The following is a 57,671-nucleotide window of genomic DNA, read 5'->3' on the forward strand; positions in this document are numbered from 1 at the left end:
TACCTTGCCCACGCCCATCAACTCGCTTTCGGAACTGATCCTGGACCATACCCAGAACTTTCTAACCATTGGTTTTGCCGGGCTGCATTACGGGAAAGCCGAACGATTAAACTACCGCTACCGGCTTTCGGGCGTTGATGATGGCTGGGTAACGGTTGGTACCCAGAACACGGCTAATTATACCCAGCTCTCGCCGGGCCGCTATGTGTTCAATGTTAACAGCACCACCCCCGATGGCCAGTGGAGTCGTCAGATTAAGCAGCTGATGATCGTCATCAAACCGCCTTTTTGGGCAACATGGTGGGCTTACGCAATTTATGTACTGGTTTTCGGAAGCCTGGTCTTCGGCTTTATTCGATTCCGGCTCCGGCAAGCCCGTCAGCAGCAGGAAATAACGCTCAAACGCCGGGAATCCGAGCAGCTTCGGGCCGTTGATGAGGTCAAAACCCGTTTTTTCTCCAATATCACCCACGAGTTCCGCACGCCACTGACCCTGATTCTTTCGCCCACGGAAAAGCTGCTGAAAACCGCCCATCAGGATAACTCGACCCGCCAGTCGCTGACTTTGATTCATCAGAATGCCCGGCAACTGCTCCGGCTGATCAACCAACTCCTTGATCTCTCGAAACTGGAAGGAAGCAGCATGAGCATTGCACTCGTCCGTGGAAATCCGGTGGTGCTGATTGAGCATCTCGTCGATACCTTTCTGCCGATGGCAGCTAGTCGGGGAACCGTTCTTCGTTTGGAGACCAATGGGTTAACGGACCGATTCAGTGAAAAACCGGGCTTGTTCGACGCTAACAAGTGGGAAACAATTCTGACCAATCTGCTCTCAAACGCTCTCAAATTTACGCCAACCGGCGGGCAGGTGTTGCTGACCCTTGACCAACCGACCGCCGACCAGTTGGAAATGCGGGTGAGTGATACCGGGGTTGGTATTCCTGTTCAACACATTCCGCACATTTTCGACCGGTTTTATCAGGTCGATACCTCCCGAACGCGGTCGTTTGAGGGCACTGGCATCGGACTGGCATTGGTCAAAGAATTGACAGATCTGCTTGGCGGCACGATTGCGGTACAGAGTCGCACGGAAAATCCCAGCGGTACAACCTTTACGCTAACGCTACCGGTACGACCGGCCACCGACCAGCTTGATACCCCAGAACTCCTACTGCCCGGATCTGACCTCAACGCTTTACGGAACATACCGACTACCGACCGGGCACCGTTGCCACGGGTATCCGACGATGCGCCGTTGGTGCTGGTCGTGGACGATAATGAGGAATTGCGGACATTCATCGCCCGGGAATTGATGGACCGCTACCGCGTATTGATGGCGGCTGATGGCGAGGAAGGCTGGTCGGTTTGTCAGCGCGAACTACCCGACGTGGTCATAACCGATGTCATGATGCCCCGGCTGGACGGTTATCAACTGACAAATCGCATCAAATCGACCCTGGCGACCAATCACATAGCCGTTGTCTTATTAACGGCGAGGGCTGCCCAGGAAAGCCGGATTGCGGGGCTGGAACAGGGCGCCGACGATTACCTGACCAAACCATTCCACAGCGACGAACTGTCTTTACGGCTGGACAACATGCTGACCCGGCAGGCGCACCTGCGCGCCTACCTCCACCGGCAGGTAACAACGCCGGCAATTTCGGAAGGGCCAATGGTCGATCCGTTCGTCCGGCAACTTCACCAGGCCATCGAAGAACGATTGGATGATGCAACCTTTGGCATCGATGAACTGGCCCAGGCCGTTTCCATGAGCCGCCGAACCCTCAACCGCAAACTTACCGCCACCGCGAATCTGTCCGCCAGTGATTTCATTCGCCACTACCGGCTTCAACGCGCCACGCAATTGCTAAAAACCGGGAGTTCGATCGCGGAAACTGCTTATGGCGTTGGCTTCGAAAGCCCGGCTTATTTTGCGACGGTTTTCAAACAGACCTACCACCAGACTCCTTCCGAGTATCTGAGCCATCAACGGGCGTAACGGGGCTTACCAACTCCTATCCTTTTCCAGTCTACTTTTCTGCTGATTTAACCGTAAGTCGGTTAAAAGGGATTCTGATGCCTTCAAAAATCCCATCCGGACGTCGATTGGCCCAGAATCAAAAGGAATTGACCTAAAATTGAACATCAAGGGCTGCCTAAAAGCGGATTTTTGCCTATTGCTTAACGTGTCCCTTAAACGAAAATGTCCAAAACCTGACTCTCTCCATTCTTGATTTACCCGACATCAAATACATAACATCGGAACCATTTCAATGAAAAAAATCTACCTCCTATTTGCCCTGTTCATTTCCTTTTTGCCCGCTATTACCAATGCCCAAACCACGGTTTCCGGTTCGGTCCGCACCGCCGATAACAAGCCCCTACCCTACGCCAGTGTAGCCCTGCTCAACGCCCGTGATTCGAGTCTGGTGAAAGGGGCCGTTAGCCGGGAAACCGGTGCTTACACGTTTGATAACGTCCAGCCGGGGCAGTATCGGCTGGCGGCTTCGGCGGTTGGTTATGCACCAGCCCGTTCGCCCATTGTGCAGGTCGGTACGGGGGCGGTTTCGCTGCCGGATATGACCCTGCGTGAATCCTCCCAAACGCTTGGCGAGGTGAAGGTGGTTGCCCAAAAACCGATGTTTGAACAACAGGTGGATCGCCTGGTAGTGAATGTGCAGAACAGCATTACGGCGGCCGGCGGCACGGCTTTAGAAGTGCTGGAACGCTCGCCGGGAATTACCGTCAACCGGCAGAACAACAGCCTGACGATGAGCGGCAAAAGTGGTGTGGTGGTAATGATGAACGGTAAACTGACCCGGTTGCCCATCGCGACCGTGGTTCAGATGCTGGAAGGAATGACCGCCAATGATATCGAAAAAATTGAACTTATCACCACCCCCCCGGCCCGCTACGATGCCGAAGGGGATGCGGGAATCATCAACATCATCACGAAGAAAAACCGCGACGGCGGACCGAAAAACTTCGGCATGAATGGCAGTTTTTCGGCCACGCTGGGCTATGGCTGGTTTGCCCGCCCGTCGGGGAGCCTCAACCTCAACTACCGCAATCAGAAACTTAATATTTATGGCAACGCTTCGTTTTTTCGCAGCCATTCCTGGCAAAATCTGCAATTCAACCGGATCGTGGATAAGCCTGGCCAAATCCTAGCGACCAACGCCGAGTCAAACCGGTTTCCGGTCACGTCAAACTATACGGCCAAGATTGGATTCGATTATGCGCTGAGTTCGCAAACGACGCTGAACGGCCTGGTGTCCGGTTTTGATAATACCTACGCGATGGACAACGCGGAGAATGTAGGCGTTACATTTACCAATGGGGTACGGACGCAACAAAGCAACCTGCTCAACAACGAGACAAATCGCTGGCGCCACCTGCTGCTCAACCTGAACCTGAAGCACGTTTTCAAGAACAAACAGGAATGGAGCATCGACTTCGACCGGCTGTATTACCACAATGATAACCCCAATTTTTACTTTAGCACGAAGCAGGATTTTACGACCGGCAACCGGGAGGAAGAGCAAATTCGGATCAGCAAAAAAACGCCCGTCCAGACCTGGGTGCTGAAAACCGATTTTATCACTCCCCTGCCGACCAAAGGCCGCCTGGAAACCGGTCTGAAAGCCACCACCACCCGCCTGGACAATACCGTAATCCTGGACCGGCTGATGACTGAAGGCTGGAAAATGGACTCGTTTTATACCCAGCGCTACCAGTTGGCTGAAGATATTCTGGCGGTTTATATCAGTCTGAACCAGCCGTTAGATAGTAAAACCACGCTTCAAGCGGGGCTGCGCTACGAACACACCCGTACCGACATCCACCGGCCCAACGGGCAGTCTCTTGTCAACCGGAAGTATGGCAACTTGTTTCCGAGCCTGTTTTTATCGCGGAAACTGTCGAAAAACCACACCGCCAACCTGTCGTACAGTCGGCGCATTACCCGGCCTTCCTACAACGACATTGCCCCTTTCGTGAGTTTTGTTGACCTGAGCACCTTCACCTCCGGCAATCCGGTGCTGCGCCCCACCATTTCCGATGCCGTGCAGGGGAGCTATACCTTTAAGGACGCCTACGTTTTTTCGCTCAAATACAGTTTCGACCGGAACGTGATTGCCGGTTTTCAGCCCCACGTCGATGCGGCCACCAACCGGATTCAATACTATGCCGAAAACATCGACCACCAGCAAACACTCTCTTTCGCGGCCAGTCTCCCGGTACCGCTAACCCGCTGGTGGAAAAGCCAGACCAATCTGACGGGTTTGTGGCAGAGCCTGACGACGGTGTATCAGGACAGCCCCGTAAGCCGGACGGTCTGGAATGCCAATGTGAACTTGTCAAACACGTTTACGCTGCCCCGCAAGTTCACCGTCGAACTGACGGGTTTCTATTACAGTCCTTACATGTTTGGCCTGCATCGCGGGCGAAGCTTTGGCCAGGTGACGCTGGGGGTGCAAAAAGCCCTCCCGAAGGATAATGGCACGCTTCGGCTGACGATGAGCGATCTATTCTGGACGAACATTGGCCGCTACAACAGCAAAATTCCCGCCCTGAACATCAATACAACGGATACATTTCTGACCGAACCGCGCGTGGTTCGGCTGACCTACAACCGTTCTTTTGGCCGCAAAACCGTGAAAGCGGCCCGAAACCGGGCCACCGGCTCGGAAGAAGAACGCAGCCGATTGCAGAGCAATTAAAACCGCCAATCTTCCCTGATTATTCCCCATGACAACCCCAAAACGAACCTGGAAATTCTGGTTATTCCGCTCCTTCTTACTGATCTTGCTCATCGGTTGCGGCTGGCTGGTCAACCTGATCTGGTTTCGCCCCTTCAGCATCCGGCACTTCTACGACCGGATGTTTATTGCCGGCATGTTGCGTAGCCCCGAAATCATTACCTTCCTCGGTTTGCCGGTTCTCTATGACTGGACCAAAGAGGAGTGGGATGATGCGTCGGATGCCGGGCAATGGCGCAATTTCGAGAAGCTTAAAGCGGATTACCAAACGCTTCAACGTTACGATTTCGAGAATCAATCGACCGAAAATAAGCTGAATACCAAGATTCTGGGCTGGTATCTGAAAAACGAAGTGGATCGGGAACCGTTCTTTTATCACAATTACCCGCTCAACCAACTGGATGGCATTCAGGGCAAAGTTCCGCAATTACTGATTGACAAACACCAGTTGCGCACCAAAAGCGACATAGAAGCGTACATCACCCGCTTACGGAACATTCCCGTCAAATTTGATCAGGTGCTGGAAGGGCTCTACATCCGGGAACGGAAGGGAATTATTCCACCGAAATTCGTAATCGGCAAGGTCCTGACGGAGATGAAAAGCTTTATCGCCAAAGGCGTCGAAGCAAACAGTCTGTATACCAATTTCGCTCGGAAAACCGCATCCATCAACGATTTAGCCGCCGACGAAAAAACCGCTTACACGAAACAGGTAGCCGAGGCAATTCGGACAGCGGTTTTTGGGGCGTATCGGAAAATGATTGCCTACGAGGAGGGGCTTTTCCGCAAAGCGACCCCCGATGCCGGGGTCTGGAAACTGCCCGACGGCGACGCGTATTACCGCTACCAGCTCCGGTTCCACACCACCACCGACCTCAGTCCGGAGCAGGTGCACCAGCTTGGGCTTCAGGAAGTGAGTCGGATTCAGAAAGAAATGCGGGCTATTCTTCGCAGTGAGGGCTACACCAACACGACCCAGACGCTGGGTGTGGTGATACATGCCTTAAGTCAGGAGCCGCGGTTTCTGTTTCCGGAAACACCCGCCGGAAAAGCCCTGATTCTGGCGGAATACGAGCGCATTTTGAAGGTCGCGGACCAAGAAGTAGGAGTTGCTTTCGACCGACGCCCAAAAGTTGGATTGACGGTGGAGCCTACTCCGGCTTTCAAAGAAGCGGGCGATGCCATTGGGCGGTATCAGATGCCATCTTTGGACGGGTCGAAAGGGGGCGTCTTTGTTGCCAATCTGCGCCATTCGTCCGAACATCCCAAATTTGCGATGAAGACCTTAGCCTATCACGAGGGCATTCCGGGGCATCATTTTCAGGTCGGCATTCAAATGGAACTCAAAGGCCTGCCCATTTTTCGCACCGTTATTCCCTTCACGGCCTACGATGAAGGCTGGGCGTTGTACACGGAGCAACTGGCCTACGAACTGGGTTTTTACCGGAATGACTCCTTCGGCAATCTGGGCCGGTTACAGGCCGAACTATTCCGGGCCACCCGGCTCGTGGTGGATACGGGCCTTCACCACAAACGGTGGACACGGGAAGCCGCCATTGCGTATATGATAGCGAACACGGGCCTGACCGAAAGCCAGGTAACGACGGAAGTAGAACGCTATGCAGCATTTCCCGGACAGGCTTGTGCCTACAAAATCGGGATGTTGAAGATACTGGAGTTGCGCGAAAAAGCCCGGCAGGCCCTCGGCGAGAAATTCGATCTGAAAGACTTCCACCGGGTGGTACTGGCCAATGGCGCAATGCCGTTACCGGTGCTGGAGGAAACCGTAAATACCTGGATTGAGCAGGTAAAACCCTGATTTCGTGGAGAAACCGCTTTTTTTCGTTTTGTTTACGAAGAACATCAATGCACCATCCAGATGACAAAATCCATTCCGTTTTTTCTCCTGTTTTGGCTAGCGGGCGGTTTTTTATCCTTTGCCCAGCCCGCTCCCCGCGCCCGTGATCTGGGAATTCCGTTTCCGGGAACACCCGGAAAATTCAATGCCATCACCGACGTTGCGGGCGTTGCGGTGGGGTACAGCACCCTGATTATCGGACAGGGGAAAAATGTGCGGGGCAAACACTGGTCCTGTGAGAATGTCGCATTTGTACAATCTCCCCCAAGCTAAGGTGCCTAGCTTTGGCTCGTCAAATTAGGTGATACACCAAGAAGGTGTATAGCGACCAGTGAGCGGTAATTCTTTTTTTAATTAATTTATGAAGAGCCTATTAAGTATTTATTTATTTTGTTTCAGTGTCGTGGCTTTTGCTCAAACTAAACACCCACTTTGGACTGAAAAAGAACGGCAATTTCTCGTTGAAGGTCTGCAATCTTCACAAACGGATCTATTGAATGAATTAACCGGCCTAACCCCGAAGCAGATTCATTTCAAGCCCGACAGTACAAAATGGTCCATTGCGGAAGTAGCCGAACATTTAAGCATCTATGATGAATTATTATACTGGGATTTATTAAATAACCAGTATACACCTGAAATGCCTGAGTGGGTTAAGAAGGTGAAAGGTGTTGATTCTGTTATGCTGGCTTATACGAATGATCCGATCAAGTTGAAGGCACCATTTGTTGCTCAACCATTGGGACGCTTTGAAAAAAACGAAGACTTACAGGTCTATTTTAATCGCTTTCGAAATGAAGTAATAAACTTAGTGAAAGAAACCAAAGTTGATTTTAGATTGCATTTCATCTTTCGATCTGAAGATGCCGGTGTATGGCGTGTTCGAGACCTTCACCAATATACCTTACTTTGGATTGCCCATACCCAAAGGCATACGAATCAGATAAAAAGTTTAAAGGCTGCTGCCAACTACCCTAAAAAGGACTACCACTAAATCGTCACTTAGGCCTTCTTGGTATGCCGATTTCCAGGGTTTAAATCGAAAAATCGTTTAATTTTGTTCGCATCGGCGCGGCTCTCATCGCCCGAATATTTTTTTCTGCTTACTAACCGCTAAACCTGATGAATGAGCCGCGTGGGCGGTCCTGTTCTGGCCTACAGGGTTGGTTGTTACCCGCAGTTGTCCACTTTTAGCTGACAACTTACGATCGACAACGGTCAGTTCTGTTTGTACTCCCGATAAAAAAAAGCTCATTGATTAGATGAAATATACGGTAGTGATTGTCATCAAAAGGGGTGATTGACACCCATTTTCTAAACCGATATCCTGGGTCATGATAAGTCCTATGTTCGTGTTGAAAACGAATAGGTTTAAATCGGTATGATTTGCTGATTACAGTCTCTTTCTCTCTGGCTTCGGCCCCGCGGTGCGGTTCCCGCCGGGTCGGATCGCCGTGGCGACGCACAACCCCGATTCCACTACGAAAGAAACCAAAATGAACTGTAAGAACACCGGAATGGACATTTAAAGTGGCCTGCCGTTTTAGGTGTTTTTTACGACTGTAGGCTATTGGTGGTACGTTTGAAAAATTGTCTGCATTGGCCCATGACGGCGTACTGTTCGCAGTGGCAGATCGGTAGTTCAAATCAGGATTAGCCAGAGGCCAGCGATCGGCATGGTCCAGGAAAAACGCCGACCCACCCATGCGGGAATTTGTTGAAAAGCGTTTTTCAGCGATTCAACCGGCGTTAACCGGCCGCATTTCCTATTGTCAAGGTGGATGCTACGGTAGGAAACTGCGATGAACTACGCTTTTATCAATAGCTTTGATCCTAATCTTGATACTCCAATGGAACGAAAACAGGCTCCGATACTAATGGCCAATGCTGCAACCGACCAGATAGGCGAACGGGTAAAAAAGTATCGACGACTGCGTAACCTCTCCCAGGAAGAGCTGGCCGAGCTTTCCAGTCTTTCCGTCCGCACAATCCAGCGACTCGAAAAGGGCGAATCCATTGGAAGCCCCTATACCCTGCGCACGCTGGCTACGTCCTTGCAGATAAGTCCCGATGAGTTAATGGCTCCGCTGGCGGCCTCTGGCCCAAACCTGCACCCAACTACCTTGAAGTACCTGCTGATCCTGAATTGGAGTGCGCTGGCCGGAATTGTAGCACCGCTGGCCAATATTATTCTGCCGGCCATCTTGCTGTGGCGACGGCGACACGACCAAACGGTTCAGGCGCACGGTCGACAGATGATCAGTTTCCAGATTCTTTGGACGCTCGTAACACTGGGGATGATGCTGGTGATTCCCTTGCTGTTAACCGGCTTGTCGATGCTGGTTGGCGGGCCTTTCCCGATGTTTATCCCGGTGTATTTCATTTGTCTGATCGTTAATGTGTTCTTCCTTTTTCGAATCGCCCTGCACCTGCCCGGCCCGTCTCCTTTTTTGAACAGACTCCCTAAGTTTCTGTAAATCAACCCTGTCACATAATTGTCGGGAAAATGTCGCCCCGTTTTCGGGTGTAAAGAATCCAGCGCATGGAAATTTGCATCATCAATCGAAACGAAGCATTTCACCCAAATAATGAACCGAACTATCTTTTGTTTTCTGGTGATGAGCAGTTGGGCTTTTCTTTCCCAGGCCCAGCGCGTTGACCGGCAAATCGGCGAGCTGATAGAGGCCTACGCCCGGTTAGGGAAATTCAACGGCAGCATCCTGGTGGCCGCGCACGGCAAAACCGTATACCAAAAAGGCTACGGCTACCAGGATATCCGAAAGAAGACGCTCAATAATGCCGCCACAGTATACCAGATCGCTTCTGTCACCAAGACGTTTACGGCAACACTGGTCCTAAAGCTGGTCGAATTAAATCGACTCTCGCTGGCTGATAAAGTAGCCCGGTTTTATCCTCACTTTCCCAAAGGCGACAGCGTCACGATCGAACAGCTGCTCTCCCACACCTCCGGCATTCCCAATCCCGAATCGGAGGTGAATCCGAAGACGGAGGTGGGTTCCGATGAAGACCGGTTTTTGGCGGCTTTCAAAGACCGAACGTTTGATTTTAGCCCGGGAACGGACTGGAAGTACAGCAATTCGGGCTACATTCTGCTGGGTTATATTATTGAGCGAGTCACCGGTATGAGTTACTACGATGCGGTGAGGACCTACCTCTTTACTCCGCTTCGGATGAATCATAGCGGCTTTGATTTTAAGGGTTTGGCCAGTCCGGATAAGGCAACGGGTTACTGGGAGTATCCGGAAAGCGATACGGTGCAGGCGGCAACCCTGATCAATTTTGAGGGCCCTCGTGCCGCCGGAGCCATTTATTCAACCATTGGCGATCTCTATAAATGGCACCAGGGATTACAGGCGGGAAAGATCGTCGGTCTGCCGTTGCTCGATCAGGCCTATCAGCCGGTGAAAAGTAGCTATGGCTATGGCTGGATCATCGATTCGGTGGCGGGAGCCAAAGTGGTCTGGCATAGTGGCGATATCTGGGGGTTTAAGTCGGAACTGGCCCGTGTTCCGGCCGATGATATCTGCATCATTATTCTCAATAACATCGAAGAGGTGGATCTGCATAGCATCACCCGTAAAATTCTATCCATTCTGTACCACCAGCCTTACCAGCTACCCGCCCGCAACAGGATTCAGCTCAGCCCGTCAAACCTGCAGGAGTACGTTGGGGAGTATGAACTGCGGCCGGGCGAGTGGATCAAGGTGACGGTCGAACAAAACCGCCTGAAGTCGACCACCAACCGGAAACAGGAACTATATGCCCAGAAAAAGGACTTTTTTTTAGTAGACGACGGAAAGGAGCATCTCGGTGTTACTTTTAACCGAAATGACTCGGGCCAAGTGACGAACTTATCCTTTACCTTGGGGACACGCACGGTAGTTTGCCCCAAAAAGGAGTAAACTAACCTTAAACTTTTTTAGGCCTGAACACAGACATAGTGATGGTCACTCATTTTCTGAACCGATATGCTGACTCAGGATTTGTACTTTGATTGTATTGAAATCAATTAGGTCATAAAGCCATCAAATTTTGGTCGGACAAGACAAATTGCCAATCCAGATTCTAACAGGATTTTTTACTCACGGGTTGTGCAAAAAAGCAATTTGATAAAAACCCATTTCCTGAAGGAGTCCGTTTGGATGGGGAATAAAAATCAGTATTATCCGACAATTTCAGAGGTGGTAAACATCTCGTAATAAGATGTTTACCACCTCTGAAAGAAAATAACATTTCTACCAACTAGTGCTGTTGAAATACCTGTTGTAGCTGGATTATTTTCCTTTCAAAATCCGAATGGTTTTCTGCTGCGTCGGGGTGCTGACCCGCAACACCAGCATTCCCGGTGCCTGATGAAAAACCGGTAGCTGGTGACGTTCAATAACAGCCGCCTGGGGTACCTGCTGCTCACTGACCAGACGTCCATTGACGTCCGTCAACTGCACATGCAGCGGTTTTCCTTCGACTCCCCGGATTTCCACTTCAACCTGATTCGAAACCGGATTGCCCAGCACCGTCACCTGCAGATCTTCAGCGGTTTCGGCCGATAACCGGGCTGGAGTACACTGATACGCTTTGGGCGAACCTTTCAACTGAAAGGTCGATCCCAACACGCGGGCCAATACCATTGTGCCGTTGGTGACGCTGCCAGGTGGTGTGAAATTGTAGGCATGGGCACCGTTGCCTTTCCCGGCATCTTTCAGGTCGACCCGGTAAATATTGGCGATTGTACTGCCCAAAGGCGTGATGGTTCCCGGGCTGGGTTCGAGGTAAAACTCGACCGTGAGCGGGGTGTTGGGTTTGTTGCGGTCCCAGACCCAGCCGCGAATCCCTCCGCAATCGAGTTTATCCAGATACCCTTCAAAACTGCCCGTCACAACGGTCTCGGCCGGATTCACCGTCAGGTTGAAACTTACGCTGTTCGTTGCTCCTCTATCATCGGTCGCCGAGTAGGTCAGCACGAAGCTGCCTGCGATCTCGGTTTTTCCGCTCATCTGCCGGGTACCACTGGTGAAGGTCAGGCCACTGGGCATGCCGGACAGCGCGTAGCTCAGGGTACTGTTTTCCGGATCGGTGAAAACGGGTAAGGTCGTCGTAAAAGCCACCCCTTGCTGGATGGTCAACGGCGTCACGGAGGGAGCGACGGGCGGTTTGTTCGGTGGAGGTGGCGGGGTGCCGTTCTGACAGCGAATGGTTTTGGGTCCGTCCTTGAGGGTAAAACCGCTACCAGCCACAGTGGCCGAGAGGGTATGAACCTCCCAGCGCAATGCGGGGCAAAAGCGGTGTCGACTCGGATAAACCCAGCCGACAATCCGTGCCCAGGTTAAAAAGTATACCGGAGCGCCCCCCAGGTGGCAGCAGGCTTTGCGTAATGGGTGAATGTATAGATGTTTGTAGAAAAGTATATTCTTCTACGTAGGGCCGTAAGGGCGGGGAAGGAATAAAGCTTTGAGAGGTCATCGAGCTTGCGTGTCGATTATCTTATTGATTACCATGTCGAATAAATCCTCATCTGTCCGGTTAATATACAAAGTGAAGGACGGACGATTACCATTACATTATTTTGAATAAATATCATTCTTGATATGTTCAACGAAATGCAATGGTTTAGGCGGCCTTGCCCTATAATCTGAATAGTCAACATTCCCGAATTCATGGCCCTATGTATTACCCTAAAATAACTTTACAGAAATAGGGTCTGTTGTAATCGAAAAATACGCCTTTCTGAACTGACATATTGAGCCTAAACACGCCTTTGGTTTGCGCTAACATACATTAGGTTCAATAAGTTATGCATTTGCGTGCTGTCAACAAAAATGTAACTGCTATAAAATAGGCGGGTCGCCCAGAAGTGTGTTGGGCCGTTTGACAAATCAACCTTTTTGGATCTCATTTTTTAGGAGCTAATCACGTATAACAAAAGCAATCTAGCGCCCAATGTTCGTGTTATCCTGGTTGTGAATGGGATGAAAATGGCGGTGGATGCATCACCCTTACTGAACACATAGACTGGTACGAAGCACGGCTTTGCAGCCCGCATACGCGCCGTTGTTTGCCAGATGACCAAACGATCCAGGGCAAGGTCCGGATTTGGCCGGACTCAGACAGCGGCCGACCTTTTGAAGTGGAGTTTGACTAGCGTCCCGTCCTGGTTTTCGTAGGTCAGAATACCATCGAGCTGGATGGTGAGCAAGTCCACTAACTGTGTCCCGAAGCCCGTTTCTTTGACGGCCTCGGCAGACTGCTTGCCGATACCATTGTCGGCCACTTGCAGCAGCAATGAATCGTTGTCCATGCGCGTCAGACTGATGCGAATGGTGCCGTTGTCTTTGCCGACAAACGCATATTTAAGCGAGTTAGTCAGTAACTCGTTCGTCAGCAGTCCTACAGAAATCGCGGTGTCAATATCCAGCACCAGTTCAGGCATCGAACAATCGATGGTAATGCGGCCAGCAGCATCGAACGAATGGAGGATGCTTTCGCTCAGGTTGTTAAAATAATCGCGCATTTCGATCGCCCCTAATTGGTTTCCCTGATAAAGTTTCTGGTGGATGATACCCATGCTCTGCACCTGATTCTGACTGGTCTGCATGGCTTCCTTTACGTTGGGGTCAGTGACTTTAGCTGACTGTAACGACAGCAAACCCGACACCACGGCCAGATTATTCTTGACCCGATGATGGATCTCTTTCAGCAGGAGTTCGTTCTGGGCGTTTTTTTGAGCAATCTCGTCGCGCTGCTGTTTAATGACTACCGCTTCCTGCAAAGCCAGCTCACGCGCTTGTTCCCGTAGACGGGCCTTCATCAGGTACCAAAAACCGATTAACAGAAACAGTGCATAAACTCCATAAGCCCAGGGGCTTTGCCACCAGGCCGGGCTGATGCCGATGCGCAGGGGTGTTGCCAGTTCACTCCAGACCCCGTCGCTGTTGCGGGCTTTCAGGTGGAACCGGTACGTTCCCGGCTTCATCTGGGCAAAATCAACGGTGTTTTTGGGGCCGATGCTTACCCATTGCGGCTCGTCGTTCGGTCCGGTCAGGGAATAGGCATAGGCACGACTGCTGGTGTTGCGGTAATCCAGTAGCGCAAATTTTAGCTCCAGGGTGTTTTCCTGGTGCGACAAGGCCAGTTCCTTGGCTCGCCAGCGATCCGGGGGCATGGGTCGCATGGTTTGCGTTCCGTCGGTGTCGAAGCAGGAAACACTCACCAAGCGCAACGGTGATGAAGCTTTGGGAATGGTATGGATGGCATCGGTTGGCCCAAACCGCCGTAAGTTGTTCTGGCAACCGAAATAAATCTCGCCGGTAGTCGCCAGTGCGGTAATGGGCGTCGAGTAAACCGAGTTGCCGACAAACTGCGGAAACGTGGTTACGCGCTCCGTAAGGGGGTCGATACAGGATACCACCTGATTCTGGTTGAACCAGATTTTGCCGGTTCTGTCGAGGGTAGCGTGGGCAAAATAATCGTCCGTGAACCCGTTGGCTGCACCATATTTTTTGAATCGCCCCGTTTTGACCGACAGCTTTTGTAAGGGAGCCGCATACCCACTCGTTATCCATACATCACCCTGTTTATCGATCAGGGGCGCAAAGGTGTAGTTGCTGGCCAGTCCGTAGGGATCGCCTTGCCGGAGTACAAACCGCTGGACTTGCCGGGTTCGTTTGTTTATCCGACTAAGCCCATGAGCGGCTCCGCAGACCCAAACGGTGTTCTGGGCATCGACCGCAATTTTCTGGAGCGTATTGGAGAGTAAACTGTTGGCATTGGTGGGATCGTTTTTCCACTGTTCATAGGTACTCACCAGCCCCGTCTCAACGGATAAGCCGCCTTTCGGAATGCGGAAGAGCCCCTGCCCCCAGGTCGAAATCCAGAGGTCACCATCCCGGTCAATAACCGAAGCGATGGCATTCAAGATCTTCTTACTCCCGGCCTTATCCAAACGGACGGGTGTGAGACGCTCCGTCTTTTTGTTGTAAACGAACAGGCCAGCCTCCGCACCGACCAGCAAATAGGGATCGTCGCTAGCCCCGGTCGCATCTGGCAGCGGGCTGGTGAAATAGGTGAAGGGTTGTTTCAAGACAACCTTCATCTCATTCAGGCCCGGTCTGGACGGACCCGCTCTGGATTGACCCGGCCTGCCGTGGCCCGGCTTGTATCGAATTAGGCCCAGATCGGTACTGATCCAAAGAAAGCCTTCCGAGTCGGGCATGAGCGACTCCGTTACAGGCCGGGCCGGAACCCCACCGGCGGAGTTAGTAAATTCTGGCAGGGGAATGTTGGGATGGCGTTCCTGACGGGGGTCGAAAAAAAGCGGATTTTTGTCGCTCGCCCGCTCCAGCCAGATTAACCCCTGTCCATCTTCGTACAGCGTTACGAATTCCTTGAGTTGTTCCCCGTTGCTGATGGCTACGGGCGTACATTGCTCCACGACGGTCCGGTCGGCTGAAATGCGGAAGATGTCGTTATCGCAGCAAAGCCAAAGCCGCCCCGCCCGATCTTCCAGAATCACTTTTGGAAACGGAATGGGCTTGCCATCGGCTGTTCGCTTATCGAACCACTTGATTTGCCCGGTTTTAGGGTTAAAAACCCGCAGTCCGGTTTGTTCCGGAACCCCCATCCAGATCAGGCCCCGACGATCTTTGCAGAGGCCGCTAATCACATTGAGACCATCCGTGGCGTTGATGACAGGTAACCCGGATTTATTCACCGTCGGAAAGCACCGCCAACGGTTAGTGGTCCGGTCAAACTGCTCGAACCCAGCCGTTGTGTAAACGTAAACATAGCCCGGCCTGGATTGGCCGGGCAGGGCCACGCCGGGCGATTCAACCAGAATCGGCGACAGCGGGTTGCCCTGCAACTGCCCTGAATCGCCTGGTTTGGGTAAAAAACGGACAGTGCGGCCCGTTTTGGGGTCGAACCGATTCATGCCATAATCGCTGCCGATCCAGAGATAACCGGATTCATCACGCTGAAGAAACCGGAGCTTATCCGACGATAAACTGGTTTTGTTGGTGGGCAGGTGTCGAAAATGGGCTACGTTGCCCGTTCGCTGATTGTAGGCATTGAGGCCCCCGTCGCGGGTGGTTATCCAGAACGTACCGCGCTCGTCCTGAATCATATCCGCCACCCGCGCCGAGGAGAGGGAGTTCAAATCCGCCGGATCAGAGCGTACGGTTACGATCTCATGGCCGTCGTAGCGGCTCAGGCCACTGCCGGTGACGAACCAGAGAAAATCGTCGCGGTCGGTAAAGAACTGATTGATGGTTAATTGATTTCGGTTGCGGCCCAGCGTCTCTTTGGGAGGTTCGTCAAAGTAAAGCACCGTGGATTGTGCCTGTCCGGCGAACGCGGACAGGCACAAAAGCAGGAGGAGCCACCTAAAAACAACGTATCCATTCATGTTGACCTATTTGTTGGCCAAAGCTACTTCACTTGTCTTTCTGATCCTCGTTGTTGATATCGCGGATGCAGATAAATTTTCCGTCGCGTTTTTCAAAAATGCCCATGTATTTGCCGGCACTCACTACCTTGCCAGACGCGTCTTTAACCGTTGTCTTCCCAACTTCGGTTACTACGTTGCCATCGCCGTACACGTCCATCGTCTCGTAATAAACGGTAGTCCCGGACTGGCGCGCTTTCATACTTTTGAGCAACACCTGCCGGATAGCCGCCTTTCCCACGGCCATGGGTTCGTCGTCGGCCATTTCTACGGCATCGTCTGCGTAGAGGGCCATTACTTTGTCGATGTCCTTAGCGGTTGTGGCGTTGGCCCACTCGGTTTCGATGGCTTGTATTTCCGTTTTGATGGCGGCCATATCGGGTTTAGCCGCTACCTGCTCAGTGGTAGCTTCTGTTTTTTTAGCGGGGGTGTTGCAACCGGTAACAACCAGCATTAGCGCAACAAAAGCAATCAGGACGGTAGTAAATGGATTGGTTTTCATAGCTTTGGTTTAAACGATTAAGGCACTCTCACCAAGCGACGGTAGAGTTCGACGGCTTTTATTTTCTCGTACACCATACCCAATTTTTTATCGGCTTCCTGAAACGATTTGTCGTCGTGGATTTTCTGGTACACGTTGGCATTGGGCCAATTGCCCTCGAAATAGTAGCGGTATTTGTCGGTCCCTTTTCCCTCTACTTTGTAAAGCGTGTATCCGGCCTTACTGTAGCCTAAGCGTTTAATAACCGTGTTCAACTCGCCAATCACCGCCGACAACTGGGCCTCCGTTACACCCGCTGGCATATCGAATAGGTGAATACTTTTGAGTTGAGTCGTTGCCGTTTGCTGAGCCTGTGCAGAGGTCGACATGCCGAGGCTAACCAGTAGCCAAATTGCAGATAGCGAAATCAGAAGTTTTTTCATGAATTTAATTGGTTGATTTGACTGTTTTAAGATCGATTCACAATACTATAGGCTGGGCTTATCTGGGCTTATCCGTTCGGATTTAGGTAGTGTCGTCGGTTAAATCCAATTCCATAAACAACAGATAGTCTTTAAATTCTGCGGGGATTTCCATTTCTGGATACGCGTCAATGTCACGAAATCCAACACTTCGGTATAAGGAATGAGCGGCTTCCATAAACTTGGGACTGTCAAGCCGAAGTTTTTTATAACCGACTTTTTTCGCTTCAAGTAGAAGTTCTTCGAGGATCGCTCTTCCGGCTCCAATTCGTCTGCTAGCTGGATGGACAAACATTCGTTTTATTTCACCAATATCGGAGTCGATACGTTTCAGACTGCCAAGCCCACATACTTCGCCTTCGTAAATAGCCAGGATTAACTGTCCGTAAGGCGGTTGAAACTTGCCAATCTGTTGGATGTCCTGTTCAACAGCTTCCTGGGGATTATGGGGATGGACGCCATAGAGTTCCTGCATGTTGTCGTTCCCCCAAACTAAATAGTCGAACCATAATTTTTTAACGGCTTCCAAATCGTCAGGAATGACAACCGTTCTTGTTTTTACTTTTTCACTTTCGTTCATTTCCTGACCAGGTTCTGGTTGTTTACTTTCTGTGATAGGCTTACCTGAATCAGCGCACTTTATAGGCTTCTAACTCGATCTCAATCAACTGACCGGGCAAGGCTAATTCCTTTACGCCAAACCACGACCCGGTCGGAAATTGCTTTTTATAGATCGTATTTCGGTAAGCCGACTGGTTCACAAATTCGGGCATGTTCGTAGTCAGAATATTTTCCACCACAACGTCGTCCCAGCTGTAGCCATAATGCTTCAGAATTTTGTCCAGATCGGCGTAGCAATTTTTCATTTGTTGCCCCAGATCACCTTTCGCCGTCAGGTTTCCTTTCTCGTCCATACTGACCGCACCCGATATTTTCAGTTCATTGCCAATCCGAACGGCATGGGAATAGCCATACGCTTTTTCGAGTTCGGGCCGTAATAGAAAGTACTCCGGTGCATCGGATTGAGCCGCTGGTTTCTCATCTGCTTTTTGGGGAGCGGTATTGCAGCCGACGGCAAACAGGATCAGGACGGCAAAAGCGGCCAGCATCAGGGTGAATTGGTTGGTTTTCATTGGGGTTTGGTTGGTTAATGTGAAGAGATCAATTCCCTTTTTTCAGGAAGGAAGTCAGCCCGGTGAAATACGTTTGCTGATCGTCATACATCGCGAAATGGCTACCGTTGGGGCATACCAGAAATGTACCGTTTTTCACTTGCCCGGCCATCCACTCCATGTGTTTGGGGTCCATCGTGTCGTGGGTGGCCCCGATAACCAACGTCGGCACGGTAATTTTGGGCAGGTCTTTGCTACGATCCCAGTTTTTCAGATTGGCATTGCCCGCCATGCCAAACTCGCTCGGCCCCTGCATGGTCACGTACTGCTCCTGATTGATTTTGGAAAACCCCCGGTTCAGCGGTTCGGGCCATTGCGCCGTTGGTATACGGCAGATGTGCTTTTCGTAATAATTGGGCAGCAACAGTTCCATGTAGTGCGGGTTGGCGAAGTCGCCTTTGGCTTCGAGTGCTTTGATCTCGGCCAGCACCTTTGGGTCCATTTGTTTGGCCAGTACCTCATTGGCATAGCGGCTGTAGGCGGGCGCACTGCTCATCATGTCTGAGATAATTAATCCCCTGATGTTTTGCCCGTATTTGAGTGCGTACTCTATGCCCAGAATCCCGCCCCACGAGTGGCCGTAGAGGTAGAAATTGTCTTTATTTAGCCCTAAAGCGACCCGAACTTGCTCCAGTTCGTCGACAAAACGGGGCAGCACCCACAAGCTCTTGTCGGTTGGGCGGTCGCTGTTACCCGCACCGAGCTGGTCGTAATAAATGAACTCGATGCCTTCTTTAGGCAGAAAACTCTCGAACACCTCGTAAGCCTCATGACCTGCACCGGGACCGCCGTGCAGAATCAAAACCTTGACCGTTGGGTTGTTGCCAATCCGCTTCGTCCACACGTTAAATGTGCCTTTCGGAGTCTTGATCGGGATTATTTTCACGCCCCCGGTTTGCATACCCGTATCGGCGGGGGCAAAGTAGGTTTGGAGTGCGTTAGCCTTGTCGGCGTTTGGCTTTGGGTCACAGCCTGCAACGCTCATGCCAATGAGCAAAACAGCAAAAGTGACCGGTAACAGCGAAGAGCGAAATTGGTTGAGTTTCATTGATCTATCGAATAGAAAAAAGCTGCAAGATTACAGGGCTTATGGGCGCTCCGTATCGGTTACTTGACTGGTACCGGTGCCGACTCCTGGTAAAACGTCGCTTTCCACGCGCCGTTGATTTTGCTGAAGAGCATCGTTCCCGCTACGTGCTCAAACTTCATTTTCTCGCCGGTTTTGAGCGTTGCATTCTGTTCCATCGAGAACGTATAAAGCACCAGCGAGTCAGTCAAAACCCGAATCACTTCCTTCGCTGGCACGACACTCAACGTCTTCATCTGGTTAAACCCGTCTGCGTTCAGTTTTTTGAGGGCGTTGTAATCGCCCAGGGTGCCATCGGGATTGACGGCCTGAAAATCAGGCGTATTTTCAAAGTAGGTCATGCACGTTTCAATGTCCAGTTTTTCGACCTGTTGGAAAAATTCTTTCACAAGGCCAGAAATTTCCTGTTCAATCGCCTGCTTTCGTTCAGGTGTCATGGCCGACGCGTCGGTCGTTTGGGTAGCCGTTTCTTTAGCGGGTGTATTGCAACTGGCAGTGAACAGAAGCAAGGAAGCAAAAAGGGGCAGGACGGGGGCGAATGGGTTGGTTTTCATTGACTTGGTTTGGCTATTTCGCCCGGTCTGCGACAATACAAACCGGGCTACTAGGGTGGATGTAGAGTCGGTTATTTCTTGTTCATAATCAGCATGGTAGGTTTGCCAATGACACCGTCTTTCTGCATCGTTTCCACCAAATCCGGGCGGGCAAAAAAAGCCTTCGGTGCGTCGGGCGAGGCCCACTCGCTGATAATACAAACCGTATTGGGGTCGTCGGCCAGCGTACTGACTTCGGCACTCAGTTCGCCCGCCAGCATTCGTTCGTTATAAAACAGATCGAAGCCTTTTTTCCAGGCGGCATAGTCGGCCACTTTGTGATAGACCATCGCTTTGACGAGTTTGGATTGGGTGTTGCGGCTGATCTTCCACTGCCCGTTCTCTTTGACCGCCGTATTGCTGAAAGCCCCTTCTCTCACGATCCGCTCTCCTTTTACCGACCGCCCCGTTAGGTGATAAGTTCCCGTGAAAATCACGCTGCCATCGAATTGCGGGCTAACACTGGCCAGCGAAATGACGTTGGTCGCGTCAGCATCGGCAAACCCCTGTGTGTAAAAATCAACTAGCGCAGCCCCTTTTGTGGTGGTTCCGTCCGTAGCCGTCCGCACGGCATCGGCGGTGAACATCGTTTTCAGGGTGGCTGCGTCCTCGCGGTTGTAAGCATCCTGAAACCGCTTCACCAGGTCGCGTATCTCAAGCCTGGTCGTGTTCATATTCCATTTGACCTGACTGATTTTCCACTGTCCGCCGACCTTGCCGATCAGCATCTCGTAGGTGCCCGCCGTGGGGTTGAGCTTCGCGCCGGTTTTCCGCACAAAATCGTAGCCGCTGACGGTCGTGCCGATTTTCACCTTGCCGTCGGGCTGGGTCTCGGTGCTGACCACCGTGAAGTCCATATATGACCCGGCGGTTTCGCCGAAATCGCGCACAAAGTCGGCTTCAACATCGGCTTTGGAACCGGGCGTTACACTACCATCGGGGTTTACCCAGCCAACACTGTCGGCAAAAAGGGTCATCAGCGTGGGCCGGTCGCCTTTGTTGTAGGCGGTCTGGTAGGTTTTGGTAAAGGCAACCGCTTCGGGCTTGAGGCTCTGAGCGAGGGTGGTGGCTGCGAAAGCCGGGAGCAGCAGCAGCGTCAACAGCCGGGCCTTGACGAAAAATAGATTACTAACTTTCATGGGTGTATATGGTTACGTGAGTTGATCGGGTGAATTTCCAGGCCAGCCTTCTACACGGCCTGCTGTAATGTTTCCTGTGCTGGCCTGAACGCTACGCCGAGGTCATTGGTCGCCAGGGTGTTGCTGAACACAAGTGCGGCTTCGCCTGCGGGCGGTTGCTGGTTCAGCATGAGCGACAGATCGGAGATGCGGTAACTTTCGCTCGAAAGGAGGTAGTTTTTGCCGTGCAGGCCCGACCGGGTAGCTGCCTGAAAAACGGCCTCGGCCACGTCGCGCACATCCACCACCGAAAAGGCTATATCGTTGGCAAACAGCATCTCGACGAATGGGTTGGGGGCGATCTTGTTTTTAAACAGGTAGAGCATACCCATCGACGTTGAATCGGTGCGGGGCGACAAGTTGGTGCCAATGACAAAAACCGGCGAAACGGTAGTGATCTCGAAGGGTAAATCCGGGTTTGCCTCGATGAATTTCCGTACGACCTGGTTGGCCAGAAACTTGGCTTGTCCGTAGGGATGGTCTTCCGCACTGAACCAGGGCGTATCAAATTCGGAAAATACCTGACCGGCGGGGTGGTTAGGGTGAGGCATTGGAAACGACGTAGTATAGGACGCCACCGAAGCGATGAACACCACACGTTTGAGTCCCTCGGTTCGCTCGGCTATGGCCAGAAAATTTTCTGTACCCCGGATGGTGGGGTCCAGCAGGTCGCGCTGCGGATCTTCTACTGCCAGCTGAAAAGGGGTGCCGCCGTGTATCACAATCGTGCAGCCCTGCATAAAGGACTCAAGTGCAGCTACATCGCGCACATCGCAGGGCACCAGCATCAGGTTTTCGGCCCTGTTGAGGGTGCTCAGGTGAGCGTACTTTTCGGCGTTGGCCGGGTCAGAAGCCGATACTTTCACGGCATATCCTTCGGACAGAAATTTTTGGGTGACGTAGCTGCCAATGAAGCCTGCTCCGCCAAGGATGCCAACTGTTTGCATACGGTTCTGCGATTAAACCGCCGGGTAATTTATAGGCCGGTGGAAGTTGACGGGAAGTGGTTAGATTTGGCCGACAACGGATCTAAACTATCGCCAGTGTACTTCCCAACCAAGTTCGCCCGGACGAGCGCATCCTTTTACTGTCCGAAGGGGGGTATTTTCTTACCGGATGTGTGAACGGTCAGATCTCTGATTGGCCAAGTGACTGATATTGAGTCTCAAATGGTCTGGATTCGTTTCAGCAATGCCTCACGCAGGAGGTGGCTGAGCGGGATCGTTTTACCCCCGATTCCGATATGGCCGTCGCCTACCTCATCGACCTGCGTCAGGTTCACCAGATAAGACCGGTGCACCCGCACAAAATAGTTGGCCGGGAGTTTGTCTTCCATTACCTTCAGGGTCGTTGTGAGCAGGTATTCTTTATCGGCCGTACAGAGGTGACAGTAGTTGCGGTCAGCTTCAATGTAGAGAATATCGGCGATGAAAATCTTAACGATCTTTTCGCGGTGCCGCACAAAAATCCGGTCACTGAGCACAAAGGGCGCGTCGGGGGCAGGGCTGGTAGAGGGGTGAGGCTCGTCGGCCAGGCGGCTGATGGCCAGTTCGACAGCCCGTTGTAGCTCAATGGCCCGAATCGGCTTCGAAATGTAAGCGTAGGGACGGGTTTTTTTGGCGCGGACAAAGGTGGCTTCGTCGGTATTAGCCGTGACGTAAATAACCGGGATGTTCCATTGCTGGCGGATAGCATGGGCCGTGTCGATACCGTCGAGGGGGCCTTTAAGGCTGATGTCGAGCAGAATCAGGTCAGGTCGGTTAGTTTCTACGTTTCGGATAGCTTCTTCGCCCCGAGGAACTATCCCGCTCACTTCATAGCCGAGTTTGCTGAGTTGCAGGGCGATATCGGCAGCAATAATCATTTCGTCCTCCACAATGAGCACCTTCACGGCTATGTCCATGTTATTTACTAGTCATTCGGCAAAAAAATAGTAGGTGTCTGCGGAATGGTGCAGCGAATCTTCGGCAACGTGGACTGGACATTATCACTGGTAGACCGGACTGCCGGTGCAGCAAATCCGTTACGAAGATAAGCTCAATTTTTATTATTTGGAAAAACGACCGGCCTCCTCCTGTGACTGTTGTAGTTCTGGTTCTTTCACACCGGGGACTTGAATGGCTGCCTGATCGTTTATCTGGATCAGGCGTTTATCGAGCGAGCCCGAAAAGAAAAAGATGTGCGGGTGGAGCGGGTCAACGTCCGGCATCCCCAGGAAAATTACCTCAAGGATATGCAAGCCATTGCCGATCTGCAGGCTTCGGGCATCGTAAAGACGCACATCGCCCACGTTTTTTCCCTGGAAGAAATGTCTTACCAATGACATGCGGATCGCCCGGGAGGAAATCTTTGGCCCTGTCCTTTGTATTCTCAGCTATAAAACCGTCGACGAAGCGATCGACATTGCTAACGATACCGTGTTTGGCCTGCATGCGTACATCAGCTCCAAAAATTTGGTAAAAGCAAGACAGGTGGCCGAGCGGATTGAAGCGGGAAGAGTCGCTATCAATGAATTTAGTCACGATCTGATCGCGCCGTTTGGAGGCTATAAACAGTCCGGAATTGGACGGGAGTATGGGGAGTATGGGCTGGAAGCGTTTGTCGAGGCTAAAGCCATCACGGAGTAATTTATAGTGACCAGCAGCCCTTAAAAAGCTGCTGGTCCTTCCTGACCATGAAAGGCCTGAGCGGGGTAACGGCTCCTGATTACACGGATATAGCGCGACGGTTTGTGGTCAATGCGCCCCTGCTTAGTTACATCCCCGTGATTATGAAAAAACGGCGGTAGCTTCGGAAACCTTTGTCAGACTGGCTTTTATAGACATGATGTTGGAAAAAATTTGAACGACAAATTCAAAACATACGCTAATAGCTCTCTTATTCTTTAACGCCAGCTAAAAACTGGCCAACATTCCGTAACCCATAGGCAGCCTGTTTAGAGGTTACTAAGGGCATTGTGTCAAGTACTTTTCGAGCGTCGACTTCGTTTTTAGCATTAATAAAATAAATACCTGGCTGCGTACCTCCTGAATTAGCCGATAGTGAATTCAGGTCGATATAGCCGTTCTCGAGCACTCCTTCCTGCTCAAGTTTTTCGTTACGAATTGCTTGCTCCCTCAATACATTCGTGTCCAGTTTGTCTCTTTCTACTAAAAAAGCCCAGATAACAGCGTAGACCCTATTTGCCTTCGAGGCCAGATTCATTGCTTTTTTACTTCGATCAAACACACGTTGGCCCACCGGACGCAAGCTATAATCAGCCAGGTTATTTTTAACCAGATCGGTTGTGTCCAAGGCTAAATGAGCAGCATCCTCTGTGGATGCCTTTATAAAAAAAGCAACCACAGACAGCGGTTCATTGTCCGCAAACTTTCCTTTCTGATCGTAATAGATATTTTCGACTATACCCTTATTCCAAAGCTCCATCAATTGCTTTTGCTGATTCTGGATGTGCGTTATCGCTTTGTTCCGATCTGTGGTAGTCCAGGAAGTAATTACAAAGTATTTTTGGGCTGCTACATCTGCTGCATCCTGAGCAGCAATTACTGTAGTATCCTGTTGAGTCGATTCCTCGTTAGTTTTGTTACTTTGGCAGGCATATAGGCCCAGGAAAGTGATAAATACCAATAGTGCACGCATAAGGTAAGATGTTATGAATAGATGGGATTTTAAGGCCACTTATTGATTTATCAGTACTAATTTGCCTGGCCCTTTCAATTTTCCGTTTTCGAATTCACTTAGAACTTCCACGGCCTGACTCATAGGAACCGTTTTACCAACTACAGGCTTTAGCTGGCCATTTTCAATCAGCACCTGTAGGTGATCCATTTCCTTTTTGCTGGGAACAGCTAGTACGTTCTTCTCTTTCTTACCTCCTAAAACGCTGCCAATCTGTCCTATTAAACTATCCAGATTAGGGGTCATGGTGCAAAAAGAGCCATGATCTTTCAGGACGGCTTTAGCCTGATCAAAGCTCATTTTGCCAGATGTGTCAAGAATTACATCATACTGTTTTCCCGCCGAATAAATGTCCGTCGTCTTATAATCAATGACTTCATCAGCACCTAATTCCTGTAAAGTAGCGATACTCTCAGCCCCGCAGGTGCCCGTAACAATGGCACCTTTGAGTTTGCACAATTGTAAGATAAAGAGGCCAATCCCACCCGCAGCACCATTTATCAGAATTTCCAGACCAGGAACTGGTTTGACATATCCATCTACTGCCGCTAAGGCTGTACCAGCGTTCATTGGAATACAGGCGGCTTCGTCAAATCGGAGGCTACTGGGTTTTAGGGAAATGTGTTTGACATTGGCAACGGTAAAGTCAGCAAACGAATGTCCATTGCTATTATTCACGAGTCCCATGACTTCATCACCTATTTTGAACTCGGTCACATCGGCTCCAACAGCCGAAATGATGCCGGCAAAGTCGATACCCATTCCCATCGGAAAGCTTTTGAAGGCGGTCAATAGTTTCAATTCTCCAGCTCTCATTTTATTGTCAGTGGGGTTTATTGTAGCTGCTTTCACGGCTACGACTACCTCTTCTTTGCCAGGTATTGGGATAGGCGTTTCTACCCAGTTCAACACATCGGTACCACCGTACTGATTATATTGTAATGCTTTCATTTTACGTTTTTGCGGTTTGTGTTCGCCAAAAAGCAAGCTTGGTTCTACAATTCATTCATTATTTAGTCCACAAAATTGGGATTTGTCAAGTTGTGAAAATTGTATGTATAGGCTAACTTTCGCAGATGTTAGAAAATAATTACGCGTAAAATCGATTATTGATGGACGTTATCGTAGCAAACACTCCACCTGAGCAATCTGCAAGTTTATGGGATTACAGCCTATCATTCATCGCAGATATGGCTAGTGTAGTCGAGCACTACCATCATTGCTATAAAGTCGTTATTAGTTTAGATAACGACTTTGAATGCTTAATTGACGGACAGGCTCTATTCGGATTGCGAGGCTTCATTGTCAATCAGACTATTCCCCATTCCTGCTATGCACCAAATGCCAACGTGTTAGTAAATTTCATTGAAACCGGTAGTTTCTGGGGTTGGCAACTCCGGGCGCTATTGGGGGATAAAACCTATCTAACGATCGACTCGGTTCTGGCCCCTGAGCAGTACTTGCAGGTGTTTCCAGCCAATTACGCTGAGTTGTCCAATGAAAAGCTAGTTCCTCACGTTAATGCTTTTTTAAATTCACTCCTTCCGCTTACTCACCAAATGAGTGAATTTGCACTGGATTCGCGCATCCAGGCTACGCTACGCTATATAGATCAAAACCTGCATATGCATCTGGAGTTAGAAGACATAGCCAATCAGCTCTGTTTGTCCCCAGACCGTGCACGGCACCTTTTTGTTCAGCAGATGGGCATTCCTTTTTCGCAGTATATACTCTGGAAACGGATCCGAAATACAATGGCCGTTGCGATCACCGAAGAAAGCAAGCTTGCAGATGCTTGCCTTCGTTTTGGTTTCACAGACCAACCACATTTTAATCGAACCTTCAAGCGAATTTTTGGATTACCACCGGTTGGAATTATTCGGCATTGTCGGGTTTTGTTATAGCACTATATTTACCTATGTGAAGTTCTCTGAGCAGGATACTAATGCCATTGATAAGAACCTATGCACTTCAATAGCCCCGATAAATCCGGTTGCCTGGTAAGCTGTTTTCGAGAAAGTACATGAGGCTACAGACCCTCAGCCTTTCAATTTAAGCCCTGTACAACTCTAGAATAGGACATGTAAAGACGCTAGTAGTGCGGGTAAATCAATCTTAATTCTAAAAAGCTACCATCCAATAAAGCCAGGAAATAATGTTGGTTGTGACACCCAACCAGGGGTTAATAAACGATAAACCAAAACAGATAAAATTGATAAGCAGGCCCGTTAGTATGCTTCTATTGACTGCTTTTACAATTTCAGTACTCGCAAAAGCATGGAGTAGTGGTTTGGATTTTGACGAAGCAATAGTCCATAGGAGCAGAAAGACGAAATTTACCAGCAAAAAATAACCAGTGTAAAACTTCACGGCAATGCCTTTTGCATCGGTGTCTATAAATTGGCCAACCGTTTTGGTGGGAAAAGGTACCAGAGCGATAACGAGTAGTAATAACCCATTTGCCAACATCAAGCCGTTACTGGGCTTTTTGATGAGCCTAAACATCTGGTGATGGGCAAGCCACATCAACAGTACCGTCGCAAAGCTATTAATATAGGCTATGTACTTAGGCATCAACTCGTAAATGTGAGTTAGCAGATTGGCATCTGTAGCCCCCTTGTACTCTTCAACTCCTATTTCCAGGGCCAGCAGTGTAATGGCTACGCCAAAAATACCATCGCTAAAGGCTTCTATCCGACCTGTACTTTCACTTGGTTCCAGTTGTGCTATTTGGTCAGTCTTCATCAATTTCAGCGTTTCTATTTTTGAATATATTGGTTAGGGTAAGTCCAAACGAAACAATAAAATCATACTTGGATTTTTCAACCAGCACCACGTTTTCATGAGTATATTCTAGGTTTCCACGCAATGACACCTTACGACTTATGGGTATTTCGGCGCCGGCGAGGGCATATACCCGGTTGTTTGGGCCTTGAAAGGCAGGTTGCCAACTTACTTCGTAAACGATTCGCATACGATTGCCGGGTAGCGTTTGAGTGCCAGCCACGAATGTAAGCAATCGCCATTTGTTAATGATATGACTTGTACCGTCATAATTTTCAAAGTTATTGCCTGCATAATGGCTACTTTCGTAAATAACGGCACTACCTATACGTAAATAATTCTGCTGATTCCCAAAAACTCGGTAGGCAGCTCCAGGGCCTAACTGGTACTGAAAGTCGATACCCCGCCGTAAGCTCTTAGCTATCGATACAATGACAAAGGGATACAGTCTGCGCCGTTGCCCATACGAAAGAATGTTCCGTGAGGTAGCATCATTGGCCGTTATCTCATGATCACGATTTTTATACGTATAAGAGGTACCTGAGAAGATCCCCCACTTAGGACCATTATGCGCTAACTCGGCACGAGACGAAGAGATAAAATCGTTTAGGTTGCCACCTAATACAATTCCTGTACTGGTCAGTCGATATGCCAACGAGTTGTATCCGCTTCATTAATCTGCCCGAAAAGTAGGTGGGAAGTACATAAAAAGAAAAGCGTAAAAAAGGTGTATTTCATACTAGACATTAAAAGTTACAGCACTAAATATCCAGCTCACTACCATCAGCGAGGTGAATTGGTTATACTCTAGTTTGGAATTATGTACTTTTCCCCTGTATCGTTATTAAGCTTTTCTGATTCCTTTCGAAGCAAGCTCATTAAACAGGGCATTCAAGCACTTTATTGGTTGTATTAACAATACCCTTTCTGTGCATTCTGCAAAATTCCGTCTTTTACAAGAGAAAGTACTTGTAGGAAACGGCTATTCTTTGATTGAGCACGAAGGAATATTCAGAATATCAACTATTGTTGACCTTAGCCCTAAAAACTGGACTAAGGTCATTGGTCCTACCGAATTGCCTGCTCAGTTTGTGTATCGAAGAAGTGAAGTTTGTTGACTTCCCAAAACAACGCAATTGGCTGATCGAACGTAACGGTCGCCCCGCCGTGCAGTTTGGCGACGAATCGACGTTCTTCAATTGTAAAATAGGTGAGAATTTCGCTACCCATATGCTCCACGACGTCAATTAATGTATCCATTTCAGCGGAGTAATTATCCCGAGATAAACCGATAGACTGCTCCCGAATGTGCTCCGCCCGAACACCGAGCGTTACTTCACGACCTTCGTAGGACGCCAGTGCCGTCCGATGAATTGAGGTTGACAAGTCAATCCGAACCAAGCCACCCGTGCTTTCAAAACTTACTTTTTTATCCGAATTTACAATTCGACCGGGTAGGAAATTCATTGGGGGCGAACCTATAAACCCGGCAACAAACAAATTTGCAGGCTGATTATAAAGAGCTAATGGCGTATCGTATTGAAGCACATCACCATTGCGTAGCACTACAATCCGGTCGCCCAGGGTCATAGCCTCGATCTGGTCGTGCGTAACGTAAATCATCGTAGCCTGTAAATCGCGGTGAAGTTTTTGCAATTCGATACGTGTCTGCCCCCGAAGTTTGGCATCCAGATTACTGAGCGGCTCATCGAATAAGAACACTTTCGGATTTCGTACAATAGCCCGCCCGATAGCCACACGCTGGCGTTGCCCACCCGACATATCTTTGGGCTTTCGATCTAGAAGATTCTCAATTTCCAATATTTTGGCCGCGTTGGTCACGCGTTGCCGGATTTCATCACTGGCCATGTTCCGTAACTTAAGCCCAAACGCCATGTTGTCGTAAACGGTCATGTGCGGGTAAAGCGCGTAATTCTGGAATACCATCGCAATATCGCGATCCTTGGGCGCACGGTCGTTGATACGTTGTCCACCAATCAGCAGGTCACCATTGGTGATATCTTCCAGACCAGCGATCATCCGCAACAAGGTAGACTTGCCACAACCCGACGGTCCGACCAGCACGACAAATTCGCGGTCTTTAACCTCAATATTAACATCTTTAATCACCTTCGGTCCACCCGGGTAAGCCTTGGCAATGTGACGTAGTATTACTTCAGCCATTCGCTACTTATTTTTTTCTAATGCCTTCACTGCGTCAGGGTATTGTTCAAGCCGTTGAAACGCCCAGAGCGCTTCGATCGTCGATTCGGCCCCTGAATTGCGATTAATCTGATTACTTGATATGATGCCATCATACCCCCGACCCGTTGCCGGATCGTACATTGGTGTATTGGCTACGTTTTTCCCCAGAAACCAACTGGCCAATTGCCCGGCTAACTCGGCGTATTTGGCCTCCTTCGATTGATCAAATGCTTCCAGTGCAGCCCAAATCATCGGACGAACGCCATAGGCAATCTGGGAAACCTGACTGGATTTAATCGGTTTAACTTCATTGCCGGGTTGTTGTACTGTAAACGATTCCAGAAAACCCAGTTGAATTAGATAGGGGTAAAAATTATCAATTTCTCGCTTGGCGGCTGCAATCCAGGCCGGTTTATTCAGGGCTTTCCCAACCCGCAATAACGCATAGGATTGATCGCTCCCGTAGGCGTGCCAGCCATTTTCAAAACTCAAAATAGCACCATATGGATACTTGCCCACGTCGCCATATTGCATTGCCAGAATACCATCAGCCAGCAATTCGATCAGTTTCAGGACATCAGAATTGGGGGCTTGCTGGTAGATGTTAGCAAGCGAAATCAGCATAATGGCTGCCTGATCAGTACCTGAACCGAAAGGAAGCCATTTGGGTACCTGAATACCCTGGATGAAACTGTACTCCCTGGGCTTGTTGCCAAAGTCGCGAAGCATATTCGCGGTCAGTTTCTGGATAGCCGTTTGCATACGCCCCGCCAGGGTTGCATCAACTTTTTGATAATACGGATACGCTTCGGTCAGAAGCCATAAGGCACGCCAGGACCAGAAATTTGCTTCGGCCACGCTCGTCTGAAAAGTCTTGTTAATGGTTCGATCGGGCCAAAGGAAATTATAAAAATACCCGTTGTCGGCCTGTAGTTGCAGAACAAACTCTGTCATCGCCCGCAATTTGGTTTGCGTTTCTTTATTGGTTGCCAGATCAGGCTCACGCAGCAGCAGCAGGGCCGCGCGCGCTACGTCATCAATACAGGTAAATCCTTCGTCGGTATCCGTTACGAGGTGATAATCGGGTGCTTCGCTATAGATAGCAACTGTACCAACTTCAGTTCCGTTCGAAGCCAGTTTAACCGTCTGATACAGTCGATCCAGATGCGACAAATTAACGTAACGCGTGGCCGGCGTGGTGGTCTGGGCCACAGGCTGCTCTTTCTTACACGAAAACGCGAAGAGTAGTAGTTGCAGCGTAAGGAGTTTCAAAAAAGCGGGACGACTCATACCATTATGTTCTAGTATTTCCTGCCCATGAAGTGACAGAAAAGAAATTTAATCTTTCAAGCCCGAAGAGGCCATGCTTCGGATAAAGTGTTTTTGGAAAAACAAATACAAAATCACAATGGGAATCGCCAGCAAAACGGCAGCCGCAATCTTCACCCCCAATTGCCCTTCAGCTCGTCCGCCAACGGAAAATAGCGTTACCAATTGTGGCATCGTCATCCTCGACTCATCCCGAATCACAATCAGTGGCCATAGCGCTTCGTTCCATAATCCCATGAATGTCAGGATTGTAATGGTGAGAACGGTCGGCAGAATATTCGGGATCAGGATCTGGAAAATAATCCGCATCTCATTCGCACCATCCATCCGGGCCGCATCGATCAACGCCTGTGGTAAGCTCTGGAAGGCCTGCCGGAATAAGAGGATCGAAAATGAATTGAGCGCAAACGGAACAATCAGTGCCAGATACGTATCAACCCAACCGAACCGAACCATGGTGATGTAATTCGGAATCAGCGTGATCTGAAACGGCAAGGTCATCGTGAAAATGATCAGGTAGAAAATCCAGTCACGCCCTGCAAAATCCAGCTTCGCGAGTGCATAACCGACCATGGCACCCGATACCAAAACCAGGCCTGTTGTTAGTATGGCCACAAAAGAGCTATTCAAAAATGCGCGGTCGAGCGGGATTTTGGTGAATACCGTAACGTAGTTGCTCCCCGTAAAACCCACCGGGAACAAGGTCAAATCGCCGAGCCCACTCTCTGACGACAATGACGCGCTCACCATCCAGATAAACGGGTAAATGAACGACACAGCCGCGAGGATCAAGAGCATGTATTTTATAGTGGTTTGAAGCATGGTATGTTTAATCTACACTTCCTGCTCAACGTAGCGTCGTTGAATGATTACCACAAACAGAATGATCAGCGCAAAGCAGAAGCCTAATGTAGCGGAATAACCCATGTGATAATATTGAAAGGCCTGTCGGTAAATGTACATGACCGCTGAGAGCGTCGTGTTCATCGGCCCACCCTGGGTCATTATATACGGTTCGACAAAGAGCGAAAACCCACTGATTGTTGAGAGTACGACCACGGTAAAAATGGTTGGGTTGATCATCGGCAACGTAATAAACCGAAATTTCTGCCAGTTAGTAGCTCCTTCGAGATCGGCAGCTTCATAATACTGCATTGGCACCGATTGCAGGCCAACCAGAAACAGAATAATGTAAAGCCCAACGTTTTTCCAGGTCGCCATCACGGCAATAGAATACATCGCCACCGCCGGATCGTCGAGCCAGGCAATACGAGGCACACTCAAGGCTGCCAGCAATCGGTTCAGTAAGCCAGAATTGAAGCTAAGTAGCTGCTGCCACAATATCGTAACGACCACGCCCGAGACGATAACCGGCAAAAAAAATGCCGCGCGAAAAAATGACGCCCCTCGTACCGTGCGATTCAGCAGTTCAGCCATTACTATCGCAACAATAAGCTGCAAGGGAATATGTACCAGCAGGAAACGTACGGTGTTCCAGACTGCCTGCCAGAAGAGCCGGTCTTTGAAAAGGTGTTTGTAATTAGCCAATCCAATGTACTGCATCGGCGAGATGATGTTCCAGCTATGGAACGTCAGCACCACCGAAAATAAAACCGGAAACGCCACAAACACCGCGAAATGCAGGATGTAAGGCGAAACAAGAAGATAAGGCGTCCACTTTTTCATAGCATGAAAAAGCGAACGAGTGAAAGAGCGAAAACGACCGGACGGTTTTCACTCGTTCACTCGTTCGCTCATTAATAATACATCCACCGCCTTGGCGGCATCGGCAATGGCGGCTTCAGGTGTTTTTTTGTTGAAAATGACGCAGGCTTCGTATTCCTGCGAGATAATATCAAAGACTTCCACAATTACCTCCGAGTTATCCACTCCTTTGATGTAGCGGGCCTGTCTGGCAAAAGGAAGTAAACGGGGATTCTTTGTCAGGAAGGCAGCAAAATACGGATCTGTATCGACGTTTTTCCGGCGCGGAAACTGGCCGGTTAATTCCATTAGTTGCAAATCGCCGGGCTTGTCTACGAGTGTTTTCACAAATTCCCAGGCGGCCTGCGGATCACGGCAGGTATTGAAAATGACAATGTTTTTTGGGTCACCATACGTATAGACCGGCCCGCGATGATGGTCTGGAACAGGCATGGCAAACGAGCCGTATTCGAAACCGGGATCTTTGAACTTTTCCAGAAAGCCGACCGTCCAGGGACCGGTAAACTGCGAGGCAATCCGCTTTGCCAAAAAGGGGTCACGGGTGGCCGAAAGCCGCTCTTTTGCAAAATAACCGTCTTTATAAAGCGTCTGTAAAAACCGGAATACCTCAATGGCGTATGGATTATTAAAGGCGGCCCGATTGTTCGCAATGAGTGGAGCACCGTTGGAGGCCGCCAGATAAAGTGGATAAAAATTGAAGAGCCGTTCGTACCAGATTGCTTTCACCTCGGTATAACCCAGCCATTGATCAACGTAACCATCACCGTTTTTATCCTGAGTAAACTGACGCCCGGCGTTGAGATAGGTGGTATACGTATAAGGCGGTTTTGCATTATGCAGGGTATTCATTGCGCGGGTATTCGTGACGAGCATAATCGGATTTACTTTCCACGGCACCTGATAAATATGCCCATCCGACGATGTAATTTCCCGAATAACGGCACTATCGCAGCGAGCCATAATGAACTCCCGAAACCCTTTCAGCGTATCTAACGGAATTAGTACGCCCGATTTGGCATACATCTCCACACTCCCCTGCCACATATTAGCGTAAATATCAGGGGTAGTTTTTCCCACCACCGACGCCAGAATAATCTCCTCACTGGACTGCCCTTCGGGAATTGGCTGATACCGTAACGGCTTGTCAGGACGTTGTTTCTGCCATAGATCCGTAAAGTTTTTGGCAAACGCAATCTCTCCTGCATTGTTGGAGCACCAGAACGTGAGCGGACGATTCGTCGCCTGTTCGCGGTTGCAGGCAGTGAGCCAGAGAAAACAAAACAGAGCAGAAAGTTTTGGCATTATACCTAATCAAAGAAGTCAGCTAAAAACACCCCCACCCTCCTAAAGGAAGTTGGGGATGTTTTTATTCAGCCAGTGAAATTTTTAGGGTTTCTCAGCCGTATAAAGCGATTTTACCTGCGTATCGCTCAGGGCAACATTGTAGATGCGAAGTTCATCTAAATCACCACGGAAGTACCCCCCCCAGGGACCGTTGAAGTTATTACCATCCGCATCATCTTTCTCATTGTTCTGATACAGACTCGTGGGCAGATCCTGACCAATTGCTAGGTTAATCGTACTCTTTACCGCCACTGGATCGCCTGTCACGTTGGGCCAGTTTTTGGTCAGTGTTCCGTTGAGATAGAAGTTCATACTACCGGCTTTGTAGGTCACCGTGATGAGATACCATTTATTCAGGTCCAATTTTGGATCTGCGTTATCATGGTCAATGATGCCGGTTGTCGTTTTGACCGTAAAGAAGGCATAATTGGCTTGCTGAATATTTAGCTTGTAGCCATTCCAGCGATTCAGACCCAGTATGTAGTTATTGCCCGCAACTGAATTGGAATCCATACGCGCCCAAACACTAACCGTTATTTCTTTAGACGGGTTTAAAACCGTGTTGTAAGGAACTTCGATATTACCGCCCTTGAAAAAATGATAGGCTTTATTATCAACGCCATATCGGTCTTTTGTTAATGTTGGCGTCCCCGCTCCCCACAATGGACTACCGGCTTTGAGCGTCCCGTCTAACCCTTTACCCGAGGCATCTTTGGTATCACCATCCATTTTCAGATAAAGCACCAGATTCTGCGGGGCAATTTGCTGGACCTGTTTGCTTAAAAACAGAATTCCGGCCTGTCCAAGATTTGTATACGCATTATTCGCATCCGACTGCGTAGCATTTGCATTGTTATACACCGTCGTAGCCGCGTCGATAGCCGTTTTAAATACGGCTTTAGACCCTGCTTCAAACTGACCGACCTGTGTTCCCTCAACAGCCAGTGCGTACCCTGCGTTTGCGCTATCCAAGCGGGCTTTTAGTTTGGTTTTATCGACAGGTACAGCAACGGGGTCATCCGATTTTTTACAAGCGTCAAATAAGACTAACAGTAGCAGGAAGGCCATCATTACGCTCAGCAAGGAGCGAACCGAAAACGAATTGTTCTTCATTGGTTTTGTGAGTTAAATTAATTAGTAAAACAGTTAAAATTTCAAAGCTTTGTTGGTATCCCGCTCACTCTGCGGAATCGGGAAATAGCGGTTGGTATCGTACTTGAACGATGTCTTATCCCGGAGTGCATTCTGAGCGTAGTCTTTGCCCCAGCGCATGAGATCGAAAAACCGGTGAAACTCCTGACCAAGTTCAACCCGCCGTTCGTGGTAGATCGCATCGCGGAGGCTCGATTGGCTCGTGGTAGTCACATCGGGTAGCAACCCTACGGGTACGGTTGACGCGGTTGTTCCGGATCCGGGCGCACTCAAAGTCGGATCGTTAAGATAGCTTTCCCGCGCGCGTTTTCTAACCTGGTTGAGCAGTGGCAGCGCTTCCGCCGAACGACCTAACTCATTCAGGGCTTCGGCCTGCCACAACAAGACGTCCGCATAGCGAATCGCCACGTAGTTCAGATTCCCATCGCCTTTGGTGCTGGACGGAATTTCGGACAAGGGTTGCTCGTGCTTTTTGGTTAGATAACCCGTTGGTGACCAGGCCGGATCAAACGGCTGACCATTTACCCAATTTTTTCCCGCACGTCCAACCGTATAATCGAGTCGGGGATCAACAACGCCCGTGCTCGTTTTCTCAAATTCATTGACGAATCCGGCCGTTGGTGCATTGAAAAAATAGCCATTTTCGTTCGCACGGGGCGCAAACCATTGGTTCAGCCGATTGCCGGTAAAAGGCACCTGGCCCGTTAAATGTTGTACGGCGAAAACGGATTCGGCGTTGTTTTTATGGGCCTGATCGAAATTCTGCGCGTACACCGGCAACAGCGAGTAATTGCCGATGGCCTGAACCTGGGCGGCTGTTGTGGCCGCCAGTTGCCATTTTTTTTCATACAGATATGCTTTTGCTAACAAGGCAGTAGCTGCTCCCTTCGTTGCCCGTCCTACATCCGATCCCGTATAGGCTGCGGGTAAATTTTTGATGGCTTCCTGCAAATCTGGTTCAATGGCCTGTTCGTAAATGGTGGCGACTGGCGACTGGGGAATCTGGAGTTGATCGGCGTTTTTTGGCTCCAGCAACAGGGGTATTGGGCCGTAAATGTTTACTAAATAGAAGTAGTACAGGGCTCGCAAAAACCGGGCTTCGCCCAGAATACGACTCTGCACAGTAGCGTTCATGTTGATGGCCGGGACCCGGGCCAGAATCTGGTTACACCGATAAATGCCTTCGTACATTTCGCCCCATTGCGATTCAACCGGTCCGTTGCTGGGATAAACCTGAAAATCGTCGATCAACCCAATGTCTGCCTGATCGCCAGGGTCCCCCCCTTTAGCTGCATCATCGGAGGCTACGTCGCCAAAAACCCACAACCGATTGCGATCACTCGAAAATGTCAGGGGGGTATATGCCGCATTGATCGCCAGAATGGCCTGCGCCTGAGTCTTGTAAAAAGTACCGTCTGAATAGTTACCGAGCAGTTGTTCGTCCAGGTAATTTTTACAGCCGCCCATAGTTAATGTCAGAAAACCGACACTAAGCAGTACTAAATAAATTCTTTTCATAACGTTACGTTCAAAAACTAACATTCAATCCTACGGTGTATGTCTTCGCACTTGGATAAGTCCCCCAGTCGATCCCAACCGCTACGTCGCCACGAAACGGTTCGTTATTGACGTTATCGCTCGTTTGTTGCTCCGGGTCAAGGCCCGGATACTTCGTAAACGTCAGCAGGTTTTGCCCCGCTACGTAAATACGTACCGTCGATGAGCCGATTTTCTGGCTAATCTTGGCCGGCAACGTATAACCGATCTGCAGGTTTTTCAGACGCGTGTAAGCCCCATCTTCCAGAAAGCGGGTCGAGGGTTGCTTATTATTGGCGGCCCCGCGCCACGACACACGCGGTTGCGTGTTGCTTGTACCCTCGCCGGTCCAATGCTGATCGACCACTCGCTGCGTGATATTGAATGCCCGGTAGAATCCTTCGATATCAGTAGCTACCTGGTAGTAAATTTTATTCCCCGATACGCCCTGAAAAAACGCCGACAGATCGAACCCTTTCCATTGTACATTAGCCGTGAGGCCATATAACAGCGTCGGAATCGGACTGCCCACGTGCGACCGATCGTTCTGATCGATAACCCCATTCCCGTTTACATCGGCGAACTTTACATCGCCCGGCAGGGTATTATTCCCCTGAAAGGCACTGGTGAATATTTCCTCTTTGTTCTGAAAAATTCCGGTCTGCGTCAGCAGATAAAAGGACCCAATCGGATAACCCGGTTCCGTTAATGTAGCAAAGATACCATTGTCGATACGCCCCCCGGGAATGGGTCGGCCATCGCTGAGCGAGGTTACTTTATTCCGTATAAACGAACCATTGGCGGTTAGGTCGAAACTCACGGGCCCAACCCGGTTTCGATACGTCAGATCCACTTCGAGACCCCTGTTTTCGACACGACCGGCATTCACATAAGGCACGCCCGCTGTACCACCCGAACGCGGCACCGGGATGGGCACCAGCATATCTGACGTAGTCTTAATAAAATAGTCGATGTTCAGCTGTAGTTTATTCTGAAAAAACGCAGCATCAAGTCCAAAATCGGTTTGGGTCGAGGCTTCCCATTTTACCGTCGAATTGCCCCGGCTGGTGATCGCGTAGCCATTAGTAGTCTGCTGCGGATTACCCAGTGGATAGTTGTAGCCGCTCCCGACAATAGACGCGTAGGGATAATTGCCAATGTCCTGATTCCCCAGTTGCCCCATACTGGCCCGCACTTTCAGCGCCGACACAACGTTGGTTAGTGACTGAAAAAAGGCCTCCTGATCGATGTTCCAGCCCACCGATCCTGACAGGAATGTAGCGTAGCGATTCTGGGTTGAAAAACGCGAGGAACCATCCCGCCGAACGTTGACCGTTGCCAGGTATTTGTTCTGAAAGGCGTAGTTGAGACGGAAAAATTGCGAAAGCAGCTTCCAGCGCTGATCGCCTTCCGAGGCCGACCGGCCCAGCGGATCGTTACCCCGACCCAGGTAGCGGAGGTTCGGGTCCTGGTCAATAAAATTCCGGTCAGAGCCTGCCAGGTCGCGGCCAACATTCTGAATGGCTTCCATTCCCAGCAGGGCCGACACGTCGTGTTTCGAGTCAAAGAGGTGGGTGTAGGTCAGCGTATTATTCCAGTTCAGGTTCGTACTGGTACTGATGCGGTTGCTGAGCGTAGCGGGGCTGTTGATCCGTCCGTTTGTACCCCAGTTTTCGTTGTAAGTTTTCTGGTTGATGACACTAATATCCAGGCCCCCATCTGAACGAAAACGGAGGTCTTGGGTAATCTGCCATTGGGCAAACAGGTTGCCAAAGACGCGGTATTGATTCTGCTTGTTATCCTGCTTATTGGCAAGTCCAACCGGGTTGTATCCATCGCCGTAGAGGTCAGGACGGGCGGGTAAATCCGTATAATTTCCTGTGGAATCGTAGACAGAAACAGCAGGCGTATGAAATAGCGCATACCGAACCACACTACCACCATTTCCGCCATACCCATCGCCTGAGCTACCTACAATGCTACGCTTCGAATAGGTCAGGTTGACATTTGTCCCAATCTTCAATTTACCTTTGATGTCCGTATCCAGACTCGTCCGCAGCGCGTAGCGTTTGTAACCTGAGTTCAGGATAATACCTTGCTGATCAAAGTAGTTGCCCGAAATCAGGTAATGAGACCGATCGGTGCCACCACTGATCGATAATTGGTAATTCTGAATGGGTGCCGTGCGAAAAATAGCGCGCTGCCAATCGGTATTCGGAAGTGAATTTGGATCAGCCGTGATGAGTTTTCGAAACAGCGTTGGATCGCCGATGGCCGCATTGTCGGTGTTAGCGGCTTCGTTATATAACCTGACATAGTCGGCGGTGTTAGCCATTGGAATCAATCGCCCATGTTGCTGAATACCGGTGTAGCTGTTAAAGGAAATTCGCGGTGCACCAGATTGTCCGCGCTTGGTAGTCACAACGACAACGCCGTTGGCCGACCGGGCACCGTAGATTGCTGCCGACGATGCATCTTTTAACACCGACATGCTTTCAATATCATTGGGATTCAGCAGGCTACCCGGATCTTTGGTTGGTACCCCGTCAATGACAAAAAGAGGGCTGTTATCGTTGATGGTCCCAACGCCCCGGATGCGTACCGACACCGCTTCGCCCGGTTGACCCGAGGACTGTGTAACCCGTACCCCAGCGGCTTTCCCCTGCAATGCCTGATCAATACCACCGACTGGTAATCGGCCAATATCTTTCGTTGTAATGGTCGAAACGGCGCCCGTCAGATCGGCTTTCTTCTGAGTACCATAGCCAACGGAAACTATTTCGTTGAGTGTTTTGATATCCTCAAGCAACGTCACACTTACGTCGGTTTGATTGCCGACTATAATTTCTTGGGTAACGTATCCTATATACGAAAACTGAAGAACGACTTCCAGATCCGGAACCGTCAATTGAAAACGACCATTGGCATCGGTCGCAGTGCCCTTTGAGCTGCCTTTTACCAGCACGTTCACACCGGGCAGTGCCTGATTTTTATCATCGACTACTTTACCCGTAACAAGTCTATCAGCCGCTAATGTGTTGGTAGTAGGCCGTTTGTTGGCCGACAACGGAGTCGCAACACAGACAAGGCTCAGGAACAGCAGGAAGAAGCAACAATACCACCTACCCGGCAGGAATGTAAAGGTTAGACACATAAAATTACGTTGAGTTAACCGGGAATTCACTTTAAGTTACACCGGGCAAATTCACAACAAATACTACTTTTATTTCACACAATAATACAATTACAAACAATTAATACTGAATAGTGTTTGCTGGCCTAAAGGGTATATTTTCTTTTTTACAATTTATTTTAAGAGTACGGACTTATCCATGTAACGTTGTCTTATAAACGAGCCTGGCTTTTGCATAGCTCCGCTTAGATAAAGATGGGCCCACCGATAATTACTAATTGGTGTTGTGCAACAGTTACGACCATTTTTTTGCAAGCAGTCTTTCCCGGTCAGGGCTTGATTTGAAGCCGAATCATAGACGTTTCGAGTAATCTGCAACTTTCCTGCATCCTGGCAGTTAAGGGTATGGCATTGAAAAAACCAATCGGTCTCAACAAAAAGCATACAACCATAGAAGATTCTCATGAAAAAGGATAATCAATTAAGCCGACGTCAGGCAATTAGCGGGATTGGAAGCACCCTGGCGGCAACAGTAGCAGTCTCTAAGGCAAACGCTTTGTCGGAAGGGCCAACTGCCCAGGCCGCAGTTCCGGTACCACTCAGCGATCCAACCACTAAATATCCCAAGCCGCCCTTTACTACGCCCATGCAGCCCTGGCCGGGTCTAGCCAGCAAAATGATTCCTCGTCCTGACCATGGCGAAACGAGCTACAAAGGGTCGGGTCGTTTGCTAGGCCGCAAGGCCTTGATTACCGGCGGAGATTCAGGTATGGGTCGGGCCGCGGCTATCGCATATGCGCGTGAAGGAGCCGACGTAGCCATCAATTATTTGCCGGCGGAAGAATCTGACGCCAGGGAGGTGATTGAACTGATCAAAAAAGAAGGCCGAAAAGCCATTGCTATCCCGGGCGATATTCGGGAAGAAGCCTTCTGTCAGCGGCTGGTTGATCAAGCGGTAAAAGGGCTCGGTGGGTTGGATATATTGGTGAGTAATGCCGCCCGGCAACAAACCCGTGAATCCATTCTCGATGTCTCTACGGAGGACTTCGACGCGACGATGAAGACCAACATCTACGCACCGTTCTGGATCATCAAGGCTGCTTTACCACATCTATCACCTGGCGCTTCGATCATTGGAACAACGTCCGAACAGGCATATGATCCGTCGCCAAATTTGTACGATTATGCCCAAACAAAAGCGGCCACAATGAATTTTGTTAAATCGCTGGCTAAACAACTTGGGCCAAAAGGTATCCGGGTGAATGGTGTAGCTCCCGGCCCTATTTGGACTCCGTTGCAACCCAGTGGTGGTGCCACGGCGGAAAAACTAAAGACTTTTGGCGGTGATACCCCGCTAGGTCGGCCTGGCCAACCTGTTGAGCTGGCCTCGATCTATGTTCAATTAGCAGCTAACGATGGCAGCTACGCTACTGGGCAGGTATACGGTGCTGCCGGAGGAAAGGGCCAGCCTTAACCCCATTCCGTAAAAAAGGCTTACCACACGCCAACTCTTTCAAAATGAGTGCTAAACGCCAACGTACCAATACGACGATTCTGCCCTTTTTAAGTAAAATTGGCTTTTTGATGGAACCAAATCCGGGCCATTCATCCATTCTTCCTAAGTTAAGCTGAATGGTTGTGCAAATTTGGACGGTCAGCCGCTGCCGTCTTTTTCAACGTGACAAATTAAGTTTTTTGACCTGTATTGTTACCGAAAATATCTGATTAACAACTGTCTCGTTTGGAGGGGGACGTCACCCGGTTTTAATTTAGTTCATTAATCGGCAAATAGACGTAGAACATTGCTCCCTGCCCCGGTTGACTTTTAGCCGTGATCGCTCCCCCGTGGTTTTCCACTACCCGCTGGCAAATTGCCAATCCAATGCCAGTCCCAGGATAATTACTACGGCCATGCAGTCGCTGAAACACCTGAAAGATCCGGTCCAGGTATTTGGCATCAAAACCCACCCCCTGATCCTGAATACTAATTTGGTAGAACCGGTTAGCGTTACTGGTTGGGTGGAGATTGGAGGGCAGCTCCGAAATCAACCTTTCCGTGCAGTTGATCTTGATCTGGGGAATTTTCTCTTTCGGCGTAAATTTTATCGCATTGGAAATTAAATTTTGGAATAACTGCCCCAGTTGCGTCTCATCGCCATTGACCTGAGGTAAGGATGGCACTTCAACCTGGGCATTGCGTTCTCCGATAACCCAATCCAGGGTATTAAGTACTTTGGTCACGATCGTATCCAGTGATACCGGGCTGAACACTTCCTGGCGAGTCGAAATCCGGGAATAGGTCAGCAAATCCCGAATGAGCCCGGACATCCGGTAACCTGCTGAAGCCATTCGTTGCAATAGATCGCTGCCTGCTTCCCCCAGAACAGGGCTAAATTGCTGCTCCAGAATACTACTGAATGATTGTATTTTACGCAGCGGTTCCTGAAGATCATGGCTGGCGACGTAAGCAAATTGCTGGAGATTGTCGTTCGATCGTTTCAGGTCCCTTATCGAAATTTCCAGTTCATGTGTGCGTTGACGAACCTGTTCATCTAACTGGGCGGATAAATTCCGGTATCGTTCCTCACTCCGTTGTAGAGCATCTTTTGCCCGAGTTTGTTCGATGGCTGCCCAGGTTCGTTCGGCTACTTCATCCAACAAGGCAATTTCGTTTTCGGTGAAAATATGCGGTTTTTGAAAATGAATAAACAGCGCGGCTACCAACCGCCCATCTTTCACCAATGGTTTACTGGCGGTGGCTCCCAATTGAAGTGAATGACGAACTTCTTTTCCGGAATTAGTTAATCCGGAATCATGGGCTATATCTGTGCGAACCACGGTTCGCCCCGCCTGAAACTCCTTTAAAAGCCCGGAGTCATAGTCCTGGTATCGATAAACCCCTTTTAGATCGGGTACCCCGTTGGTGTAATTGTGTGTCACCACCATCGTTTGGCCATCCCCCTGATCTTCGGCATAGCCAACCCGGTTAGCTCCAAGGTATTCGCCCAGAACACAGGCCGCCTGATACTGAATTTCATTCGGTTCGTTCAGGGGTCGTAACCGATCACTGAGTTGAAGCAAAAAGGCTTGCCGGGCCGCATTCTCAGCCAGGGTTTCCTGCGCCAAAACAGAGGTGGTGATTTCCTGCACAATTCCGCTGAAGCGAGTGAGATTGCCTTCTTCGTTTCGTATGGTTTTGCCCCGTGCCTGCACCCAACGGACGTCCTGGCCGGAATGGAGAGTACGAAAGATTACGTTATGCTCTTGGTTATTTTCAGGGTTCAGTGCCAGCGAGTTTGCCCGAGCAACATGTTCCCGATCATCGGGATGAACCTGGGCCAATAAAATCCCAGCATTCACTTTTATGTCCGGTGCAAGGCCAAATAACTGTTTACAAATACCTGACCATTGGACACTCCCAGTTATCAAATTATAATCCCAGGTCCCGATACCCGCTGCTTCCAGCGCAAATTGCAACTGCTCGTTCTCAATGATTAATTCCTGTTGGGAGGACGTAGTCAGGTTGCTCATGAATTTGTGTAGACCAAGGTGAAGTTTACTGAGTAGTGGTGAGATACAAGGTATATACAATACAAGATATTTTCATCTTTTCGAGCCGAATTAAATACAATTTATCCTGGTAGGAAACCACTGCAAATAAATTGTTCTTTTGGTATTCGAATTAATACAATACGAACAGTTGATAAAACTTAACCTCTATTGGTTTGGAAATCGACCTCAATTCTCTATTTTTATCTGGCTACCCTCTGGTATGTGGTTGATTTCTTCTGTATGAAACCCTCCTTATTCGCTATTTTGTTTTTTTGATGGCTGGTCCGGTTTCTTCTCAGAACGACCGGTCTTCTCATCCATTTGGAATTAGGATATCCCAACCACCGGAAGTTAATGAGCGATCAATTAGCTGTTTGAAAACAATTCATCGTTTTTAGCTTTTAATTAATTGACATTTTTCCTGATAAACAATGTGACTCAAATGATTGAGAAGAATAAAACCATTCTGGAAAAGGCAAACACGGCTATCAGCGCAGGCGACAATGAAGGGTTTCTATTTCATTGTACAGAAGACACCGTATGGGAATTTATAGGCGAAAGAACCCTAAAAGGGAAAGAAGCCGTTCGACAATGGATGGTTTCGGCGTATTCGGAGCCGCCGGAATTTGAGGTCGAAAATTTCATTGCCGAGGGTGATTTCGTTACTGCCGTTGGAAAAATCAGCCTAAGAGATGACAGCGGAGAAATGGCAAGCTATTCCTACTGCGATGTATGGCGTTTTCGCGATGGCAAAATGGCCGAATTAAAAGCATTTGTTATCAAAACGTAGCCAAGGGAAAAGCCCCATTTTTGACAATAGTACGGATTCAGGGGAATTTTATTTAACCGGCCTTGTCACAAACTGGACCTTTTCCAGTCATTGGAGAAAAGGCTGAAGCAAATGAACACTCCATTTCTGGCTCCCATTGAGAAGCCCAAAAGCTTACTCTGGAAAATTCTGTACTTTTTAACCCGCCAACGATTCGGCAAAATCCTTACCCCCTGAAAGTTATGGTGTCTTAGCCCCTAAATAGTTGGACAAAATTGCAAAAACAGCCGGGTCGCCGGTGCGATTAGTCTATTAATTTAGGAAATCATGAGTAAATCACGGCGAACATTCACTCCAGAAGACCGGTACTCCATCGTTCAGAAATCGCTTCGAGACGGGCATTCCGAAATCTGTCGGAAGTATAATGGCATGGTCTAAGCACTTAGACTGTCCGGCAAACCTGGACAATCTCAGGCCGCTTGGTGATTGACAGGTGTAGTTAGACCTATCAACTTAAGGCTTATCTTGCAGTCATGAAATCGATTTTTCCCGCCACCTATTCGACTCTTTCCCCGCATGCCTTGGCGGATTTACCCGCTGAACGCTATCACCTCGACTCTACTCACTGCACCTTTCCGGTTCGGGGTGTGAGAAACACCTATGAAATCGACTCCCCGCTGGATCAGGTAAACACATTGGGGCTCTTGACCGGTTATTGCCATTTCGACTTATTGCCTAAAAACATGCATTTTGAAGGGGATTCGGTCACCTATTTTGACTTTGATTTTATGGGTTACGGTGGTTGGTGTATGACCTGATTTCGTTAAGGTCTATACCTGTTTCTTAAGACATGTGGCGGGGGCTTGTTGGGTATAGCCTGCTTAAGCAGATTGGGAGTAAGAGGAAAAAACTTGCTGATCCAGTCAGGCTCTTGCCAAATTCCCCTTTTACCCTCCTGTTTAATTATTTACGTGCTTTACTGCCTAAACCGAAATTCTGTGAAACTTGCCCATTTTAGTGCGCTATTAGCCGGACCAGCTGCGTTTTTCCTTGTTTTATTCTTGGCGGACTTAAGCCCTGGCCATCCCGAAGTTACCAGAATGGCTGCGGTGACCGCCTGGGTGGCCCTTTGGTGGCTTACTGAAGCAACTGACCTGGCCGTGACGGCCTTACTGCCTTTCATCCTGATTCCTATCCTGGGCATAGCCGATTCGCAATCGGTGGCAGCGCAATATATGGATCAAACCATTTTTTTATTTATTGGGGGCGTGCTGCTGGCTTTTGCGATTGAACGGTGGAACCTGCATCAGCGGATTGCCTTGTCCATTTTATCGAAACTGGGAACCAACCCAGCCACCGTGCTTGCGGGAGTGATGGGCGCGACTTTCTTTATTTCCATGTGGGTGTCGAATACGGCTACCGTCATGATGATGCTCTCGGCGGTGATGGGCATTATTATTCAGGTGGAAAAACACAACCTATCTGCTGTTCAAAAAAACGCGATCGCCAGGGCTATGCTGTTGGGGCTTGCTTACGCGGCATCCATTGGTGGCATGGCTACACTGGTGGGAACGGCCACGAATCTTGCTTTCTACAAAATCTATCTGGATGCTTACAAAGATGCCCACGACATGAACTTTGTCAGCTGGTTTGTGTTGGCTTTTCCGATTGCAGTACTATTGCTGACCACGGCGTTTCTTATTCTTCAATTCTCCTTTCTACGCCAGGCAAAAAAAGTTGTTTTCGACCGCAGTTACTTCGTTGCCTCCCTACGGCAGTTGGGCAAAATGGCTTTTGAAGAAAAGATCGTATTTACGGTTTTTGTTAGTACCGCCTACTTGTGGTTTGGCCGAAAGGATATTGATTTTGGATCTTTTCATTTAACCGGCTGGAGCCATCTTTTAGGTACACATGCCTCGTTTATTACGGATAGCACGGTGGCTATTGTCATGGCATTAGTACTATTTCTAATTCCCTCGAAAAATGAGAAAGGAAAAATGCTGATGAGCTGGGAAGAAGCGAAAAAACTTCCGATCGGCATCATCCTCTTGTTGGGCAGTGGTTTTGCTTTGGCAAAAGGCTGCGATCAGTCGGGGCTAAGCACCTGGCTGGCCCAGGAACTGCTTTTTTTAAAGGATGCGTCCCCCGTTGTTATTATCGCCGGCATTTGTGTGATCGTATGTGTCATTAGCGAACTTGCTTCAAATGTTGCCTGTATCCAATTGGTGCTACCCATTTTAATAGCCATTCAAAAAGTAACCCACCTGCCCCCATTAATGCTGATGGTGCCCGCCACGCTGGCCGCGTCGCTCGGGTTTATGCTTCCCGTAGCAACCCCGCCCAATACGATCGTGTTTGGAAGTGGGCGGATCCGTGCGGCTGATATGCGCAATGCCGGGCTGGTGCTCGACGTTGCAGGCATTGGTATCATCACCGCCGTATCCATGATTATCCGGCTAATTATCTGGAAATGAAGATCGTGAGTTCACGAGGAATTTGTTCGAACCCGTCAATTCCCATAGTTAAAATCAAGCACTTGCCATTCTGATAAATGCTTTTTTGTTTTTGCTAACTTCCCGACGCGGATAGCCATTTTACTCAACCAGTACAAAACCGGCCCACTTGATCGGATCGGCCCTGTGGCGGTTTCGCATCATTTCCTGAGCCTGCAAAAAAGCTTTTTCCACCGGAATTCCCTGAATCCAGGACCGGTAAAATTCTATCATAAACTCGGACGTCTCCTGATCCGGCACTTTCCATAAACTCATCACCAGGCGCCGGGCTCCCGCCAGTTTAAAAGCGCGCTGCAAACCGTATACGCCCTCGCTATCCATTACGTCACCCAACCCCGTCTCACAGGCCGACAGCACCACCAGCTCCGTGCGATCCAGATTGAGCTGAGCAACCTCATACGCCGTCAGAATACCGTCTTCCAAACCCGTAATGGGCCTGCCCCCCATCCACACCCGTTCTGCCCCGGCCAACAACAGACCCGATCGCAACAAGGGATTTTCGGCAGTCTGGTACAGATTTCCGGTTACGGCGTCCTTTTGGCGGAGCCGGGCCGGGGAAAAAAAACCGTGTGTAGCCACATGCAGCACCTGCGGAGCCGATGAGCGCTCGAAGAGCTTGAACGATTCTTCATTGGCTCGCCACTCGGTCAGAAGTTGGCTGGAAATTTGCCGGTTTTGAAACAAACGATGAATGGCCGAGGCTTCCGCCAGTGTTCCCGGCAAATACGCCAATGAATTGCTGCGGGTTAAATTAATCGGTAACGAATTAATCGCCAGCCGATTATCAATGGTAGTTGTAGTCTGGTGAACACCCATTGACCACGCAGCCGAATCGGCCTTGAAGATTGAGCCGCCGTAAACCACCGTGTTCCAATTCGGCTGTGGTACTGTACCAGGTTGTTCCTGTACCAATGTGCGTGTACTAAAGCGCTGGTATAGGCGGTATTTGTCGCTCAAAAGTCGGCCGTCGGGTAAGGGAAGGGCGGCAAAAGCAAGCTGATGCAAACCGCCGTCCGGGGAATAATAAATTTCCTCAACACCGGTTAAATGCTGTTCCAGCGGTGCCCAGAGGAGCTGGTAAAGTCGGCGACCGTAGGCGGTTTTGGCTCCCCCGATCAGGATGGAGCCCCGACTGGCGTACAACTGTCCCACCGGTCGGCGGGACGACCCGATCGGGCGGAAAATAGCGTCCAGTTGCTTTGCATCACACAGCGTTATGAGCTTCGGTTGCAGGTAGCCCGGCCGGATTACAAAAGCCACGTAATAAACCGAATCGGTTTGACGAAGTCCTTTATAGAGGGCATACCGGACAAATTCGATAGCCGCCTGATGGGGTTTCAGGCGCTTTTGCACATCCATCCACTGAATCTGCTGAGCCTCTTCCAGTAAGCGAAAGCTTTGTGATTGCCGGGTCAGTTGTTTTTCAAGCTGCTCAACCCGTTCCGTCAACTCCGTTCTGGTTGCCAGCCGGGCCGGATCCGGGTTTTGGATGAGTTGCGCGAGCGCTCGTTTTTGCGTCTGCCACTCACCAAAAACCCGAAGCAAAGATGTATCACCGCTGGCCGTCACGCGGTGCCGCAGTAAATCAACGTTCTGCAGCAGATTACCTTTCAGATACAGCGCCGTATTTAGTAATAATGATGGAGCATGAGAAAACCGATTAAGATGCTGCGTATAAAAAGTAGCCAGGTAATTAAACAATTGCGAGAACGGTTTTTGCGCCTGTGTATTCTCGTATTCCGACAAGAACTGACTAAACAATTTACTCTCTTTTAATTGGGCTGCCAGATTCAGTTTTAACAAGGAATCGGCCAGGGTCCAGTTTTGCCGTAAAACCTGAAGTTGGGAATAGTTATGAAGTGAAACCGTGTAGCCCGGATGATCTTTACCGACCGTCATTTCATCTATTTGCATGGCTTCTTTAAACAAAGAATCGGCGGCCTGATACCTTTTCATTGAAGTATATAAACTACCCATATTGTTCAATGAAATGGCATAACTATGGCCTTTATTACCCGCAATTCGTTTTTTAATTTGCAGGGCTAGCTGGAATAATGAATCCGCTGCATCGTATTTTTTCTGAAAATGATTTACTTCGGCGAGGTTGTTCAGATAAGCCGCGTAATTTGAATTTTCCTCACCAATATTATTCCTGATACTTACGAGCGCTCTCCTGTATAAAGAATCCGCCTTCGCAAACTGTTTCTTTTTGGTGTAAGTCATACCCAAATGATTCAGAAGGCCAATATAAGCCGGGTGTTTTACATCGGCGACTTTCTTCATTAACTCATGAGCCTGCAAATAAATCTCAATGGCTTTGTCATACTGTTCCACGTCAAAATAATACCCGCCCAGAAAACTTACCGTTGTTGCGTACGAAACCGAATCCTGGCCGAAGAAAGAATTACTCTCGCCGAGTTTATTCCGGTAAATGGCCAGCGCTTCCCGAATCAGGGGTTCAACTTTATTCAACTGACCATCCCGTTCATAAAAAGCCGCTAAATTGTTAAGTATTCTTGCGTACTTCAGTGTATTCTTTCCACTCTTTTTTTCTGTTATTTTTAAAGATTGCTGATAGAACTGACTTACTTTATCAAAATAACCAATACTCATGTAGCAACTCGCAAGATTGAATAGACTTGTCGCATACTCCGAAGAATCTTCTCCCTGAAATTTAAGAATGAGTGACGCGGATTCTTCCAAACATTCTTTGGCTTTCCAATAGTCACCGACTTCTCTAAATGCGTCACCAATATTATTTAAAAAATAAGCATATATTAGCTCACGGTCGCTTATTTCCTTCAGTAATTGAAATATACCTTCAGCGCGCGCTCTGGCTTTTATAAAGTTGTTTGCTTTTAACTGTAACTTAATAATAGCTATAGAATAAGTAATATAAGTAACATTTTTCTTCCCCCATTTTTTATCAATTTGGTCCAGGTATTCTTCGCCGAAAATAATCGCTGGCATGGGGTCGGCCTGATTAAACAGACTATTCCATTTCAGCGAAGCCTCTACGTCTATTCCCTTCTGGGCGGCAGCTAGAAAAGAAATAAACATCAGCAAAAGAAGGGCGACAAACCGGCGCATAGCGTGCAAGAATGAAGGCGATAAAAAGATCAACGCGTTACTATAACTGTTCCCGCCAAACGCTTCGCGGGTGAATCATACCGGATGACATACGTATAGACACCGTCCGGCAGATTCTGCCCGCTAAAGGGCTCATTGTAACCGATGGAATGAAAGACAACCACACCCCAGCGGTTATAAACCGCCACCTCAACGTTTTTAAAATGAGCGGCATTTCGCAGTTCCCAAACGTCATTGTGGCCATCCCCGTTGGGCGTAAAAATCTCAGGGACATACAATTGAGTCGAAACCGATACCAGCACACGGCCTTCCGCCGTGCAACCGAACTGATCCTGAACGACCAATCGGTAGGTGGTGCTTGTATCCGGCGATGCCAGCGGACTGGCAATGGTCGAATGATCCAAACCGGTGGGCGGGCTCCAGTTGTATTGATAGGCCGCACCGGTCGGACCCGGCAGGTTAACCGACGTTCCGCGCTGGATTTTCAGAAGATTCGGCAGATTTACCTCCGGCAGGGGTCTGACGAGAACCGTTCGTTTGGCGGTTCCGCTCTGGCAGGCCGAAGCTCCCGTAATCGTATAGATAATTTCGTGGGTTCCAACGCCCGCCAAGGCCGGTGAAAACCGGGTGCCCGAAACCCCATTCCCACTAAAACTACCACCGACCGGCGTTCCGACTAGTTGCAACGGTGCCCCGGCAATCCCGCAAAAAGGCGGAATCGAATCCAGTCGCACATCGATTTTATCAATTTCCGCAAGCGGCCAGTTGGTCGAAACCGCCGAACACTGGTTCGGGTCCGTAACCCGAACCTGGTAATTTCCGCCCTTTTTCGCTTCGTACGTGGCCGTCGTTGCGCCGGGTAAACCGCTGCCATCCAGTAGCCAGAGGTACTGGAGCGTTCCGCTGCTGCCGGTGGCCGTGAGCGTCGCGCTGGCATTTCGGCAGAGTTGAGCCGGTCCGCTGAGACTGACGGTGGGCAATGTGGCGGTCGAAACGATTTTGGAACCCGATGTAGCCGTACAAGAGTTAGCTCCTCTGACTACAACGCTGTACATACCGGCCGCGCTGACGTCATAAACCGCCGAAGTAGCCCCGCTGACCGGCGTGCCATCCTTCAGCCACTGATACGTCGCGCCATTGCTGGTCGTTGCCTGCAACCGCAGCACACTTCCCGGACAAACGGTGTTGGCCGCCGGAAGAATAGTCGCATCCGGTGGCGAATTCGTCGCAACGGCCAGGGAGGCCGAACGGCCGGAACAACCATTGGCATCCGTAACGGAAACCAGGTAATTACCGGCCACCCCGGTTTCGTATCGCGGGCCGGTTGTTCCAACAAGGGTTGTGGAATCACGCTGCCAGCGATAGGTCGCTCCGGCAGCCGTCGATGCCGCCGTCAGCGTCAGGGAACCGCCCTGACACAACGCGCCGGTGGTGTTGCTGACGGTCAGATTCACGGTTGGATTGGGACTAACGGTGATGGAAACGGGGCTGGAAACAGCCGACCGGGGGCAAGCCAGTTCTTTGGACACCAGAACGGTATAACGACCCGCCTGCCGGGAAATCAGCACCGAATCGGTAGCGCCACTGATGACTTTGCCATCCAGGTACCACTGATAATTCACGTTTTTCAGGGGCGATTTGGCGTTGAGCTGTACGGCATCGTTCTCACAAAGTGTATTTCCGGCCGGTTGACCCGGTTTTCCCACAGCCGTCACAACCACCGTTGGCGTCGTTACGGCCGGGCATTCCTTGACTTGAATCACCAGTTCGCGCCGTAATTCGAATCCTTTGAAAGCTCCCTGAAAGAGTTCGGCTTTGACTACGTACCGGTACGTACCCACTTTCGTTGGCGTGCCGGTAATCACACCGTTCTGGTCGATTTGCAAAGGACTGGAACTTTCCATGAAACTGGAAGCTCCGTAGCCGGTCGCCCAGCCGACGTCCTTCACCGGCGTGTTGGCATCACCGGTCGATGGCGAAACCAAGGAATACTGAATTCGGGTGAGATTCGCACTGGGGTACGAATAGCTGGCCAATCGTACTGGCTGATTCACGCAGGTTTCAATGCGGGAAGGCAATCCGAAAATACCACCAAATGTGCTGTGGCTCGCGGTTACGTTATATTTCGTGCGATCGCCGAGTTCCATGTAAAAAACCACGGGCCCGGTTCCGTTGATATTGTCGCTTACCTCCCGGCAGCAAACCGGTTCAGTGGTTACATAATAGCCACCGGGATCGTTGTAAACGGCTGACTGAAAGTTGATTGCCCCAAAATACAGCACATCCTGAATTTTGGAGGAATCGCCATTACAGGCGGCTGGCAGGGGTGTATACTGCCCGTCGAGAACCGAACCCCGGCTCATCGTTACGGTTGTTACCAGCCCATTGTCGCGCTTGCGGTAAACGTAGGCCCGGATCGACAGCGGAAATTTATTGCGTGAACCGGTATTGGTTAAGTAAACCGCCCGCAGGAATACACTGGACTGAAGTTCGGCACTGCCGTTGTAATCTTCCAGTTGGCCGCCCAAAATGGGTAACAGCCCGCCCGAACCGCACTGATTGGTACTGATCGTGGTGTTGGCCGAAACGGCTGATCCGGTGCAGTTACCGGTTTGATTGATGGTTACGGAATATTCCCCGGCCTGGTTGACCACCAGCGAAGAACCGCTGGCCCCGGCCACATCCGCACCGTTGCGTTTCCACTGGTACGAAACGCCGACTGCACCGGTAAGCGCGTTCAACTGAACGCTTTCACCGGTGCAAAACGACGCATTGGCCGCTTCGTTGGGATGCCCAACCTGCGAAATTTTAACGGCTGGGATTGCCAGTGTCGGGCAATTCTGGCCATAAGCCGCCCAGGCACTGAACAATCCCCAAATCAGGAAATAAAAATGCTTCATGCAGAACAGAGTTTAAAAGCAAATTACTGAATTGCATGTATTATTTATCATTTTTTGCTATTGGTAAATTAAAGTTTACAATACCTCAAAAACGAGTGCAAATTATTGGCTAAACGGCAGCGGGTCAGGGGTTGCTGAAGCATCTGTCGACTCCTGCTTTTCATTGGCTTTCAGGCGGAAAACGCTGATTCGTTCCGAAAAACCGTCGGCATCTTTAAAGGACCGCCCCGTGTTGATGGGGATGATGTCGTTATTAATATCCCCGTAATCTTCCAGAACCAGCAGCGAATACTGCATATTCCGAACGCCCTGCGCGTTGATTTCGCCCGAGAACACGTCGAGCAGCCGCGAGCGGGAGTTGTTCTGCTTCACGTTCTCGGAGACAACAAAAACCGTAAACTGATTGCCCCGGCCCGAGATAAACGCCTTCTGCCCTTTCGATTCCGAAGTCAACGCGCCGGTATTCGTGTTAAACGTCTTCTGGTCGAGTTGCGCTAACTGCCGGGATGCGTCCTGATTGTAAATATTGACTTTCTGATCCGTAAACCGGGAGCCAACCGTATAACTGTCGTTGGGAACCGTCGTTTTGGTCATGCGCAGTTCCGAAACGAAGTAAATTCCCTGAATATCCGGGGGAGTCCGGCCGTCGTAAACCGTCACGCCCAAATCCCGCACCTTGTCGATGGCTTCCTGGGGAATGGTGTTGACAATGACAGTGCTGAAATCATTACCGGTCGGCACAATCACTTCGCGCTTGATGGTGCAGGACCAAAAGCCAAGTAAGCCGAAAAGCAGGACAACTAATTGTATTCTTTTATTCGCGTTTTTCATGGTCAGCAAGTTTATTTTTTGATGGAAAATCCGATGCCCAGCCGCAGGCCCGCGTAGTGCATGGCCGGGTTACCCCACTCCTGCTCCCAGGCTTTTTTGCTTTTGGCGGCCTGGTAAAAAGCGCAGAGATCGAAGTGTACTTTTCCGTTAAGATTCGTGGTGTAGCCCAATGCCGCCCCGTAGCCGGTCTGGGTTGCTTTGAAGGTTTTCTGTTCCCCGTCAAAACCAGCTTTGACCGACAGCAGGTTAATTCCACCTTCGGGCATGATGTACAAACCCCGGTAGAGATACGCCCGCAACGCCAACCGAACCGGAATCTGCGACGCAAGGCTGTGGTAGGTGCGGATGGGGGGAGCATCCCGGCTTTCCTTGTATTCGACCAGCGTCGACCAGCGCCGGTAACCGGTTTGAATGCCGAGCGAGAAGCGGGACGAAAACCGGTAGTCGACCTGCACCACTCCGCCAAAGCCCAGCGTGTGCGCGTAGCCTCTCCGAAGCTCAGTCCACGGTTTTTCGGCCAGCATAAAACCGGTTTCGCCCAGCAGCTGCATCACGACGTGCGGCCGGAAGCGGTTTCGAACGGGCCGGGGTGGCGCGGGCTGTTCGGCTTCGGGTTTCGGAACCTCCTGACATTCAATCATCCGGATCGTGTTGTCGGCAAAAATAACCCGATCGACTTCGGAACAGGGCAGTTCCTGTAAAGGGGCATCCTCGGATAGTTTATACAGCACGTTCCGGCTTCCTTCGTCGATGTAAACCAGCGGAGCGGTTATGAGCTGGCCATCCTTCCGCTGAATCCGGTTCGTCAGTGCCTGATCCAGACCAACCAGTTGCATCTCAACCCGCCGGTTCATTTCCCTCCCATTTTCGGTCGTATTGGATGCGACCGGCTGCGTCTGACCAAATCCCCGATAACTGATCCGTTTTTCCGCAATACCGCCCTTCGTGATCAGATACGTCCGCACGGTTCGCGCCCGATTCTCCGACAGAATCTGGTTGTCGCGCGCCCTTCCCACATTATCCGTGTGGCCGTCAATCGTGATCATCAGGGCCGGAAATTTGCTCAGCGCCCGACTGATCGTGTCGAGGTAAGTCAAGCTACCGGCCGTCAGAATGGCCGAATTCGTTTCGAAGTTAATGTCCTGTAATTTAATGCGTAAGCCCTTGAGACTGGCGTGTTGCCGCAGGGCCTGCAAAATGACGCTGGTCAAACCGCGATCCTGACTAATGCTGTCTCCGGCCGCCGAAACCGGGGTCACCACTTCCGTCGGCTGCGCCACGGGGGCCGCTGGCGACGGCGTTGCGGTGGGAGCCGAAACCGGGGGGCTGGCGGACTCGGCCGCGGACAGCGCAAACCGGCGGGACTCGATCCGCTTGACGTTCGAGCGGGCGATCCGGTACACCTGCCCTTTGGGGGCCGTCAACAGGCGGTACCGGATCTGCGTATCGGTCACCAGAACAATCCGACATTTGACGACAGTGCCGTTTGTATGATAAATCAGATCCGGTGATTCTGCTTCCACCCGGCTGGCAGAAGGACTGGACTGGGCAACAACGTTCCGAAACGGTAACAAAATTGCCACGACGAAAAAGATGAGTTTTGCGTACATAATAACCAGAGAAAAGAGTGATTAAAGTCGATTACCGGCCCGTCGAGCCATTTTGGGAAGTTTTTCTTTCAGAGCTTCGAACAGGTTATTCGTCGCCGATTCACACATCGGCAGCAAATCGTCCACTTTGAGTTTCAGCGCAAAACCGCCGACTTTGGTATAGTCCTGTTCGGAGTAGGCGCTTTCCTGAATATTGAAAACCCGCTTGCCGTCCTTGTTGTACAAATCCAGGGTTACGTAGGCTTTCATGGCGGCTTTTTCCACCATGCTGCCGGTCACAAACCCCAGGGCCGAGCGTTTGTTGGCCAGCGAAAAGCTCAGGCCGATCACCATGATCCCGTCGGCCTGGCCGTCGAACATCCGAACGATATCCGTCGTGGCCGAGTTATCCTCGGTTCTGGTCAGCTTCCCCATCAAACTGGGTTCTCCCATAAACATCAGCAAGTGGTATCCGGGGGGCGCAATACCGATCCGATCGGTTAATTCGGCGGCCAGTCGGTACAGTTTGGTGTCTTTTACTTCCTGATTGTAGGCCCGGTATTTGGGATTGTTCAGCACCGTGGCTTCGTCAAGCACCTGGAAAGGCAGCTGCGGAGCAAACTCCGTGAAAAACAGCTTCTGGAAACGGAGCAATATGGGCATCACCTCGAACCGGGGGTCAACCGCGATCTTCTTGAAATACACCAGCACGGCCGGGTCAATACCGCCCAAATCTTCGGCATGAATCAGTTTATCGGCCTGAATGGAAACTACCGCTACCTTTTTTTGCTGACTGTAGGCCGGACCAGCGACCAGCGAACCGATCAGCAGCATGAGAGAGAGAAATGCGTTCTTCATTGGAGTTAAGAGAATGATTGTGAGGTTTTTATTGATTTTTACAACCGGTAATCGCCTGCTGGAATAGCTGAACGCTGGTTCGGGCGGTTTCCAGATCCGGGAAAGCCAGACTGATCTGACCGACGTAATTGGAAGGCTGGCCGTCTTTCCAGCCCTTGATGATTTTTTCTTTCCCGCTGGTGGGCAGATCCAGCAGAACTTCCCGCCCGGAAACGGTCATTTGAACCGCCTGCGGGTCCAGATCCGACAGTTTCAGATCGTATTTCAGCTCGGTGTTCTTTTTCCCGCCCGACCGGTTTTTGTACGTCCACTGGCAGCGGTTTCCGGCCGGTTCCAGCACCTGCCTGCCCGTGGTTTCCTCCCCGCCAGCCGCCGATACTTTAGCGGCTACCCACTCCATACCGCCCTTCGGCGGAGTGGTCGCCATCGTATTTTTGCAGCCCGCAACCAGCTTTTCCAGCAGCGCCGGAACAAACCGGATGGTTTCGATATCCGCAGCGAGCAGTTCCAGTTTGTTGCCGTAATTGCCCCGTTCGCCGTTCTGGAAATAGCTGATCCACTTGTTTTTGCTGGCAGTCTCCAGTTTCAGCACAAACTGCCGACCCTGGGTTTTAAGGGTTGCCGACCGGGCGTCCATGTCGGCCCACTGAAATTGGTACGTTTCCTCTTTGGGACGCCCACCGGTTTCCCGTTGCACCAGCGTTGCCTGACAGGCCGGTTTTAGCTCCTGCTGGAACGATTCGATGGGTCGTACGGCACCGGCAAGTCGCTGCAAGGCTTCGGGCAACGACTGGTACTGAACAAAACGCGCCTGCTGCTCAGCCAGTTGCTTTTGCGCCAAGTGTACCCATTTCTGCCAGGCCAGCTTCAGGAGCTGCGCTTTGTAGGCCGACTTGCAATCGATTTCAACCGATGAAACCGTGTTTGCCCAAACCCCGTTTTTTCTCAACCGAACAAACGATTCTTTGCTCTCGAGCACGACCTGTACCGATTTGCTTTTGGCGCTGATGGTCACTTTCTGCGGATCAAAATCGGCCAGGTTAAACCGGTAAAGCCCTTCTTCGGGTTTGCCGTTCCGGGCCTCTTCAACCCGCAGCAACTGCATCACCAGCGGATTGTCGGCCTGACGTTCCAGGCTCTGGCGGCACGGTTCGGCCCCGGTCGTTTCCTGATCCAGATTGGATTGTATCCAGGTCAGCAACCCCTCGAAGTTGTCCGGAAAATGCGCATCGGCTTCAAAACACTTTTCAGAAAGCGGCTGCGCCTGTCGGAACAGGTCCACCAGCAAGCGGGCTTTGTCTACATCCGACGCATACAACTGGATACGGTTTCCGTTCGTCTGGCTTTCGTCGTCCTGACGGATACTTATATACGCAGCCTGCTGTTTGGTTTTTAAACCGACGGCAATCAGGTCTTTTTTCACCTCATACTGCACCGATGCGGGATCGATATCCGCCAGATTGAAGCGAAACGTATGGACAGCGGTTTTACCCTTTTTATCCGTTTCCTTGCGAACGATGGTCAGCAGGTAAGGCCGCGCCGGATCGACCTGCAACGTTTGTTCAAACGTCTGGGAGGCACCGGTTACGGTTTTAAACCGGTCGTCAAACTG

Annotated in this window: 44 protein-coding genes (2 of these 44 cut by a window edge); 14 read left to right on the forward strand and 30 right to left on the reverse strand. The window is 50.1% G+C overall.

Annotation, left to right across the window (positions count from 1 at the left end; translation table 11 throughout):
- The 7 genes from GJJ30_RS03125 to GJJ30_RS03155 all read left to right on the forward strand — a co-directional run.
- Positions 1-1,999, forward strand: the 3' portion of a protein-coding gene (locus GJJ30_RS03125) for a hybrid sensor histidine kinase/response regulator transcription factor (RefSeq protein ID WP_170299110.1). 1,910 nt of this gene lie to the left of the window's left edge; the window shows 1,999 of its 3,909 coding nt (coding positions 1,911-3,909); its start codon lies off the left edge, out of view; it ends in the stop codon at positions 1,997-1,999.
- 274 nt (positions 2,000-2,273) lie between these two features.
- On the forward strand, positions 2,274-4,721 hold the full coding sequence (locus GJJ30_RS03130) for a TonB-dependent receptor domain-containing protein (RefSeq protein WP_154173036.1): 2,448 nt from the start codon (positions 2,274-2,276) through the stop codon (positions 4,719-4,721).
- 28 nt (positions 4,722-4,749) lie between these two features.
- Positions 4,750-6,579: a DUF885 domain-containing protein gene (locus GJJ30_RS03135; RefSeq protein WP_154173038.1), complete on the forward strand. Its 1,830-nt coding sequence runs from the start codon at positions 4,750-4,752 to the stop codon at positions 6,577-6,579.
- 60 nt (positions 6,580-6,639) lie between these two features.
- Positions 6,640-6,891, forward strand: a complete 252-nt coding sequence (locus tag GJJ30_RS03140) for a hypothetical protein (RefSeq protein WP_205880522.1) — start codon at positions 6,640-6,642, stop codon at positions 6,889-6,891.
- A gap of 88 nt (positions 6,892-6,979) precedes the next feature.
- Positions 6,980-7,612: a DinB family protein gene (locus tag GJJ30_RS03145; RefSeq protein ID WP_154173040.1), complete on the forward strand. Its 633-nt coding sequence runs from the start codon at positions 6,980-6,982 to the stop codon at positions 7,610-7,612.
- An 856-nt stretch (positions 7,613-8,468) separates the two neighbouring features.
- The gene (locus tag GJJ30_RS03150) at positions 8,469-9,095 is read left to right on the forward strand and encodes a helix-turn-helix domain-containing protein (protein WP_170299111.1); all 627 of its coding nucleotides are present in this window, start codon (positions 8,469-8,471) and stop codon (positions 9,093-9,095) included.
- Positions 9,096-9,206: 111 nt separating this feature from the next.
- On the forward strand, positions 9,207-10,541 hold the full coding sequence (locus tag GJJ30_RS03155; protein ID WP_154173044.1) for a serine hydrolase: 1,335 nt from the start codon (positions 9,207-9,209) through the stop codon (positions 10,539-10,541).
- Positions 10,542-10,913: 372 nt separating this feature from the next.
- Here the strand turns inward: GJJ30_RS03155 and GJJ30_RS03160 are convergent, their stop codons facing one another.
- From GJJ30_RS03160 to GJJ30_RS03210, 11 genes are all read right to left on the reverse strand, one after another.
- A complete protein-coding gene (locus tag GJJ30_RS03160) occupies positions 10,914-11,906 on the reverse strand; it encodes a putative Ig domain-containing protein (RefSeq protein ID WP_154173047.1) in 993 nt (330 codons plus the stop codon).
- A gap of 833 nt (positions 11,907-12,739) precedes the next feature.
- Positions 12,740-16,039 carry a histidine kinase dimerization/phosphoacceptor domain -containing protein gene (locus GJJ30_RS03165; protein WP_154173049.1) on the reverse strand — a complete coding sequence of 1,100 codons (3,300 nt, stop codon included), beginning with the start codon at positions 16,037-16,039 and terminating at the stop codon, positions 12,740-12,742.
- Positions 16,040-16,067: 28 nt separating this feature from the next.
- Positions 16,068-16,580 carry a YybH family protein gene (locus GJJ30_RS03170; protein ID WP_154173051.1) on the reverse strand — a complete coding sequence of 171 codons (513 nt, stop codon included), beginning with the start codon at positions 16,578-16,580 and terminating at the stop codon, positions 16,068-16,070.
- A 17-nt stretch (positions 16,581-16,597) separates the two neighbouring features.
- Positions 16,598-17,002, reverse strand: coding sequence for a hypothetical protein (locus GJJ30_RS03175; protein ID WP_154173053.1), 405 nt, complete (start codon positions 17,000-17,002; stop codon positions 16,598-16,600).
- A gap of 82 nt (positions 17,003-17,084) precedes the next feature.
- On the reverse strand, positions 17,085-17,621 hold the full coding sequence (locus tag GJJ30_RS03180) for a GNAT family N-acetyltransferase (protein WP_154173055.1): 537 nt from the start codon (positions 17,619-17,621) through the stop codon (positions 17,085-17,087).
- A 49-nt stretch (positions 17,622-17,670) separates the two neighbouring features.
- Positions 17,671-18,174 carry a RidA family protein gene (locus GJJ30_RS03185; RefSeq protein ID WP_154173057.1) on the reverse strand — a complete coding sequence of 168 codons (504 nt, stop codon included), beginning with the start codon at positions 18,172-18,174 and terminating at the stop codon, positions 17,671-17,673.
- Positions 18,175-18,202: 28 nt separating this feature from the next.
- On the reverse strand, positions 18,203-19,261 hold the full coding sequence (locus GJJ30_RS03190; protein ID WP_154173059.1) for a proline iminopeptidase-family hydrolase: 1,059 nt from the start codon (positions 19,259-19,261) through the stop codon (positions 18,203-18,205).
- Positions 19,262-19,320: 59 nt separating this feature from the next.
- On the reverse strand, positions 19,321-19,854 hold the full coding sequence (locus GJJ30_RS03195; protein WP_154173061.1) for a nuclear transport factor 2 family protein: 534 nt from the start codon (positions 19,852-19,854) through the stop codon (positions 19,321-19,323).
- A 71-nt stretch (positions 19,855-19,925) separates the two neighbouring features.
- Positions 19,926-21,032 (reverse strand): nuclear transport factor 2 family protein, encoded by a 1,107-nt coding sequence (locus tag GJJ30_RS03200; RefSeq protein ID WP_154173063.1) that lies wholly within the window; start codon positions 21,030-21,032, stop codon positions 19,926-19,928.
- Positions 21,033-21,082: 50 nt separating this feature from the next.
- On the reverse strand, positions 21,083-22,018 hold the full coding sequence (locus tag GJJ30_RS03205; protein WP_154173065.1) for an NAD-dependent epimerase/dehydratase family protein: 936 nt from the start codon (positions 22,016-22,018) through the stop codon (positions 21,083-21,085).
- Between the two features lie 218 nt (positions 22,019-22,236).
- Positions 22,237-22,974, reverse strand: coding sequence for a LytR/AlgR family response regulator transcription factor (locus GJJ30_RS03210; protein WP_154173066.1), 738 nt, complete (start codon positions 22,972-22,974; stop codon positions 22,237-22,239).
- A 210-nt stretch (positions 22,975-23,184) separates the two neighbouring features.
- Between GJJ30_RS03210 and GJJ30_RS03215 the strand changes: the two genes are divergently transcribed.
- Positions 23,185-23,394 carry a hypothetical protein gene (locus tag GJJ30_RS03215; RefSeq protein WP_154173068.1) on the forward strand — a complete coding sequence of 70 codons (210 nt, stop codon included), beginning with the start codon at positions 23,185-23,187 and terminating at the stop codon, positions 23,392-23,394.
- 1 nt (position 23,395) lies between these two features.
- On the forward strand, positions 23,396-23,698 hold the full coding sequence (locus GJJ30_RS03220) for an aldehyde dehydrogenase family protein (RefSeq protein ID WP_154173070.1): 303 nt from the start codon (positions 23,396-23,398) through the stop codon (positions 23,696-23,698).
- Positions 23,699-23,948: 250 nt separating this feature from the next.
- Here GJJ30_RS03220 and GJJ30_RS03225 read toward each other — a convergent pair whose 3' ends face one another.
- Positions 23,949-24,710: a DUF6491 family protein gene (locus tag GJJ30_RS03225; protein ID WP_154173072.1), complete on the reverse strand. Its 762-nt coding sequence runs from the start codon at positions 24,708-24,710 to the stop codon at positions 23,949-23,951.
- Between the two features lie 39 nt (positions 24,711-24,749).
- Complete coding sequence (locus tag GJJ30_RS03230) at positions 24,750-25,700, reverse strand: NADP-dependent oxidoreductase (RefSeq protein ID WP_154173074.1); 951 nt, start codon at positions 25,698-25,700, stop codon at positions 24,750-24,752.
- A 161-nt stretch (positions 25,701-25,861) separates the two neighbouring features.
- Here GJJ30_RS03230 and GJJ30_RS03235 point away from each other — a divergent pair, with 161 nt between their 5' ends.
- Positions 25,862-26,653, forward strand: coding sequence for a helix-turn-helix transcriptional regulator (locus GJJ30_RS03235; protein ID WP_154173076.1), 792 nt, complete (start codon positions 25,862-25,864; stop codon positions 26,651-26,653).
- Between the two features lie 217 nt (positions 26,654-26,870).
- Here the strand turns inward: GJJ30_RS03235 and GJJ30_RS03240 are convergent, their stop codons facing one another.
- The 10 genes from GJJ30_RS03240 to GJJ30_RS03285 all read right to left on the reverse strand — a co-directional run bounded on the left by GJJ30_RS03240 (position 26,871) and on the right by GJJ30_RS03285 (position 39,978).
- The gene (locus GJJ30_RS03240) at positions 26,871-27,494 is read right to left on the reverse strand and encodes a TMEM175 family protein (RefSeq protein ID WP_154173078.1); all 624 of its coding nucleotides are present in this window, start codon (positions 27,492-27,494) and stop codon (positions 26,871-26,873) included.
- Positions 27,484-28,188, reverse strand: a complete 705-nt coding sequence (locus GJJ30_RS03245; RefSeq protein ID WP_154173081.1) for a DUF481 domain-containing protein — start codon at positions 28,186-28,188, stop codon at positions 27,484-27,486. The genes GJJ30_RS03240 and GJJ30_RS03245 overlap by 11 nt, the downstream gene beginning before the upstream one ends.
- 413 nt (positions 28,189-28,601) lie before the next feature.
- The gene (locus tag GJJ30_RS03250; RefSeq protein WP_154173083.1) at positions 28,602-29,717 is read right to left on the reverse strand and encodes an ABC transporter ATP-binding protein; all 1,116 of its coding nucleotides are present in this window, start codon (positions 29,715-29,717) and stop codon (positions 28,602-28,604) included.
- A 3-nt stretch (positions 29,718-29,720) separates the two neighbouring features.
- Complete coding sequence (locus GJJ30_RS03255) at positions 29,721-31,028, reverse strand: hypothetical protein (protein ID WP_154173085.1); 1,308 nt, start codon at positions 31,026-31,028, stop codon at positions 29,721-29,723.
- Between the two features lie 48 nt (positions 31,029-31,076).
- Positions 31,077-31,865 carry a carbohydrate ABC transporter permease gene (locus tag GJJ30_RS03260; protein WP_229312925.1) on the reverse strand — a complete coding sequence of 263 codons (789 nt, stop codon included), beginning with the start codon at positions 31,863-31,865 and terminating at the stop codon, positions 31,077-31,079.
- 36 nt (positions 31,866-31,901) lie between these two features.
- Complete coding sequence (locus GJJ30_RS03265; protein ID WP_154173089.1) at positions 31,902-32,753, reverse strand: carbohydrate ABC transporter permease; 852 nt, start codon at positions 32,751-32,753, stop codon at positions 31,902-31,904.
- A 48-nt stretch (positions 32,754-32,801) separates the two neighbouring features.
- Complete coding sequence (locus GJJ30_RS03270; RefSeq protein WP_154173091.1) at positions 32,802-34,094, reverse strand: extracellular solute-binding protein; 1,293 nt, start codon at positions 34,092-34,094, stop codon at positions 32,802-32,804.
- An 84-nt stretch (positions 34,095-34,178) separates the two neighbouring features.
- On the reverse strand, positions 34,179-35,249 hold the full coding sequence (locus GJJ30_RS03275; protein ID WP_154173093.1) for a LamG domain-containing protein: 1,071 nt from the start codon (positions 35,247-35,249) through the stop codon (positions 34,179-34,181).
- A 33-nt stretch (positions 35,250-35,282) separates the two neighbouring features.
- On the reverse strand, positions 35,283-36,806 hold the full coding sequence (locus GJJ30_RS03280; RefSeq protein ID WP_170299112.1) for a RagB/SusD family nutrient uptake outer membrane protein: 1,524 nt from the start codon (positions 36,804-36,806) through the stop codon (positions 35,283-35,285).
- 10 nt (positions 36,807-36,816) lie between these two features.
- Positions 36,817-39,978, reverse strand: coding sequence for a SusC/RagA family TonB-linked outer membrane protein (locus GJJ30_RS03285; protein WP_154173097.1), 3,162 nt, complete (start codon positions 39,976-39,978; stop codon positions 36,817-36,819).
- 442 nt (positions 39,979-40,420) lie between these two features.
- Here GJJ30_RS03285 and GJJ30_RS03290 point away from each other — a divergent pair, with 442 nt between their 5' ends.
- Entirely contained in the window at positions 40,421-41,431 is a 1,011-nt protein-coding gene (locus tag GJJ30_RS03290) for an SDR family oxidoreductase (RefSeq protein WP_154173098.1), read from the forward strand.
- A 290-nt stretch (positions 41,432-41,721) separates the two neighbouring features.
- Here the strand turns inward: GJJ30_RS03290 and GJJ30_RS03295 are convergent, their stop codons facing one another.
- Positions 41,722-43,488, reverse strand: coding sequence for a GAF domain-containing sensor histidine kinase (locus tag GJJ30_RS03295; protein WP_154173100.1), 1,767 nt, complete (start codon positions 43,486-43,488; stop codon positions 41,722-41,724).
- Between the two features lie 463 nt (positions 43,489-43,951).
- Here GJJ30_RS03295 and GJJ30_RS03300 point away from each other — a divergent pair, with 463 nt between their 5' ends.
- From GJJ30_RS03300 to GJJ30_RS03310, 3 genes are all read left to right on the forward strand, one after another.
- Complete coding sequence (locus tag GJJ30_RS03300) at positions 43,952-44,299, forward strand: nuclear transport factor 2 family protein (RefSeq protein WP_154173102.1); 348 nt, start codon at positions 43,952-43,954, stop codon at positions 44,297-44,299.
- A gap of 512 nt (positions 44,300-44,811) precedes the next feature.
- Positions 44,812-45,096: a hypothetical protein gene (locus GJJ30_RS03305; protein ID WP_154173104.1), complete on the forward strand. Its 285-nt coding sequence runs from the start codon at positions 44,812-44,814 to the stop codon at positions 45,094-45,096.
- Positions 45,097-45,276: 180 nt separating this feature from the next.
- Positions 45,277-46,752, forward strand: coding sequence for an SLC13 family permease (locus GJJ30_RS03310; RefSeq protein WP_170299113.1), 1,476 nt, complete (start codon positions 45,277-45,279; stop codon positions 46,750-46,752).
- A gap of 120 nt (positions 46,753-46,872) precedes the next feature.
- Here the strand turns inward: GJJ30_RS03310 and GJJ30_RS03315 are convergent, their stop codons facing one another.
- The 6 genes from GJJ30_RS03315 to GJJ30_RS03340 form a co-directional block, all read right to left on the reverse strand.
- Positions 46,873-49,881, reverse strand: a complete 3,009-nt coding sequence (locus tag GJJ30_RS03315; protein ID WP_154173108.1) for a CHAT domain-containing protein — start codon at positions 49,879-49,881, stop codon at positions 46,873-46,875.
- A 29-nt stretch (positions 49,882-49,910) separates the two neighbouring features.
- Positions 49,911-52,781, reverse strand: coding sequence for a T9SS type B sorting domain-containing protein (locus GJJ30_RS03320; RefSeq protein ID WP_154173110.1), 2,871 nt, complete (start codon positions 52,779-52,781; stop codon positions 49,911-49,913).
- 102 nt (positions 52,782-52,883) lie between these two features.
- Entirely contained in the window at positions 52,884-53,612 is a 729-nt protein-coding gene (locus GJJ30_RS03325) for a hypothetical protein (RefSeq protein WP_154173112.1), read from the reverse strand.
- An 11-nt stretch (positions 53,613-53,623) separates the two neighbouring features.
- Positions 53,624-55,222, reverse strand: coding sequence for an OmpA family protein (locus GJJ30_RS03330; protein ID WP_154173114.1), 1,599 nt, complete (start codon positions 55,220-55,222; stop codon positions 53,624-53,626).
- A 21-nt stretch (positions 55,223-55,243) separates the two neighbouring features.
- A complete protein-coding gene (locus GJJ30_RS03335) occupies positions 55,244-56,059 on the reverse strand; it encodes a hypothetical protein (protein WP_154173116.1) in 816 nt (271 codons plus the stop codon).
- A gap of 28 nt (positions 56,060-56,087) precedes the next feature.
- Positions 56,088-57,671, reverse strand: the 3' portion of a protein-coding gene (locus GJJ30_RS03340) for a hypothetical protein (RefSeq protein WP_154173118.1). It continues 120 nt past the right edge of the window; 1,584 of the gene's 1,704 nt are visible here — the last part of the coding sequence; its start codon lies beyond the right edge, outside the window — the gene reads right to left on this strand; it ends in the stop codon at positions 56,088-56,090.

Source organism: Larkinella terrae, from assembly GCF_009668025.1.
Lineage (GTDB): Bacteria > Bacteroidota > Bacteroidia > Cytophagales > Spirosomataceae > Larkinella > Larkinella terrae.

What these genes read in the sequence shown, in the direction of transcription:
- GJJ30_RS03130 (WP_154173036.1), top strand. Translation starts at nt 2,274, where the DNA reads ATGAAAAAAATCTACCTCCTATTTGCCCTGTTCATTTCCTTTTTGCCC.
- GJJ30_RS03135 (WP_154173038.1), top strand. Translation starts at nt 4,750, where the DNA reads ATGACAACCCCAAAACGAACCTGGAAATTCTGGTTATTCCGCTCCTTC.
- GJJ30_RS03140 (WP_205880522.1), top strand. Translation starts at nt 6,640, where the DNA reads ATGACAAAATCCATTCCGTTTTTTCTCCTGTTTTGGCTAGCGGGCGGT.
- GJJ30_RS03145 (WP_154173040.1), top strand. Translation starts at nt 6,980, where the DNA reads ATGAAGAGCCTATTAAGTATTTATTTATTTTGTTTCAGTGTCGTGGCT.
- GJJ30_RS03150 (WP_170299111.1), top strand. Translation starts at nt 8,469, where the DNA reads ATGGAACGAAAACAGGCTCCGATACTAATGGCCAATGCTGCAACCGAC.
- GJJ30_RS03155 (WP_154173044.1), top strand. Translation starts at nt 9,207, where the DNA reads ATGAACCGAACTATCTTTTGTTTTCTGGTGATGAGCAGTTGGGCTTTT.
- GJJ30_RS03165 (WP_154173049.1), bottom strand. Translation starts at nt 16,039, where the DNA reads ATGAATGGATACGTTGTTTTTAGGTGGCTCCTCCTGCTTTTGTGCCTG.
- GJJ30_RS03170 (WP_154173051.1), bottom strand. Translation starts at nt 16,580, where the DNA reads ATGAAAACCAATCCATTTACTACCGTCCTGATTGCTTTTGTTGCGCTA.
- GJJ30_RS03175 (WP_154173053.1), bottom strand. Translation starts at nt 17,002, where the DNA reads ATGAAAAAACTTCTGATTTCGCTATCTGCAATTTGGCTACTGGTTAGC.
- GJJ30_RS03180 (WP_154173055.1), bottom strand. Translation starts at nt 17,621, where the DNA reads ATGAACGAAAGTGAAAAAGTAAAAACAAGAACGGTTGTCATTCCTGAC.
- GJJ30_RS03185 (WP_154173057.1), bottom strand. Translation starts at nt 18,174, where the DNA reads ATGAAAACCAACCAATTCACCCTGATGCTGGCCGCTTTTGCCGTCCTG.
- GJJ30_RS03190 (WP_154173059.1), bottom strand. Translation starts at nt 19,261, where the DNA reads ATGAAACTCAACCAATTTCGCTCTTCGCTGTTACCGGTCACTTTTGCT.
- GJJ30_RS03195 (WP_154173061.1), bottom strand. Translation starts at nt 19,854, where the DNA reads ATGAAAACCAACCCATTCGCCCCCGTCCTGCCCCTTTTTGCTTCCTTG.
- GJJ30_RS03200 (WP_154173063.1), bottom strand. Translation starts at nt 21,032, where the DNA reads ATGAAAGTTAGTAATCTATTTTTCGTCAAGGCCCGGCTGTTGACGCTG.
- GJJ30_RS03205 (WP_154173065.1), bottom strand. Translation starts at nt 22,018, where the DNA reads ATGCAAACAGTTGGCATCCTTGGCGGAGCAGGCTTCATTGGCAGCTAC.
- GJJ30_RS03210 (WP_154173066.1), bottom strand. Translation starts at nt 22,974, where the DNA reads ATGGACATAGCCGTGAAGGTGCTCATTGTGGAGGACGAAATGATTATT.
- GJJ30_RS03220 (WP_154173070.1), top strand. Translation starts at nt 23,396, where the DNA reads ATGCGGATCGCCCGGGAGGAAATCTTTGGCCCTGTCCTTTGTATTCTC.
- GJJ30_RS03225 (WP_154173072.1), bottom strand. Translation starts at nt 24,710, where the DNA reads ATGCGTGCACTATTGGTATTTATCACTTTCCTGGGCCTATATGCCTGC.
- GJJ30_RS03230 (WP_154173074.1), bottom strand. Translation starts at nt 25,700, where the DNA reads ATGAAAGCATTACAATATAATCAGTACGGTGGTACCGATGTGTTGAAC.
- GJJ30_RS03235 (WP_154173076.1), top strand. Translation starts at nt 25,862, where the DNA reads ATGGACGTTATCGTAGCAAACACTCCACCTGAGCAATCTGCAAGTTTA.
- GJJ30_RS03240 (WP_154173078.1), bottom strand. Translation starts at nt 27,494, where the DNA reads ATGAAGACTGACCAAATAGCACAACTGGAACCAAGTGAAAGTACAGGT.
- GJJ30_RS03250 (WP_154173083.1), bottom strand. Translation starts at nt 29,717, where the DNA reads ATGGCTGAAGTAATACTACGTCACATTGCCAAGGCTTACCCGGGTGGA.
- GJJ30_RS03255 (WP_154173085.1), bottom strand. Translation starts at nt 31,028, where the DNA reads ATGAGTCGTCCCGCTTTTTTGAAACTCCTTACGCTGCAACTACTACTC.
- GJJ30_RS03260 (WP_229312925.1), bottom strand. Translation starts at nt 31,865, where the DNA reads ATGCTCTTGATCCTCGCGGCTGTGTCGTTCATTTACCCGTTTATCTGG.
- GJJ30_RS03265 (WP_154173089.1), bottom strand. Translation starts at nt 32,753, where the DNA reads ATGAAAAAGTGGACGCCTTATCTTCTTGTTTCGCCTTACATCCTGCAT.
- GJJ30_RS03270 (WP_154173091.1), bottom strand. Translation starts at nt 34,094, where the DNA reads ATGCCAAAACTTTCTGCTCTGTTTTGTTTTCTCTGGCTCACTGCCTGC.
- GJJ30_RS03275 (WP_154173093.1), bottom strand. Translation starts at nt 35,249, where the DNA reads ATGAAGAACAATTCGTTTTCGGTTCGCTCCTTGCTGAGCGTAATGATG.
- GJJ30_RS03280 (WP_170299112.1), bottom strand. Translation starts at nt 36,806, where the DNA reads ATGAAAAGAATTTATTTAGTACTGCTTAGTGTCGGTTTTCTGACATTA.
- GJJ30_RS03285 (WP_154173097.1), bottom strand. Translation starts at nt 39,978, where the DNA reads ATGTGTCTAACCTTTACATTCCTGCCGGGTAGGTGGTATTGTTGCTTC.
- GJJ30_RS03290 (WP_154173098.1), top strand. Translation starts at nt 40,421, where the DNA reads ATGAAAAAGGATAATCAATTAAGCCGACGTCAGGCAATTAGCGGGATT.
- GJJ30_RS03295 (WP_154173100.1), bottom strand. Translation starts at nt 43,488, where the DNA reads ATGAGCAACCTGACTACGTCCTCCCAACAGGAATTAATCATTGAGAAC.
- GJJ30_RS03300 (WP_154173102.1), top strand. Translation starts at nt 43,952, where the DNA reads ATGATTGAGAAGAATAAAACCATTCTGGAAAAGGCAAACACGGCTATC.
- GJJ30_RS03305 (WP_154173104.1), top strand. Translation starts at nt 44,812, where the DNA reads ATGAAATCGATTTTTCCCGCCACCTATTCGACTCTTTCCCCGCATGCC.
- GJJ30_RS03315 (WP_154173108.1), bottom strand. Translation starts at nt 49,881, where the DNA reads ATGCGCCGGTTTGTCGCCCTTCTTTTGCTGATGTTTATTTCTTTTCTA.
- GJJ30_RS03320 (WP_154173110.1), bottom strand. Translation starts at nt 52,781, where the DNA reads ATGAAGCATTTTTATTTCCTGATTTGGGGATTGTTCAGTGCCTGGGCG.
- GJJ30_RS03325 (WP_154173112.1), bottom strand. Translation starts at nt 53,612, where the DNA reads ATGAAAAACGCGAATAAAAGAATACAATTAGTTGTCCTGCTTTTCGGC.
- GJJ30_RS03330 (WP_154173114.1), bottom strand. Translation starts at nt 55,222, where the DNA reads ATGTACGCAAAACTCATCTTTTTCGTCGTGGCAATTTTGTTACCGTTT.
- GJJ30_RS03335 (WP_154173116.1), bottom strand. Translation starts at nt 56,059, where the DNA reads ATGAAGAACGCATTTCTCTCTCTCATGCTGCTGATCGGTTCGCTGGTC.